A 55,983-nucleotide genomic window follows, 5' to 3' on the forward strand; every position below is an offset into this window, starting at 1 on the left:
CTTCGCTGGTCGAGAGCTTCTCCTTCCTGAGCGGCGACGTGGTCTTCGCCGCGATGAACATTTTCCTGGGCGGCATCATCGCCGGCTTCCTGATTTTCGAGCCGCGTGGATTGATGCACCGCTGGAACATCCTCAAGCGTTCCTACCGGATGTGGCCCTACCCCTACTGATGCCGGATCTTCGCGGCCGTCCGCTGCGCTGGAGGACGGTCGATTCGTGTTGGACAGCGTGATCAAAATCAGGAGACTTGTGTGAATACAAACAATGGATGTCTGTCGGCCCTCGCGCGTCTGGCGCAATACGGCGCCTTGGCCGCGGGTGTGTTCGGTCTGGCGGGCACGGCCCAGGCGCAGACCACGTACAACATCGCCGGCCTGGCCGACTTCACGGGGCCCTATGCCGATGTCATGAAGGACATGACGGGCTGCCGCAAGGGCGTTCTGGACTGGTGGAGCGAAGAGGTGGGCAAGGCCCAGGGCGTGGCGCTTCGCATCAAGGAGTACGACACGCGCTACGATGTCGCGCAGGTGGCCAGCCTGTGGCCCGGCATCAAATCGGAACTCGACCCCGTGGCGATCCTGGGCATCGGCGGCTCGGACGCGGCGGCACTGCAGCAGCGCCTGCCCAACGACAAGGTGCCTCAGATCCTGGCCACCGCCGGCTATGGCTTCGCCTGGAAGAGCGACAGCTGGGTGTTCAACGCACGCGCCACCTACCCGCACGAAGTGGCGGCCTTCTACACCTGGCTGCAGAAAAAATCGGGTTCCACGGCGCCGATCAAGGTCGGCGTGATCTCGTCCGAGGTTTCCCCGGCCTACGTGGACATCCACAAGGGCACCGAGAAGTTCGCGAAGGACAACCCCAAGATCCTGGAGGTCGTGGAGACGGTCTACACCGAAGCCCAGCCGACTGACCTCACCCAGCAGGTGAACCGCTTGGTCCGCAAGGGCGCGACCGTGCTCCAGGTCTTCAACAACACGGCCTCCGTGGTGGCGACCCGCCGTGCACTTCAGAGCCTGGGCAAGACCAACATCCCCATCGTCATGTCGGCCCACAACGGCCTGGTTTCCTCGGGCAAGGCCCTGGGCGGGCTGGAGCAGATGGAGGGCAACTTCGAGGTCTACGGCATGGCCATGTCCACGGACGATCCCACTCCGGCACGCGCCTACTTCGAGCAGTTGCGCACCAAGTACAAGGCGCAGGTCAGCTACACCTCGGCCTGCATCATGGGCATGAGCCAGGGACTGATCGTGGCCCGTGCCGTCGAGCAGGCGATCAAGACCAAAGGTGCCAAGGGCGTCAAGGGCGAAGACGTGCGCGCGGCGCTGCTGACCACGCCGATGCCGAGTGAACGCAGCTTCGGCGTGCTGCCCGACCTCCAGTATGGCAAGGACGCGCCCTTCCCCACCGAAGGCCTGGCCGTGAACATCGGCACGGTCGAAAAGGGCAAGTACAAGCTGCTGGAGCAGAACGTTCCCATGCCCGTGCTGAACAAGTGGTAAATGAACCCTGGCCTGGATCCGGATCGATTCCGATCCAGGCCCACTCCAATGGAGTCCCCTGTGCTTGAACTGAACAACGTCGAGGTCCTGTACAGCGATGTCATTCTCGCGGTCAAAGGCATTTCGGCCAAAGTGCCTGCCGGGCAATGCGTGACCCTCCTGGGGGCGAACGGTGCCGGCAAGAGCACCACGTTGAAGGCCATATCGAACCTGATCAAAACGGAAGACGGCCGTGTGACGGCCGGCACCATCAGTTTCGATGGTATCGACATCGCGGGGGGCAATCCGGCCGACCAAGTCCGTCGAGGCATGGTGCACGTGATGGAGGGCCGCAAGGTGCTGCGGCATATGACGGTGGAGCAGAACCTGGTGGTCGGCGGACACATGGGCTCCGGGCGCGATGCCAGGGCCCTGCTGGACGAGGTATATGGTCGCATCAAGCGGCTTGCCGCCCTGCGTCACCGCACGGCGGGCTACCTGTCCGGGGGCGAGCAGCAGTTGCTGGTGATCGGGCGTGCCCTCATGGCCAAGCCCAAGCTGGTCATGATCGATGAACCCTCGCTGGGCCTGGCCCCGCTCATGGTGGAGGAGGTCTACGGCCTGCTGTCCGAGCTCAAGGCCAGCGGCCTGACGCTGCTGATCGTCGAGCAGAACACGCGCGTCGCGCTGGAGCTGGCCGACTACGGCTATGTGATGGAGGGTGGCCGCGTCGTGCTCGAAGGCCCGTCGACCAGCCTGCGGAGCAACGAGGACGTGCGCGAGTTCTACCTGGGCCTGACGGTGGAAGGTGAACGCAAGAGCTTCAGGGACATGAAGCACTATCGCCGCCGCAAGCGGTGGTTGGGCTGAGGGCATGGCCCGTCGGAACCGACAGACAAAATTCAAGGATGAGCAATGAGCAGCGTGTCGAATGCGTTTTTGAGCGAACAGGAAGTGATGATCCGGGAGTCGGCCCGCCGCGTGGCCAACGAGGTGGTGGCCAGCACCGCTGCCGAGCGCGACCGCAGCAGCGCCTGGCCTCACGATGAAATCCGGGCGGTGGCTGAACTCGGCTTCATGGGAATGCTGGCGCCCCAGGCCTACGGCGGATCTGGGCTGTCGTTCGTGGAGTACTGCCTGGCTATTGAGGAATTCGCCGCAGCCGATGGCGGCTTTGCCACCATGATGCATGTGCACAACTCGGCCGCGCACGTGCTGCGGTCGTTTGGCACCGAGGAGCAGATGAACTCCTTTCTGCCCGAGCTGGCCAGTGCGCAACGTATCGGGGCCTTCCTGCTGTCCGAACCCCAAGCTGGATCGGACACCGCCGCCATCCGCACCACGGCCCGGCGCGAGGGCAACAGCTATGTGCTCAATGGGAGCAAGCAATGGATCTCAAACGGCAGCGAGGCCGGCTTCGCACTGGTGGTCGCCGCCACGGGCGATCCGGGCTCCCGCGACCGCTTCAGCCTCTTCATCGCGGATCCGAAGGAACCGGGGTACCAGTGCCTTCGAATCGAGAACAAGCTGGGTCAGCACACGGCTCACACCGCCCAGATCCAGTTGGACAACCTGCGTGTGCCAGCGAAGAACATGGTTGGCGAGGAAGGGCGTGGCTATGGCAAGGCGCTCTCCTTGCTGTCGGATGGCCGCATCGCGATCGCAGCGCTGTCCATCGGCATTGCCCGTGCTGCTTTGGAGGCCGCGATCCACTACGCGAAGGAGCGGGAGGCCTATGGCAAACCGATCGCCGAACTGCAGGCCGTGAGCTTTGACCTGGCGGAGATGGCCACGCAGGTGGACGTGGCCCGCCAGTTCATGCTGTACGCCGCGCGCCTGACGGATGCGAAACTGCCGTCCATCAAAGAGGCTGCGATGGCCAAGCTATTTGCCAGCGAAATGGCAGAGAAGGTCTGTTCGGCTGCGCTGCAGGTCCATGGCGGCTACGGCTACGTGAATGACTTCCCCGTCGAGCGCTATTACCGCGACGTGCGGGTGACGAAGATCTACGAAGGCACCAGCCACATCCAGAGGCTGATTATTGCGCGCCAGATCTTGGCAGGATGACTCGGGCTTGCGACTTGAAGCTGCGATTAGCCTGTCCGATATCATCGAAGCCCAGCCTGCATCCGGGTTAACGCGCAGAGGACACTGCAAGAATGAGCACGCAGATTGACGCCAAGCCTAAGTCGAGACCCCGCGGCAACGCCGCCAGACGTCCAGGCAAGGGCGTTAAGTGGAACAACGCGGTGGGTGGCGCGGATGAGCAGTACCAGCTCAAGAAGCAGGCGGTCATTGCCGAGGCTTCTCGCACCTTTGGCCGCCATGGGTACAAGAACGTGTCCCTGGACGAGATTGCCGCCGCGCTCAATGTCACCAAGCCCGCTCTCTATTACTACTTCAAGAACAAGCAGGAGCTGATCTACGAGTGCCACGAACTGTCGATGAGGCTTGGTGACCAGGTGCTGAAAGACGCCATTGCATCAGAGGGAACCGGGTATGGGCGCGTCACTACCTTCATCAAGAACTACATCTCTCTGCTGACCGACGAGATGGGGGCCCCTGCCATCCTCCACGACTTCTCTGCGATGACGGCGGCGGATCAGCGCAAGATCACCTTGAGGCGCCGCAAGTTCGATTTGGAGTTGCGCCAGGTGTTCGAAGAAGGCATACGGGATGGATCCATCGCACCGTGCGATGCCAAGCTGGCGGTCTTCTGGTTCATGGGAGCCGTCGGCGGGATTTCCCAGTGGTTCCACGCAGAAGGTCGTCTGCGTGGGGATCAGGTCGCCGACATATTCATCGGCCTGCTGGCCCATGGCATTCGACCGGCTGCGCCGGAAAAGGGCGGCGCGAGGGGGAAGTCTTGATCCGATGTTCGGAACCATTGACCGTGATCAGCCAGCCCTGAAGCGCGTAAAGAAGTCGAATGCCACAGTCGATTGACCCAGACCCTGCCGCAAAAGCGGGGCGTACCGAGCCCGAGGTCGAGCGGGCCAAGTGCGCCTTGCGGCCGCAAAGACTTAGGTCTTCGGCGGCCGCAGGTTCTCAGTTGGGAAAGTCCGCACCGCGGATGTCGTCGAAGAACCACTCGTCAACGGTCAGCTTGAGCGTACCGCGCTTCTTCATCAGTTTGGCCGCAAGCTTCGGAGACGCGTAGTTGGTGAAGTCGAACTCGAATCCCGTGCGCACGTCCCCACTGTGGTTCGTCAGTTCCATCGCCTCTGCATCGGTCAGCTCGTGCGCTTCGGCCACAGTCAGCTTGAGCTCTGCGGCCAATGCCTCAGCCAGTGTGCGATGGCGCAACTCCCCGCCCTCAAACTCGCGCCAGGCCTGACGCGCGGCGCGAACGACGTGTGAGCCGTAGCCCGCAAAGTAGTCTTCCACCTCGCGCCAGGTAGAAGCCCCGATAGGGAAGGATTTGTCACGCTGGATGTCGCCAGCGACATCACCAATTGGGTCACTGCGACCTCGCTGGCCTTCGAGCCAGCGATGGAATGGAGCGCGCGCAGCCTCTTTTGCGACCTGTGTTGCACGCAAAGGCGTCTCCAGCACGTTCGGGGCACCGTCAGGGCGGTACTTCCGGCCGCGCTCCTCGGCCGGCAAGGTGTTCCATTGAGCAAGGCTGGAGAGGAAGCGCTCGCCGTCCTTGCCGTCGGTGTGATAGCTGGTGGGCACCAGGTGGTCCAGTGGCCAAAAGACGTCACAACGGGCGCAATAGCACTTCGTAGGGTCGTCTTCCACAACGTCTCCGTGCAGGTAGTAGCGGTACGGACCGGATGGGCGCAACGGCTTCGGCGCGTCCGCGACAGCCTGCGACGAGCTATCGCTGTGCTTCGACAGCAGCGACCAGTTGGTGAAGCCGTTCTGCACCGCAATGCGGTCCAGGGCTTCGCTGTGGCAGATGGAGAGTGCGCGGCCGAGCTTCTTCGCTTCGCGGCGGAAGCGCTCGAGCTGCAAGGGAGAGAAAGATGTAGCCATGACTTGACTCCGCGGTCGCGGCAAGTCCGATGCGCCCACACACCGAGCCAGCGGCGACCATTGGAAGGTCAAGGCAGGACTCGTCTTGAAACTCGCGCTGTCAGTACGACTTCGCCTCGTGGGCGGGCAAGCCGGCGGAACGGCTTGAGCCGAAGCATAGCGACACTTGGGCCGAATTGTCTAGTACCCCTGGAGGCGTCAGCAGCGCACCAGACGCCTACCTGTTGAACGTTCGTAAAGTCGCGTGCCTGTCTCACGTACATCTAGGTGCTCAGGCCGCCATCGACCATCAGGAGACTTCCGGTAGTGAAGGAGCTCATGTCCGACGCCAGATACAACGCCGAACGTGCGATTTCCGGAGGAGTGGCATGGCGTCCCAGCGAAATCTACTCGTCAAACATGGTTGCGGCATCTCGTTGGATGGCCTGCGAAATCTGCCGCTCTATGCCGAGCTGGAAGTCATTGGAAACCGGTCCAGGGTGAAGGGTGTTCACTCGGATGCCCCGGTGGCCTGCCTCCTTCGAGATGGAGCGCATCAGACCAATCTGCGCATGCTTGGCAGTGATGTAGGCGTACACGCCCTCAGCTCCAATGACGCCTGCCACACTGCTCGTGATGATGATGCTGCCGAAGTCGGCCATGTGCGGAAGAGCGTACTTGCAGACCAGAAACGCGCCGCGAACGTGTACAGCCATCACGCTGTCAAACACGTCTTCCGGGTACTCCGCGAGCGGCGCCACGACGCCAGCATTGCCAGCGTTGCTGAACAATACGTCGATGCGGCCCCAGGCTTGGCGCGCGGCTTCGATGAACGAACGAACGTCCTCGGCGCGTCTTACATCGGTCATGTGCACGTGAACCCTGTCGTCGTTGAGTGACTTCACTGCCCAAGAATCACTTTGCCTTGGAGCAACGTCTCGGACTGAGCCTGCTTTTCGCGGTGGGCAGTTGCCGTGCCACTTCAGGCATTGTCATTCCTTCCAGCACGTGGGTGATGACTTGCCGCTCTCGTCCCGAGAGAGCCGCCATGGTGTGCCTGGAGAGCTTGGCTGTCGCTCTCTCCTGCCTCGCCACTTGCATGTGGCGTCTTACCGCGCTGCAGGTAAGTCGTGCCTTCTGAGTCAACGCAGAGATGTCTTTTCCGTCGAAATCAGGGTGGGAAAGGCTGCGGCAGAGGTTCACGGCTACGCGGCAGCCATCGCGGAACACCGCCAGCAGGGAGAGTCGTTCTCGAATTCCCGTCTCTGCGTAGCAGACGGCGCGGTACTCCTCGTTGGAGACGTGTTCGGCCAACTGGTGGCTGCACCACAACTGCAATGCGCTCGTTGGCTTCTGTCTGCCAAGCCACAGCATGTTGGAATCCTGCAGGTCGAATCCCATGCGCAGGTAGTCGACCGCGGTCATCGATGCGGCTTACATAAGGGAGTGTTCAGCACCGCATGGGTGAACTCAATCAGCGGTGCGGGCGCTTTCGGCGCAAGTGCTGCGCTCGATATCGTTTAGGTTGAAAGCACTTTTCTCCGTTGGATTTCTTGTCTCTCCCTGGTCGTTGATACGCTCTGTAGCGCACGTAGAGATTCTCTAGACCAATGGCCGATTCGATGTCCTACGGAATCAGGACGGGCCAACCCGAAAAACCTCACCGCGTCAGTAGCGAGTCGACGGTCCAGTAACTGGTCGCCGTGGCCCATGCCGCATTCGCACTCACCGTCTTGTCGCTCTCAATCTGCGGTGGGGCTGGGGGTGCTTCCACGTCAAACCAGCCGTAGAGTGGTCGGCACTGGTGCTTCAGCCTTGGGAGCGTTGTCAGCGGAGAGGCCAAGATCATGGCGACTTTGGTGGAGATTGCAAACGCACTGGTCTATGCGGGACGGACCAAGCTGAGCAGCGTCACTCTAGAAACGCGGGCGCGATGCATCGGCGTTTCGATGTTTGTAGAAGCAGACTCCTCGAAACTCGTCGTGCCTGTCTGGGACGGTCTTTTGAGGCCGAAGGGGTTGCCCGAGGACGTCCACGCCAAGCCGTTGGCCCTCGTTGTGCGCGCCATCTACTCCGACGAATTGCGCGCGTAGTTGGTGGCGTTGGGAATTGAGTGCAAGTCAAGTGTCCTGAAGAATGGACCAAGTTCTTGAGGGAGGATTCTCAGATGAGGCAGAGGCGTCATCCGCAAGGCCAACATTCCGCTCGAAAACTGAGGGTGTGGTCCCCCGAAGGCGGCAGAAGATCGGTCTACTGATCTATGTTGCTTAGACGAAGAAACGCACCAGGATGCGCAGTTCTCGACTCTATTTGCTGCAACGCAGCGGTAGGCCACGCGGACTGCGGCGGCAGTTTTCGACATTGGGCGGAGTACGATGTCCTTCGACCTTGGCGAAGACCGCATGCGCCCTAGCGGGCAGTTTGCGACATTATTTGATCAGAATAGGTGATGTGAGCGGCAGCGGCCGCATCCACCGTGCGAAATAGCGGTGTGCCGCCAGAGTCCCCGCGCATCGCTGTCCGGGCGGTTGACGCATTTTGTTGCATGTTGCATTGACGGTGTGCATACTGGCGCCGCTGCGTGCAATGGAGGGACCGGGCGCAATGCCCGGTCGATGCAGCGACGAACAAGAACCATGAACTGCATCGGAGATCGCGATGGACGGCAGTTTCCTGTCGCCCGAGAAAGATTCACCCAAGCCGCGCTGGACTTTGCTTGCCCGATTGGGTTGGTCGCTGGTGGTCCTGAGCGTGCTGGCACGCCTTTTTGTTCTGGTGCAAGGTCCCTTGGACCCTGCCGGCGGCATTGCTGGCGCATTGGGTCTGTACGCCATCGTCGGAGGTATCACCGCACTGGTGGTGCGTGACGCATCCCAGCGCGGACAGAGCACCGGTGCATTCCTCGCCGGCCTGCTGTTGGCGGGCCTGAGCGCGGCTCAAGTGGTCAATCTGGCCCCACTGTTGTTCAAGCCCGGGCGACCGCCAGACAGCTTCCTCGGCCAGTCCGAACGTATCTTTCAGGACGGAGAGAAGCGTGCCGCCCAGCAGGAAAAGCTGGTGCAAAAGAGCTATGAACGAATGCGGGACATGCCGCGCGAACTTCTTTTGTCCGTGGATGGCCGCACGCAGGCCAACGCGCTTGCGGACGACTATGACGAAGCACTGCGCCAGCGCCGCGACCAGTTTCTGCGGGTCCACCTGCAATTGCACGACCTCGTGAAGCGCGAACTCAATGGCGAACTGCTCAAGTCCATGGAGCTGGAAGGCAAGGAAAACTTTCGGCGGGCCAATGAACGCTTCGACGGCTTCATGAGACCACAGTTCGAACTGATTCAGGCACATCGATACTTGATTTACTGGTTCGACGAGCAAGCGGTTGCGGTCGAGCCAAACGGAACTATCCGGTTCAAGAACGCGGCACAGAAAAAGGAGCTGGGTGATCTGGTTGCTGCCTATGAACGGGCTGCTTTGGTGGTCAGGGCCTCGAGGCAACCCTATGCGACCGCACCCGTCCAGCAATGAACACCTTTACCCATTGAGCTGACATCAGGAGTCCTGCTTGCAAAACACCGAATCCATCTCTACAGAGGAGATCGCGCCTAAAGACTATTCGTTGCGGTTTGGCCTGGGATGGGGGTTGGTGGCCCTTGCCTTTGTCGTTCGCCTGCTGTTCGCCCGAGATGCGCTTGAATCGTTTGCCTATGCCCTGGGCTCGGTAGTGGGCGCCGTCATGATCTACGGTGGCATCGTCTGGTTGATCGTGCGCAAGCGCAGCGAGCGAGCCAAGGCCAACGGCGTTCTGATATTGGGCTTGCTGGTGTTGGGAGCTGCGGCAAGCAGTGGCGGATCTGCCTACAACGAACAAGCGCTTGCCAAGGCATACATAGGCGATCTGAAGGTGCTGTACGGAAAGGCAATTCAACGATTTGACGACCACGATTCGGTCACACTCGCGTTGCATCAGAAGTTGCTTTCCTTCGACGTCAAGTACCTTCTCACAAGCGCTGGCCGCACCGAGGCGACGCAGGTGATCAATGCCTACGAAGCCCGACTGTCGCAGCGCGAGACCATGTTGGAGCAGCTCAGCGTCGAGGCACGGACCCTCATGGGGACGCTGCCTCAGCGTTTGCAGTCGAAGGCGCAGGTCCAGTTCGATACCGGCTACCGCCGGACACAGGAAACCGTGCAGCCCGTTATTTCGGCACAGCGCGAGCTCCTCGCCTCCTATCGCAAACTTGTCGATTGGTTGTCGCGGCAGAACGGGCTATCGGTGGATGCTCAAGGTCAACTGGTGACCCGAACCCGGCTGCAAAGGATTCAGTTTGATGACATCGTGTTGCCCCTGGAACAGCAGATAGGGGTTCTGGTGACAGCCGCCACCGAGGCCGAGCAATTTGCAAACGCCAACGACGCGCAGATCAAGGCGATATTCGAGAAATTTGCCCCCGATTGAACGAGGGCACCGACAAGCGCCGAAGCCAAAGAAAAAGGGCCCCGAGGGGCCCTTCGTCATTGACGCGCTGCGGATCAGACGCCGGTCGTGGCCAGTTCGCCGCGGGCGGTCAGGCCCTGGTGCAGCGCAACGGCGGCTTCGGCGCGCACTTGTTCGCGGCTCAGGTTGCTGGCCACGGCGGTGTCGGGCAGTTCACCGATTTCGCCGCGGGCGACGGCGCCGTCGCGGTAGGCCTGTGCGGCCTGGGCTTGCACTTCGGCACGGCTCAGCGTCGATTGGAAGTTGAACACTTCGTTGCCTTCGATCGGGCCTTGGGCGAAGGCGGCACCAGCGGACAGAGCGATGGCCAGGGGGAGAACAAAACGGGCGGTTTTCATGGCGGTTCCTTTGAAACAGAGGTTGAGCGGTTGGCTTGACTTGGCTTTCGGATGCCGTTGTGTGTTCGGCATGGGGTGAATTCTGAAAGTTGCAGGCCAAGAGATAAACAACCGCCGCGAAAACTCACTGTTTCTGAATGAGCAATAAATAAACCGCGGCAATGCCCGACGCCCCTGGCACAGGATCAGGTGGATCGTCCACCCAGCACTTGCAGCACGCGCCAGTGGTGCTGGTGGGCGTGCTGCAGCAGGGCGGCGTCGGGGTTGGTGGCCACCGGGTGGCCGACACTCGCCAGCAGGGGCAGGTCGTTGATCGAGTCGCTGTAGAACCAGGCCTGCTTGAGCACACGCTCGTCCAGCCCCTGCGCGCGCAGCCACTGGTGCAGGTGGTGCAGCTTGCCCTCGCGCATGTTGGGCTGGCCGGCGATGCGGCCGCTGAACACACCACCCGTCAGTTCGAGCTCGGTGGCGATCCAGTGGGCAAAGCCCAGCTCCTTGGCCGTGCGTTCGGCAATGACGCGGTTGCTGGCGGTGGTCAGCAGCAGGGTGTGGCCCGCGTCGCGGTGCGACGCCACCAGTGCGCGCGCCGCCAGCGGCAGCCGCGCGCGGATCACCTCGTCCAGAAACCGGTCTTGCCAGGGCGTCCAGTGCGCGGGCGTGTGGCCCGCAAGCAGTTGCGCATAGAAATTGGAGAAGGCCTCGGCGCCGACGCGGCCCGCGCGGTACTCGGCGCCCATGTGCTCGTTGCGTTCGGCCAGACTGGCGTCGACGACACCGTGGCGCAGCATGAAGCGGCACCACAGGTCGTCGCCATCGCCGTCGAGCAGCGTGTGGTCAAGGTCGAACATCGCCAGCGTCGGCAAGGGCGAACTTGGCAGCATCACAGAGCCAGTGCCTCGCCGAAGGCGCCGACGTAGTCGAGGTGGGTGCACAGGCCGATGTCGGCGCGCCAGCGGTGCAGCGAGATCTTGGGCGGCTCCAGCCGGACGCGCAGCGGCGCCTCGGGGCGCAGGTCGAGGTCGATCTGGTGCGCCACCGATGGCGCCACGTGCAGGGGCACGCCCGCAAACAGCATCTGCACCGGGCGGTGCAGGTGGCCGCACAACAGGCCTTGCACCCGGCCGTGCCGGCGCACCAGGTCCGCCAGGCGATCGCCCCCTTCGAGCAGGCTGCAGGCGTCCATGGCCGCCAGGCCGGTGGGCAGGGGTGGGTGGTGCATGAAGAGCAGCACGGGGTCACCGGCCAGCGCGTTCAGCGTTGTCGCCAGCCAGTCGAGTTGCGACGGCAACAAGGCACCGTGCGACCGGCGCGGCACCACGCTGTCCAGCGCCACCAGGCGCAAGCGGCCCAGGGCCTGGTGGTAGCAACACGCACCGTCGGGGGCATCGGCGGCCACCGGCATGCACCGGGGCAGGGCGGCGCGCGCCAGCTTGGGGTCATCGTGGTTGCCCGGCACCGCATACACAGGCATGGGCAATGCGTGCAGGGCCTCGGCCACCTGGGCGTATTCGGCGGCCGTGCCGCGCTCGGTGAGGTCACCGGTGAACAGCACGGCGTCGGGGGCCGGGTCCAGGGCTGCCACGTGGGCCACCGCGCGCTGCAGGGCGGCCCGCGTGTCCATGCGGCCTCCCAGGAAGTCGGGGCCGGTGCCGACGTGGGCGTCGGAGATCTGGGCGATCAGCAGGGATTCGGGCATGGTGTGCAAAGTCTAGGGTGATTTCCACTTGTCGTTTGGTTTTGATGTGGAATTGAACTTGCTTATGTGGTTTTCATGTGCTTGTCACGAACCGGCCGGAGCATGCGCCGTGCCATCCCTGTTCACCTTCCCACCTTTTGAAGGAGCCACGCCATGACCCACCGCCCCCTCCCGCCCGCCTCGGCAGCCAACCCCGGCAGCCATCGCCGCCAGTTTCTTCAGCGCGGCGCGGCCGTGTCCGCCGCCGCCATGCTGGGTGGCATGCCCCTGTTCGCCAGTGGCCAGCAGCAAGTCAAGCTGGCCTTCATGTACCCCGTCGGCGTCTCGGGTGACATCAACCGCCTGGTCTCGACCATGATCGCGGGCTTCAACGCCGCGCACAGCGACATCCAGGTCGAGGCGATCTACGCCGGCAGCTACGACAACACCGAACAGAAGGTGATGACCGCCCTGGGCGTGGGCGACCCGCCCGCCACCTGGCTGCCGATCAACTCCATGCTGGCCACCTTCCTGGGCATGGACGCGCTCGAAGACGTGACCGCGCTGGCCAAGGCCGACGACATCTTCCAGGACTTCCTGCCCGGCTTCCTGGGCACCTGCATGTCCGACAACAAGCTCTACGGCCTGCCCTTCCAGTGCAGCACGCCGGTCGTCTACTACAACAAGGCCGCGTTCGAGAAGGCCGGTCTCAAGGCCGGCCCCACCAACTGGGGCGAGCTGGAAGCCGCGGCCAAGGCACTCACCGTGCGCCAGGGCGACGCCACGTCGCAGTGGGGCCTGACCATCGGCGGCGGCTGGCACGACTGGATCTTCGAGAGCTTCGTGCGCCAGAACGGTCTGGTGTTCTGGACCAAGGGCAAGGTGGCCTTCGACGCGCCCGAGAGCGTGGACGCGCTCGAGTTCTGGCTGCGCATGGTCAAGGCCGGCGTCATGCCCGCAGCCTCCACCTGGCAGAGCTCGGCCAACGACTTCATGGCCGGTCGCACCGCCATGCTCTACCACTCCACCGGCTCGATGACCAACATCCTCAAGTCCTCGTCCTTCCCGGTTGGCGTGGTGCCCATGCCCAAAAACAAGATGCTCGGCTCCACCATGGGCGGCGGCCCGATCCTCATCGCCAAGAAGCAGCCCGACGCCCACAAGCGCGCGGCCTGGACCTTTGCGCGCTGGATGACCAACACCGCCAACCAGGCGCAGTGGTGCATCGACACCGGCTACCTCGCGGCGCGCAAGTCGTCGTGGGAATCGCCGGTGCTGAAGGCGCACGTGGCCAAGCAGCCCGAGGCCCGCACCGCCTTCGTCACGGCCGAGGTGGCGGGTGCCTTCCTGCAGGTGCCGGGTTACCACAAGGTGCGCAGCTACCTGCAAAGCGCCATCGACCGCACGCTGGTGGGCGAGATCAAGCCCGACGCCGCGCTGCGTGAGGCCACGACCAAGGCCAACATCGAGATCGGTCGCCTGTCGCGTCGCCGCAGCTGAGCATGCCCGTGAAGAACCCGCCGATGGTCGATGTCGACAGTGCGCCAGAGCGCGTGCTGAAGCGCCGGCAGCGGCGCGAGTGGCTCACCGCCCTGGTGATGCTCGCGCCCTCGCTGGTGTTTCTGGCCGCGTTCACCTACTGGCCCATCCTGCGTTCGGCCGCCTACGGGTTCTTCGACGTGCAACTCGGCTCCGCCGACATCTACTTCGTCGGCTGGGAGAACTACCAGCGCCTGTGGCACGACGAGCTGTTCTGGCAGTCGCTGCGCAACACGGTGGTCTACATGGTGGTCACGGTGCCCACCTCCATCGGCCTGGCGCTGCTGCTGGCGGTGGCGCTGGACCGCGGCCTGCGCGGCACGGCGCTGTACCGCTCCACCTTCTTCTACCCGGTGATGATTCCGTCGGTGGCGGCGGGCATGGTGTGGGTGTTCCTGTACGCACCGGGCTACGGCCCCATCAACGCGCTGATGGCCTGGCTTGGGCTGCCCAAGCTGGAGTGGTTGTACGACCCGCGCTGGGCGCTGCCGGCCATCATCTTCATGAGCATTTGGAAGTACGCCGGCTACTTCATGTTGATCCTGCTGGCGGCGCTGCAGCTGGTACCACGCGACCTGTACGAGGCCGCGCGCCTGGACGGCGTGTCGGGCTTTCGGCAACTGGTGCACATCACGGTGCCGCTGATCTCGCCCACGCTGTACTTCGTGGTGGTGATCGGTGTGCTGCACTCGTACCAGATCTTCGACTACGTGTTCGTCATGACCCAGGGCGGCCCGGCCGACGCCACCAACGTGCTCACCTTCTACATCTACCAGAACGCCTTCCAGTTCCAGGACATCGGCACCGCCTCGGCAATCGCCAACATCCTGCTGCTGGTGGTGGGCGCATTGATTGCGGTGGTGGCCCTCACGCTGGGCCGGCGCGTGCACTACCTGGGGCGCTGACCATGGCGAGCTTGCGACCCTTTGCCCGTTCGCGCTGGATGCACTGGCTGCTGGTGCCGGCGCTGCTGCTGTGGGTGAGCCCGCTGGCCTGGATGCTGCTCACCTCGTTCAAGACCAAGGCCGAGATCTTCAACCCCGCGGCCGGCCTGTGGCCGCAGGTGCTGCAGTGGAGCAACTACCCCGCGGCGCTGGCGGTGGCGCCGTTCGGCACCTACCTGCTCAACTCGCTGCTGGTCACCGGCGGCATCCTGCTGGCGCAGCTCACCACCATCACGCTGGCGGCCTACGCGTTCGCGCGGCTGCGCTTTCCCGGGCGCGACCTGCTGTTCGGGCTGTTCCTGCTGCAGGTGATGTTCCCGATCTACGCCACCTTCCTCACCAACTTCATCACCGTGCGCGAGCTCGGCCTCATCAACAGCCTGTGGGCGCTGATGGTGCCCTTCATCGCCAGCGGCTACGGCACCTTCATGCTGCGCCAGTCATTCCGCCAGGTGCCCACCGAGCTGGCCGACGCCGCGCGCCTGGACGGCTGCGGGCACTGGGCCACGCTGTGGCATGTCTACCTGCCGCTGGTCAAACCCACGCTGGTGGCCTTCGGCATGATCTCGGTCGTGACCCACTGGAACGACTACATGTGGCCGCTGCTGGTGACCAACAGCGAATCGGTGCGCACCCTGCCCATCGGCCTGGGCCTGCTGGCCAAGGCCGACAGCGGCGCCGACTGGCCGCGCCTGATGGCCGCCACCATGGTCGTCATCGCGCCGCTGCTGCTGTTCTTCATCATCTTCCAGCGCCGCTTCGTCGACAGCTTCATGCACGCCGGTCTGAAATAACACCACCGAAGTCTTCATCCATGGCCGCCATCTCCCTGCAAGGCATCTGCAAACGCTACCGCGACACCACCGTCGTCGACCACCTGGACCTCGAGGTGCAGGCGGGCGAATTCATGGTGCTGGTCGGCCCCTCGGGTTGCGGCAAGTCCACCACCCTGCGCATGATCGCGGGCCTGGAAGACATCAGCGACGGCCGCCTGTTCATCGGCGGGCGCGACGTGACCCACGCCGAGCCGCATGAGCGCGACATCGCCATGGTGTTCCAGTCGTACGCGCTGTACCCGCACATGACCGTCCACATGAACATGGCCTTCGGCCTGCTGCGCACCAGTCGCCTGTCGCGCGACGCGGTGGACCAGCGCGTGCGCGAAGCCGCCGAACGCCTGCAGATCACGCCGCTGCTGCAGCGCCGGCCCAACGAGCTGTCGGGCGGGCAACGCCAGCGCGTGGCCATCGGGCGTGCGCTGGTGCGCCAGCCCAAGGTGTTTCTGTTCGACGAGCCCCTGTCCAACCTCGACGCCAAGCTGCGCACCCACATGCGCGGCGAGCTCGAGCGCCTGCACGCCGAGCTGGGCATCACCATCGTCTACGTCACGCACGACCAGGTCGAGGCCATGACCCTGGGCACACGCATCGCCGTCATGGACGGCGGCCGACTGCAGCAACTGGGCGCACCGATGGACGTGTACCGCCACCCGGCGACGCGTTTCGTGGCCTCCTTCATCGGCTCGCCCGAGATGAACTTCCTGCCGGCACCGGCGGCCGATTCGAGCGGCGCGCACTGGCTGGGCGAGCGCTTCGGTGACGGCGCGGTGCGCGCGGGCGTTAGCCTCGGTCTGCGCCCGGAAGAACTCACGCTGCACGACGCCGCGGCGGCCGACGCGCCGCTGAGCTGGCCCGGCGTGGTGCAGCGCGTGGAGCGCCTGGGCGCCGAGGCCTATGCGCAGATCCGCGTGGGCGACGCGCAGGTGCTGGTGCGCACCGAGGCCGACGCCGCGTGGGCAGCCGATCAGGCAGTGGTGCTGCAGCCCTCGCTGACGCGCCTGCGGGTGTTCGACGCCGGCTCGGGCGCCGCGCTGGCCCTGCGGGAGGCCGCATGAGCAGCCTCACCCAGGTGCTGAGCGCGCGCCAGGAGCGCATCGTCGAAATCCTGCGCGCGACGCCGTCCATCACCACCGTCGAGCTCGCCAACCGCCTGGGTGTGTCGGGCGAGACGGTGCGCCGCGACCTGCAGACCCTGGCCGACGAAGGCATCGTCGAAAAATTCCACGGCGGCGTGAGCCTGCACCGCGCGGTGCAGGAGTCGCCCTTCCAGCTTCGCCTGCGCAGCAACGTGGGTGCCAAGCGCCGGCTGGCGCAGCAGGTGTCGGCCATGCTGCCCGACGGCTGCAGCCTGGTGCTCGACAACAGCAGCACCGCCTGCTTCGTGGCCGAAGCCCTGGCCGAGCGGCGCGGCCTGACCATCGCCACGCCCTCGCTGGAGGTGGCGCGCACGCTGGCGCAAAGCGGTGACCGCCACACGGTGATGCTGCCCGGCGGCACGCTGCGCAGCAGCGACATGACGCTGGCGGGTGCGAACGCGCTGCGCTTCGCCTCGCAGTTGCACCCCGACTTCATGATCGCCTCGGTCGCGGCGCTCAGCGCGCGCGGTGGCTGCCTGGACTTCGACCCCTTCGAGGTCGAGTTCAAGCAGGCCGTGATGCCGCACGCCGGCACGGTGATCGTGGTGGCCGACGCGAGCAAGTTCGAAGCGCCCGGCCTCATCACCGCCCTGGCCTGGGACCAGGTGCAGGTGCTGGTCACCGACCAGGCCCTACCGCCCGAGCTGGCGCGCGCCGCCGACGGGGTGCGCGTGGTGGTGGCCCCACCCGGCGCCTGAACGCGCGCCGCGCTCAGCCCAGCTTGCTGCGCACAAAGCGCGCCGCCACCGTCAGGCCCACGGCGGCGATCAGCAACATGGGCCAGGCATGCGGCCAGGCCTGCGCAGCGGTCATGCCCTTGAGAAAGCTGCCGTGCAGGATGATGAGGAAGTGCTTGAGCGGTATCGCCTCGGCCAGCCACTGCAACACCGTCGGCATGTTCTCGACCGGTGTTGCAAAGCCCGACATCAGCACCATGGGCACGGCCACCGCGAAGGTGCCCAGGATGGCTTGCTGCTGCGTCGAACTGACGGCCGAGATCATCAGGCCCACGCCCACCACCGACAGGATGAACAGCGCCAGGCACGCCAGCAGCAACACGAACGAGCCGGTGAACGGAATGCCGAAACCCAGCACCCCCGCACCCACCATCACGCAGCCCAGCGTGGTGCCGATCAGCAGCGCAGGCACGGTCTTGGCGATCACGATTTCCAGCGGCGTGGTGGGCGACACCAGCAGCTGGTCGAAGGTGCCAAGCTCGCGCTCGCGCGCGATCGACAGCGCGGTGACGATGAGCGAGACGAACATCGCCAGAATGCCGGCCAGCCCCGGCACCACGAACCAGCGGTAGATCAGGTTGGGGTTGAACCAGTGGCGCACCGCCACCACCGCTTCGGGCCCGGCCTGTGCGCTAGCGCCCAGGCGGGCGGCGATGGCCTCCACATAACCCAGCGCCACCTGCCCGGCGTTGGCGCGTCGACCGTCCACGATCACCTGCAGCGGCGCGCTCTCGCCGCGGCCCAGCCGGCGCGAGAAATCGGCCGGCACCTGGATCGCCAGCAGCACCTCGCGGCGCTCGATCAGCGTGCGCAGTTGCGCGGGCTGCGTGATGGTGACCGTGCGGCCGACAAAGCCGGCGGCCGCCACGTCCGCCAGCAACCGTTTCGACCAGGCGCCGCTGTCCTGGTTGAGCACCGCGATGCTGGCGTTGCGCACCTCCAGCGTGGCGGCAAAGCTGAAGATCAACAGCTGCATCAGCGGCGGCGCGATCAACAGCAGCCGCGCCTTGGGGTCGCGCAACACGCTCAGCAGTTCCTTGATGATCTGCGCCAGCAGGCGAGGGCCGGACAAGGCGGGCAACCAGCTCATGGCGCAAGGTCCTTGCGGGTCTTGGCACGCGCCAGGGCCAGCAGCACCGCGCCGATCAAGGCCATGGCCAGCAGGTTCGGCCCCAGCACCGACCATTCATTGCCCGAGAGGAACAGGGTCTGCAGCGCCTCGATGTAGTAGCGCGCCGGCACCAGCCAGGTGAGCGCGCGCAAGGGCGCCGGCATGGCCGCGATCTCGAACAGAAAACCCGACAGCAGAAAGGCCGGCAGGAAACCGGTGAACAGCGCGAACTGGGCTGCGATGAACTGGTTGCGCGCCAGCGCCGAGATCAGCAGGCCCTGGCCCAGGGCCGGCAGCATGAAGACCGCCGACACCAGCAACACGGCCCACCACGAGCCCACCAGCGGCAAGCCGAACACACCCACTGCGAGGGCGCTGGCCATCATGGCCGCCACCAGACCCAGACCCACATAGGGCAACAGCTTGCCCAGCAGGATTTCGCTCACCCGTGCGGGCGTGGACAGCAGCGCCTCCATGGTGCCGCGCTCCCATTCGCGCGCCACCACCAGCGCCGTCAGCAAGGTGCCGATCATGGTCATCACGATGGCGATGGCACCGGGCACGAGGTAGCGCCGGCTCTCGATCTCGGCGTTGAACCAGAAGCGCGGCTGCACGTTCACGCGCTGCGCCGGGGCCATGCCTTGTGCCAGTGCCCAGCCGCTTACCACGCCCTGTGCGTAGCGGGCCACAAAGCCCGCGCTGTTGGGCTGTGCGCCGTCGGTGATCACCTGTACCCAGGGTTGTGTGCCGGTGTGGGCCATGCGCTGTGGCAGGTCGGCCGGGATCACCACGTAGCCCTTGAGGTGGCCGCTCGCCACCGCCTCGGCCAGCTCGCGGCGATCGCGCGCGGGATGCACTTCGAAGTAGCGTGTGGCGGCGAAGGCCGCAGCCAGTGACTGCGCGGCGGGGCCGTCGGCTTCGAGCACCACGCCGATGGGCACGCGGCGGATGTCGAGCGAGACCGCGTAGGCGAACAGGAACAGCAGCAGCACCGGCAGCACGAAGGCGATCAGCAGGGCCGATGGATCGCGCAGGATCTGCAGGCTCTCCTTTCGCACCAGGGCACGCAGGCGCCGCAGCGCGGGCGTGGCGCCACTGGTGTGGGTGCGCTGCGTTGCGTTCATGTTGTGGCTGCCATTGCAGAGTCCGCGCGGTCTTCGCGCTCGATGAAGCGGATGAAGGCCGCCTCCATGCTGGGCTGCTCGCCGGGTTCGGCCACCGCGGCCTTGAGCGCATCGGGTGCGTCGAGCGCGATCAGCCGACCGCGCACCATGAGGGCCACGCGGTCGCAGTACTCGGCCTCGTCCATGAAGTGGGTGGTGACCATCACCGTCACACCGGTCTGCACCAGGCCGTTGATGTGGGTCCAGAACTCGCGCCGGGTGGTCGGGTCCACGCCCGAGGTCGGTTCGTCCAGGAACAACACGCGCGGGCGATGCATGAGCGCGCAGGCCAGCGCCAGGCGTTGCTTGATGCCCAGGGGCAGGGCGTCGGGCGATCGCGAGAGGTAGGGCGCGAGGTGAAACACCTCGATCATTTCGGCAATGCGTTCGGCCTTGGTGGCGCCGGTGAGGCCGTACACGCCGGCCGAAAACGCCAGGTTCTGCGTCACGCTGAGCAGGCCGTAGAGCGAGAACTTCTGCGCCATGTAACCCAGCTGGCGTTTGGCGGCCTCGCCCGCGCTCGCCAGGTCGTGCCCGGCCACCAGCGCACGACCGCTGCTGGGCCGCAGCAGACCGCACAGCATCTTGAAGGTGGTGGACTTGCCCGCGCCGTTGGGCCCGAGCAGGCCAAAGATCTCGCCCGCCTGCACCGCAAAGCCCACATCGTCGGTAGCGACGAAATCGCCGAAGCGGCGCGTGAGGTGCACGCACTCGACCACCGGCGTCGTCGCCTCGTCTTTCGGTGAAGGCGTGGCCTTGTCGGTGAGGCGCGCGGCCAGTGGTGAGGTGCCGCCCGGCCCGCCGCCCAGCAGGTCGACGAAGGCGTCCTCGAAGCGCGGTGGCGCGGCGCTGGCCTGGGCGTGGTGGCGCGCCAGCAGGCGGCGCAGATCGTCATCCGCGGCGTCGGCACGCAGCACCAGGCGCAAGGCCGCACCCTGGATCACGCCGTCGCCCACCGAAGGCAGGTCCAGCGCTTCGCGCAACAGCGCGCGCCGATCCGTGCCCGGTACCGCGACGCGCAGCGTGCGCCCCTGCAGGCCGGCGGTGAGTTCGCCGGGCGCGCCGGCGAACAGCAGCTGGCCTTCGTTGAGCAGCAGCACGCGCTGGCAGCGTTCGGCCTCGTCGAGGTAGGCCGTGGCCCAGACGACGGCCATGCCTTCGTCGGTGAGTGCCTGCACCATGCGCCACAGGTCCTGTCGGCTGACCGGGTCCACGCCCACGCCGGGCTCGTCGAGCAGCAGCACCTGCGGGCGCGCCATGATTGCACACGCCAGACCGAGTTTTTGCTTCATGCCGCCCGAGAGTTGACCGGCGCGGCGCTCGGTGAACGGGGCCAGCCGCGTGAACGACAGCAACTGGGCGAACAAGCTGTCGTGGTGCGCGGCATCAATGCCGCGCAGCTCGGCGTACAGCCGCAGGTTCTCGGCCACCGACAGTTCTTCGTACAGGCCGAAGCGCTGCGGCATGTAGCCCACGCGGTCGGCCAGTGCCTCGCCTTCACTGGCCGGATCCAGTCCCGCGACGCGCAGCTGGCCGGCATCGGCGCGCAGCAGGCCGGCCATCAGGCGCATCAGCGTGGTCTTGCCGGCGCCGTCCGGGCCCACCAGGCCGGTGAGCTCGCCCGCGTGCAGGGTGCCGGTGATGCCCTGCAAGGCCTTGACCGGACCGAACTGCCGGGACACACCGTCGAGGCTGACCGCCGCAGCGCGCGCAGGCGTCATCTCACGACCCCGGTTGCAGCGTCACGGTGACTGGCATGCCCTGCAGCAAGCGCCCGTCCGGCTGGGGCACGACGATGCGCAGGCGGTACACGAGGTCGGTGCGCAGCTCGGGTGTTTCCACCGAGCGGGGCGTGAACTCGGCACGCGGCGACACCGAACCCACCTGGCCCGCCAGAGCGTCGCCCAGGCTGTCGCTGCGCACCTGCACGCGGGTGCCGGGCTTGAACTCGGCCAGCCGCGTTTCGGGTACGTAGGCGCGTACGTAGGCCGGTCCGCCGAGCGAGAGGCTCAGCACCGGCTCGCGCGCGCCCACCAGCGCACCCGGCTCGCGCAGGCGGGCCATCACGGTGCCGTCGGCCGGCGCGAACAGGTGCGCGTCGGCGCGTGCGGTGCGGGCCTGCGACCACTGGGCTTCGGCCGCGGCCAGGCGCGAGCGCGCAGCGTCGATGTCTTCGGCGCGTGCGCCGGCCTGCTGCAATGCCAGCGACTGGCGTGCCGCGGCCAGCGCGGCCTGTGCCTCGTCGCGCGCCGAGGTGGCGGCCACCAGGGCCTGCTCACTGGTGGCGCGTGTGGCGATGAGCTGTTGCTGGCGATCGAACTCGATCGTGGTGCGCCGCGCCACCGCTTCGGCCTGCACCACGGCGGCGCGGGCGCGCGCGATCTCCTGCGGGCGGTTGCCGGCTTGCAGCTTGGCGACCTCGGCACGCGCCTGGTCCACCGCCGCCTTGGCGCCGGCCTCGGCGTCGCTGAGCAGGTCGGGGTCGATCTCGGCCAGCAGGTCGCCCTCGCGCACCGTGCTGCCTTCGTCGACCAGCACCTTGATCACGCGCCCGCCCTGTCGAAACGCCAGATCGACCTCGCGGATGTCGACGTTGCCGTACAGCGGCGCGGGGCCGGTGGTGGGGTGCGTGCGCCACCAGCCGATGCCGACGGCGACCAGTGCCAGGGCCAGCACCAGCGCGATCAGCGGGCGTGGGCGGCGGGGTGTCGAGGTGTTCATGTCGGCTCCTCAGTTCAGCAGCAGGGCACTCAGCTGGCGTTGCAGCGCGGCGCGTGCGCGCTCGCTCTCGGGCTGGGCGATGCGGGGCCAGCCCAGCAGCCGCTGTGCGCTTGCGCGCGATGCCCGCCAGACCACGACCTGCCCCACCAGCGCCACCACCAGCAGCCGGGCCTCGGTCTCGTCGGGCTCGTCGCGCAAGCGCATCACCAGCGCCACCAGCCGTTGCAGCAGCTCGCCCATGAAGCCGGTGTAGAGCCGGTCGAAGGCGGCGGTGGGGTGCGCCTGCTCGCGCAGGATCAGCCGCGCCCAGGGCTCGGTCTGCGGGCTGAGCATGAGGCCCAGCATGCGATCGGCCACCGACAGGATGGGTGGCAACCAGCGCTTGCGGCGCGCGGCCGGGGTGAGCCCACCAGGGCGCGGGTCGTTCAACAGCGCATCGACCTCGCCCACCACCGGCGCAAGCTGGGCTTGCACCTGGGTGGCAATGGCGTCGAACACCGCCAGGTACAGGCCTTCCTTGCCGCCGAAGTGGTAGCCGATGAGCGCCTGGTTGACGCCGGCGCGCTCGGTGATTTCGCGCGTGGAGACGGCGTCGAATCCGTGCAGCGAAAAGCTGTCGGTGGCGGCGCGGATCAGCAGTTCGCGGGTGGCGTCGCCGCGCGCAGGCGCGGCGGTCGGGGTGCGGGCAGTGGGCATGCCCGCATGTTATTTAATCAATTGAATAAGTCAATGCGGCGCAACCAATGCCCGATGGGCGAAGTGCCCAATGCCCGATCGGCGCAGTGCTCAATCGAGCGGCCAGGGCAGGGTGCTGGCGCGCGGGCTCAAGGGCTCGGGGGCATCGTCGGCGGGTGCACCAGGTCGCTCGCTTTGCGCAGCGCCACGCCACCACGGTGAGGTGCGCGGGTCGTGCGCCGGCTCGACCGGCTCGCCCAGGCGCGGCAGCAGCAGGTGCGCGCCTTGCGCGGTGCCCTGTTGCAGCAAGGTCTCGACCGGTTCGTCCCAGGCATGCATGGCCAGCGAGAACGTGCCCCAGTGCACCGGCAACATGGCGCCGCCACCCAGCAGGGCGTGCGCCTTGAGCGCGTTCTCGGGGCCGAGGTGGATGTCGCCCCAGCTCGGGTGAAAGGCGCCCACTTCGAGCATCACCAGATCGAAGGGCCCCAGCCGATCGCGGATCAGTGCGTACTCGGTGGTCAACCCGGTGTCGCCGCTGAAGAAGACCCGGTGCCTGGGCGACTGGATCACAAACGACGACCACAGCGTCGCATTGCGGTCCTTGAGGCCGCGACCGGAAAAATGCTGCGAGGGCGCGGCGTGCACGCTCAGCTCGGCGCCCGGCAAGGTGTGCGACTCCCACCAGTCCAGCTCGGTGATGCGCTCGGCCGGCACGCCCCAGGCCTGCAGGTGCGCGCCCACGCCCAGCGAGGTGACGAAGGGCACGTCGGTCTTGGCCAGGGCACGGATCGTGGGGTAGTCGAGGTGGTCGTAGTGGTCGTGCGAGACGATCACCAGGTCGACCGGCGGCATCGCGCGCAAGGGCACGGGCACCGGCTGGAACCGTTTGGGCCCGACCAGTCGCGATGGCGATGCGCGTGTGCCCCACACCGGGTCGGTCAGGATGCGCTTGCCACCGATCTCGATCAGCACCGTGGAATGGCCCAGCCAGGTGGCGCGCAGGCCGCTGCCGGGTGGCTGGCGCCACTGCGCCAGGGGGTCGAAAGCGGCCAGCGGGCCGGGCGGCACGCGCTGCGCACCGCCGCAGAGAAAGTCACTCAGCGTCGGGCGGGGCGCCGAGGAATCGCGCAGGCCGGTTGGTATCGGGTGCAGGTTGCGAAACCCCTCACCCACCCAGCGGGGCGAGGCGCGCATGCGCTCCAGGCGCAGGCCTTCTGCGCGTTGACCAAAGGACTTCATGCGGGGCTCCAGGGGAGGCAATGGGGGGATGAGCGAGCGGCCCATGCTAGGGCCTGTTCACACCATTTTTCCAAGATGCGTTGCAGATCAAAAAGGTCATGCGCAAGGCGCGAGACGCAGACGGGCCGGTGGCCCGGCGAGGCTTCGCAACGCAGCGCATGGCCTTTTTGGCCGCAACCCGCAGGGAACGGGGTGGAAACAGCGCCACTCGTCGTTGCACTCCTAGGCCAGGCGGCCAGCCTGGCCGTCGTCGCGCGCCTCGATTGGCGCTGTTTCCACCCCGTTCCCACTTGGAAAAATGGTGTGAACAGGCCCTGGCACGGCGGGTGCCGTGACGCTGTCATGGGTCTTCTTTTGTTGCTCATATGGCAACGATCATTTGCTGATCTGGTTGTTTATCTCTTGATCGGCAATGCCCAGAATTCACCCCATGCCGAACACACAAGGACGTGTTCGACAGAAACAAGAACCCTTCTACCTCTGTCTCAAAGGAACCGTCATGAAATCCGCTCTGCTCCCCCTCGTTCTTGCCATCTCCGCTGGTGCCGCCTTCGCCGAAGGCCCGATCGAAGGCAACGAAGTCTTCAACTTCCAGTCGCAACAAACCCGCGCCGAAGTGCAAGCTCAGGTGGCCCCGGCCTACAAGGCCGACATCATTGCCCGCGGCGAAGCCAGCGAAGGCCAGGACCAGGCCACCGTCGTCGCCAGCAACCTGAGCATTGCCCAGGTGCGCGCCGAGGCCGCTGAAGCCTACCGTGTGGGCCTGGTCGCCCAAGGCGAAATCCTGCCCGTGCCGACCGCCGCTCAAGCCGAGCAAGTGCGCCTGGCCGGTGTGCGCGCCGTGCAAGGCAACGCGGTCGCCCAAGGTGCCGCGACCACCATCGCCAACTGATCGCTTCTGTCTCCTGTCTCCAAGGTGTTTGAGCGGTCCCTGCGGGGACCGCTTTTTTTTGCCCGCGCTGATCAGGACACCGTCGCTTCGCGCGGGGTCAGCAGCGGCAGCAACTGCGCCTGGCCCAGCGGCGTCAGCGCCAGGGCGCGCTCGCCGGTGGCGCGCAGCCAGCCCCGCGCAAGCAGGTGTTGCAGCAGGCGCTCGGCCAGCTCACCGGCGAGGTGGTCAACACCCTCGGACCAGTCGTGACAGGCGTAGGCAAAGCGCCGGCGCTGGCCCGACGGTTCGGTGTCGCGCATGCCCAGTTGCTGCAGCCAGGCAGCACCGGCGTCGGTCAGGGCGAGGCCATCGGCCCGGGTGTCGAACGCCCCGCGTTGCAACAGGCTGGCAAACAGCTGCACTCCCAGTTCGCCTGCGAGGTGGCCATAGCAGCAGCGCGCGAACTTCAAGCGCGCGCGTGCCGGGTGCCGCCAGGCCGGCGCGGTGCTCACCCGCTCGGACACATGCGCCAGCGACTCGATCAGGCGCGCCACGGATTCGTCGGTGAGTGCGTAGTAGCGGTGCCTGCCGCGCGGCTCCACCCGCACCAGCCCGCCGTCGAGCAGTTTGCCGAGGTGGGTGCTGGCGGTGGCGGCCGACACGCCGGCCACCGCCGCCAGATCCGATGCGCTGGCTTTTCGCCCACCCAGCAGGTGCAACAGCATCTGCGAGCGTGAGGGGTCGGCCAGCAGACTGGCCACCGTGGCGATGGCGGGTTCGAAAGGGTGGCTCATGCAGGGGTCATCCGTGGGCCTGACGCGCGTCGGGCGGCGCCTCGTCGCGCTCGCGAAGTCCGTAGTCTCGGACAACCTGGGCCACGCGGATGCGGTAGTTGGCAAAAACCGTGTCGCGCCCCTCGGCCTGACCCTGGCGGTGCAGCCCGTGGTTGCGCCAGGCGTGCACCGCGGCCTCGTCGCGCCAGAAACTCAGCGACAGGAAGCGGCCGGGCTGGTTCAGCGATTCGAAGCGCTCCACCGAGATGAAGCCGTCGATGTGGGCCAGGTGCGGCCGCAGGTCCTGCGCGATGGCGAAGTAGCGTTGCGCGCCACCGGTCACCGGCTCGACCTCGAAGATGACGGCGATCATGGCTGCACCTGCCGGGGCTGAGCGAAGGTGCCCGGCACGCTGGCGAGCCAGGTGCGCTCCTCGCGCAGGATGAAGCGCTGCGTGCGCGCGCGCTCGAAGTTGGCCTGGCCTTCGGGGTCGCGGCGAAGCGCGGCGCGGTAGCGTTCGTAAGCGGCCAGGTCGTCGAAGCCGATCAGGCCCCAGGCGATGTCGTTGGTGCCTTCGCTCGGCACGAAGTAGCCGAGCAGGTGACCGCCGCAGCGCGGGATGATGCGGCCCCAATGGGTGGCGTAGTCGCTGAAGGCGCTCAGCTGGAAGGGGTCGATCTGGTAGCGGATGAAGCACACGGTGTGCATGCGAAGCTCCTGTGGGTGGGAGCCCGCACTGTGCGGCGGGGCGGGGCTTTCGTGCTTCGATGGGTGTCGAACCATCATGGTGTCGGCGCGACCAGCGGCGGTTGTCGAATTCTGCGTAGGTAGGCCGTCGTCGGTTCAAGGGGCAGCGATTGGCGCCCCGCTCTCACTCAACCCAGGAGACAGCCATGTCCGCAGCACCGTCCACCACCGGTACCGTTCACCTGCACCGCGTGCTCAAGGCGCCGCCCGAGCGCGTGTTCCGCGCCTTTGTCGAGCCCGCCGCCATGTGCCGCTGGCTGCCGCCCTACGGCTTCACCGCCGAGGTGCACCGCATGGACGCGCGGGTCGGTGGTCTGCACCGCATGTCGTTCACCAATTTCGGCACCGGCCACCGCGAGAGCTTCGGCGGCGAGTACCTCGAGGTCGTGCCCGGTGAGCGCTTGCGCTACACCGACCGCTTCGACGCCCCCGGCCTGCCCGGCACCATGGAGGTCAGCGTCACCTTCAGGGCCGTGGCCTGTGGCACCGAACTGACTGTGGTGCAAAGCGGCATCCCGGCCGTGATCCCCACCGAGATGTGCTACCTGGGCTGGCAGGAGTCGCTGGCGCAGCTCGCGCGCCTGGTGGAGCCCGAGATCCCCAACGGCTGAGCCCGCGCATCACTCACAGGAACATGCCGCCCGAGGCCTCGATGCGCTGGGCGTTGATCCAGCCGTTCTGCGGTTGCAGCAGCGAGGCGATGACGCCGCCGATGTCGTCGGGCAGGCCCACACGGCCCAACGCAGTTTGTGAGGCGATGAGGCCGTTGAGCGCCGCGTTGTCGCGCACCGCGCCACCGCCGAAGTCGGTCTCGATCGCGCCCGGGGCCACGGTGTTGACGGCGATGCCGCGCGCGCCCAACTCCTTGGCCAGGTAGCGCGTGAGCACTTCGATGCCGCCTTTCATGGTGGCGTAGGCGGCGTAGCCGGGCAGGGCAAAGCGCGCCAGGCCGCTGGAGATGTTGAGGATGCGCCCACCGTCGGCCAGCAGCGGCAGCAGCGCCTGCGTCAGGAAGAACGGCCCCTTCAGGTGCACGTTCACCAGCTCGTCGAACTGCGCCTCGCTGGTTTCGGCAAACGCCGCATGCACACCGATGCCGGCGTTGTTGACGAGGTGGTCGAAATCCTCGCGCCCCCAATGGCTGCGCAACTGCTCGCGCACGGCTTGCGCAAAGGCGGGGAAGTCCTGGCTGCGACCGACGTCCAACGGCAGGGCGACGGCCTTGGCGCCCATGGCCTCGATCTCGGCGACCACCGCCTGCGCCTCCTCGGCCCGGCTGCGGTAGGTCAGGATCACGTCGACGCCCGAGCGGGCGAGGTGCAGCGCGGCGTTGCGGCCCAGGCCGCGGCTGCCGCCGGTGATCAGGGCAATGGGGTGTTGGGAGGTGGTCATGGTGATGTCCTTCGGTGGGTGAATGGGATGAAGGGCAGTCTATTGATCGCCATGGATTGGATAAATCACCTGATCTCGGTTACTCTGTTCGTCTGTAGCGAACAATTGGGCCCGTCATGAACACCCTCGACGCCATGAACGCCTTTGCCCGCGTGGCCGAACTCGGCAGCTTCACGCAGGCCGCCGCCAGCCTGGGCCTGCCCAAGGCCAGCGTGTCCACCGCGGTGCAACAGCTCGAAGCCCAGCTGGGCACCCGGCTGCTGCACCGGACCACGCGGCGCGTCTCCCTCACGCAGGACGGGCAAGTGTTCCACGACCGCTGCCGCGACCTGCTCGACGACATGGACGAGCTGCGCACCCTGTTCCAGCCGGCCAGTGGTGGCCTCAACGGACGCTTGCGGGTGGACATGCCCATCGGCGTGGCGCGCGATCACGTACTGCCGAAGCTGCCCGCCTTTCTGACGGCGCACCCGGGTCTGTCGGTCGAGCTCAGCAGCACCGACCGCCGGGTGGATCTGGTACGCGAAGGCTTCGACTGCGTGTTGCGGGTGGGCGCGCTGGGGGACTCCAGCCTGGTGGCGCGGCCGCTGGGCGCTTGTGCGCTGGTCAACTGCGCCAGCGCGGACTACGTCGCCCAGCACGGCCAGCCCCGCACCCCGGACGAACTGGCCACCCACCGCCTGGTGCACTACGTCACCGAGCTGGGCGCGCGCTCGCCGGGTTTCGAATACCAGGCCGACGACGGCCAGAACCGCTTCGTGCCCATGCCAGGCGCACTCACCGTCAACAACTCCGAGGCCTACCGCAGCGCCTGCCTGGCCGGCCTGGGCATCGTGCAGGTGCCGCGTGTGGGCGTGGCCGACCTGTTGCGCGAGGGCCGTCTGGTCGAGGTGCTGCCCGACTGGCGGCCCGCGCCCATGCCGGTGACCCTGCTGTACGCGCACCGGCGCAACCTGCCGCGGCGGGTGCAGGTGTTCATGCAATGGCTGGGCGAAGCGGTGGCGCCGTTGGTGGCCCAGTCAGCGAAGGCCTAGCGCTGCAGGCGCAACTGCCCAGGCAAAGGCAGGCTGAGGCGCAGCACGTCCTCACCCAACCACAAGGCGCTGCGGCGCGCGCGCTCGCAGACCATGGGCAGCGGCATCTGCTGGTAGTCGTCGTTGAAGACCTCGAAGCTGTGGTCGCCGCCGTAGCCCATGGCGTCGAGCGCCTGCACCAGCTCGATGAGCTGTGGGGTGTGCACGCCCTCGCCGGGGAACACGCGGTAGGTGCGCGCGGTGGCCATGCGCTCCTCGAAGGTGCGCGCCTCCTGCCAGAGAAAGTCCGACAGCTGCACCAGAAACACCTTGTCCGGCTCGATGTCGGCCAGCGCATCCAGCGAGGTCTTGGCGGCCAGGATGTGAAAGCTGTCCAGGCACAGGCCCAGATTGGGGCAGTCGGCCCGGCTCACCACATCCCACGACTGCGTGTACTCGTTTACCGTGCGGCCCCAGGACAGTGCCTCGTAGGCAATGCGCACGCCCAGCGGCAGCGCCAGCATGGCGAGCTTGCGCAGGTCGCGCGCCATGTGATCCAGGTCCTGCGAGGCGTGCGCCGACGTCGATGAGCACACCAGCAACAGCGGGCTGCCCAGGGCCGCGCACAGGCGCAGCATGTTCTTGGCGATGTCGAGCTTGTAGTCGTGCAGGTGGCCGCTGAGTCCCTCGAAATCGCGCAGCACCTGAAAGCCGGTGGCGCGCAGCCCGCTGGCGCGCACCTCATCGACGGCGGCCTGCCAGCCCTGCGGATGACCCACCAGGTCGTTGGCCTTGAGCATCACCTGACTGAAACCGGCCGAGCGCATGGCCTGCAGCCGGGCCTGCAGCGGGCCGGCCAGCGTGATGGTGTCCATGCCGAAGCGGCCCAGGGCCGCCGCCATGCTGCGTGGATCGTTCATGCCACGCCGGCGGCGCTCAGCGGGTCTTGCACCAGCTCGAACACCACGCTCCCCAGGTAGGCCTTGGTGATGGCGCCGCGCTGCCCCGCGTGCACGGTGTCGGATTCGACGAACTCGACACCGCGCTCGCGCAGCGTGCGCACCGCCGCCAGAACATCGGCGACACCCAGGCCAATGCGCTGCCAGCTCTCCTGCATGTCGGGCGCGTCCAGCGGTGGCTCCACCAGTTGCAGCAGGAAGGCACTGTCGGGCTGGCGCCCGGGCATGCGCATCAGGTGGCCCGCGGGCATGATGCCGAAGCGTTGTTCGTCGGGAATGGCGCGGGCGTCGAACAGGGTCTCGTAGAACGCCAGCCAGTCGTTGCTGCGACCGGTGCCGATGTACTGCACCAGGCCAAAGAAGCGCAGACCCAGCTCACTCGGTGGGTGCAGGTCGACGCCGGGGATAGGGACGAAGTCGATGTCGTAGATCGAGAACTCGCGGTGGCGGTCGATCAGGTGGATGCGACTGCCCCCCACGCCGTGGATGGCCGGGATGTTCAGCTCCATGGCCTCGGGGTGGGTGGGCACCTCCCAGCCGCCACGCGACAGCACATAGGCGCGCGCCGCGCGCGCATCGCGAACGCGCAGACCCACCGCGGCAATCACCGGGTGCGCGCCGCCGCGGGCTGCGCCCAGGGCATCGATCGGGTGCGCGTTCACCACGATGTTGATGCCGCCCTGGCGGTACAGCATCACCTCGCGCGAACGGTGCCGCGCCACCGGCCGAAAGCCCATGCGCTCCAGCACCTGCGCCAGTGCCTGCGGCTGCAGCGTGGCGTACTCGACGAACTCGATCCCGTCCAGACCCAGCGGGTTGTCGGCGTCGCCACCGCTGGCTTGCAGCGGCTCGCGATCCTGTTCGATGTCGGTGGCGATCATGGCGTGTCCTTCGCAACAGGTGGGGTGGGCGCTGCCAGCTCGGCGTGTTCGCGCAGCTGCTCGGGCGTGGCCAGGGGCAGACCGAAGAAGTCCAGATAGGCGGGGATCTGCTCGAACAGCATGTCGGTGCCCACCTGCACCCGGCAGCCGCGCGCCAGCGCCGCCGCCAGAAAGGCGGTGATCGCCTCGCGCATGACGACCTCGCCGACGAAGGTGCTGGCGTCCAGGCGCGACACGTCGACCGGCATCGGGTCGTCGGGGTTCATGCCCAGCGGCGTGGCGTTGACCACCAGCTGCAAGCCGCTCGGGTCGCGCACGCCGCAGCGCACACGCAGCGCCGGCCAACCGGCCAGCAAACGGTCGCGCAGGGCTTCGCTGGCCGCAGCGTGCACGTCGAACAGGTCGAGCCGGGCCACGCCCGCGGCCGCCAGCGACGCCGCGATGGCCGAGCCCACGCCGCCACTGCCCACCACCAGCGCGCTGGCGCCCCGCAGGTCCAGCCCCTTGCGTTGCACGCCGCGCACAAAGCCCTCGCCGTCGAACATGTCGCCCACCAGCCGCCCCGCCGCGTCGCGCCGCACCGCGTTGCAGGCGCCGGCCACGCGCGCGGTGGTGGACACCTCGTCGAGCAGGCGCGTCACACCCACCTTGTGTGGCATGGTGATCAGCGCGCCGATCACATTCGGCGCGGCCATCAGCGGCGGCAACAGCGCATCGAGCGCGCCCGGCGGGCAATCGATCGGCACCACCAACGCGTTGCACCCACAGGCGGCGAACCAGGGGTTGTAGATCAGCGGCGCCTTGAAGCTGTGCGTGGGGTGGCCCAGGTGGACGATCACCCGGGTGTGGCCGTCGATGCGGGGCGTAGCCATGGCTCAGTGGTGCGCAGGGGGTTCGATGTCGGCCAGTTCACCGGCCAGCGCAGACATCGCCAGGCGAAAGCGCGCAGCCGGTTCGCCATGGTGGCCCGGCAACGTGGCCAGCATGGACGCCGCGGTCGACAGTGCGTCGGCGTCGTAGGCGCTGACGAGGGCCACACAGGCCGGCGCGCCGTCGCCGCCGCGAATGCGTTGCTCGGTGGTGGTGGGAATGGCTGGTGGTGCGTGCCGCAGCAGGTGCACGCCCGCCAGGCCGGGCGCACCGGCGTGCGTGCGCGCCCATGCGCGCCAGAGCGCGATGCCGGTGTCATCGAGCGCGGCCAGGCGCAGCGTGAGCAAGTGCCCAGCGACGAAAGCGCCCACGCTGGCCAGCACCTCGCATTGCGCGCGCTGCATGTGGCGGTGGTGCGGCATCATGGCCGTCGACCAGGGCGTGGGCGCATTCAGCCTCGCCTGGTAGGCGGGCGATCCCAGGTCGGCGGGCTCGGCGATCTCGTAGCAGGTAAACACGCCTTCGCCGCCATCGGCGGCCAGCCAGCGCGAGGCGCGGCGAAAGCCCGGCAGCGCCAGCCGCTCGGGAAAGTGTTCGTGGCTGTGCCAGTGGCCGAACTCGGCCAGGCGCTCGGGCGCCATGTCCCACCACATGGCCAGTGCGGCCTGTCCCAGCATCGCCATGTCGTTACCCCGAATAGCCCGCCAGCCGCGGGATGAACAGCACGAAGTCGGGCCAGAAGGTCACGATCGCCAGCGCCACCAGCATCACGCCCAGGAAGGGCAGCGTCTCGCGCACCAGCGCCATCAGGCTGACCTCGGCGATCTTCGTCATCATGAACAGCAGCAGGCCGTAGGGCGGCGTGACCAGGCCGATCATGATGTTGAGCACTGCCACCACGCCGAAGTGCACCGGGTCGACGCCCAGCGCGGTGGCGGTGGGCAGCAGCACCGGCAGGATGACCAGGATGATGGTCGAGCCCTCAAGAAAGGCACCCAGCACCAGCAGCAACACGTTGGCCAGCAGCAGGAAGCCGGTGGGCGACAGGTCCAGGCCGCGCAGCATCTGGCTCAGCGTGGCGGGGATGTTCTCGGACGTGATGACGTAGTTGAAGACCAGCGCGCCCGCGATCAGCATGCCGATGGAGATGCTGGTGCGCGTGCTGCTCAGCAGCGCGTCGTACACCTCGCGCCAGCGCAGGCTGCGGTACAGCAGGGCCGACACCAGCAGGGCGTAGGCAGCGGCCACGCCGGCCGCTTCGGTAGGCGTGGTGATGCCGCTGTACAGGCAGCCCAGCAGCAACACCGGCATGAGCAGCGCTGGCAGGGCTTCGCGCGTGATGCGCGGCATCTCGCGCAGCGGCACCGCAGGCTCCAGCGGAAAGTTGTGCCGCCTGGCCTGCACGTAGATCAGGGTCATCTGCACCGCACCCAGCAGCAGGCCGGGCAGCACGCCGGCCAGGAACAGATGGCCGATCGAGGCGCCCGAGACCAGCGCGTACAGCACCAGCGGAATCGACGGCGGCAGGATGGGGCCGATGACCGCCGACACGGCGGTGAGCGCACCGGCAAACGCCTTGGTGTAGCGGCCGTCGCGCGTCATCAGCGCCTGCATCAGCTTGCCCGAGCCGGCGGCGTCGGCCAGGGCCGAGCCAGACATGCTGGCGAACACGATGCTTTGCAGCACGTTGACCTGCGCCAGCCCCCCGGGAAAGCGCCCCACCAGTGCATTGCACCAGCGCAGCAGGCGATCGAGCACGCTGCCCGAGCTCATGAAGCTGGCGGCCAGCACAAACAGCGGAATGGCCAGCAGCAGGTAGCCCGAGTAGGTGCTGTTGAGCAACTGCTCGGCCGCGCTGCCCATGTCCATGCCCTTGAGCCACAGGTACAGGATGGAGCCGCCGATCATGGCCTGGCCCACGGGCACGCCCAGCACGCTCAGGGCCACGATGGCGGCCAGCGCCCAGGCGAACGGTGTCGAGAAGCTCACGGTTGTTCGGTGATGTCGGTGGTTCGGGCGGGCATGAACAGGCGCGCGACCTGCCAGGCGTGGCGGGCGATCACCGCCACCGCAAACAGCAGATAGATCGAGAACAGCCAGTCAAACCGGATGTGCAGGTAAGAGGTCTTCTCCACCTTCATGAACGTGACGTAGTCCCAGGTGGCGGGCAAGGCCATGCCGAACAACACCACCATGGCGATGGAACCGATGGCGCCCAGCACGCGTTGCCCGCGCGGGCCGACCGCAGTGACCAGCAGGTCGATGCGGATCTCTTCGTGATCGCGCAGCACGAAGGCCGAGCCCCACAGCACCAGCCAGAGCCAGGCCGCCAGCGAGAGCTCGGCGGTCCAGCCCACGGGCCAGTTCAGCAGATAGCGCAGCGCGATCTGCACCAGAAAGGCGAGGAAGATGACCGCGAGCAAGCCCGCGGCCACCGCCTCCGCCCAGCGACGCAATGCCGCCACCATGTTCAGGTCATCGCGTTGATCTTGTCGAGCATGCCGCTCGGCCAGTCCTTGGCGGCGTCGGAGCCCAGGTAGACCTTCTGCGCGAAGGCGCGGAAGGCCTTGGTGTCGGGCACATAGACGTCCAGGCCCTGGCGGCGGAAGTTCTCGGCCAGGTCCGCTTCGCGCTTCTGGTGCTCGGCCGTGCTCCAGGCAATGGCCTTGTCGGCCGCGGCCTGGAAGGCGCGCTGCTTGTCGGCCGACATGGCCTGCCAGGTCTTGAGGTTGAGCGTGAGCAGGTCAAAACCGACCAGGTGCGAGGTCAGCACGATCTGCGACATCACCTCGTAGAACTTCATGTTCTGTACGTTCGGCAGCGGGTTGTCCTGGCCGTCGACGGTGCCGGTCTGCAGGCCGGTGTAGGTCTCGGCGTAGGCCAGCGGCGTCGGGTTGGCGCCCAGCGAGCGACCCAGCAGTTGCCAGGCGTCGCCGGGTGGCATGCGCAGCTTCACGCCGGCCAGGTCGGCCGGGGTGTTGATCTTCTTCTTGATGCGCAGGCCGACGTGGCGGGTGCCGAAGAAGGTCGGGCCCAGGATCTTCACCTTGAGCTGGTCCTCCACCATCTTCTTCATCTGAGCGCCGGCGTCGCTGGCGAAGAAGGCGTTGAGGTGGTTGGCGTCGCGGAACAGGTAGGCCGAGGTCAGCAGCGACCACGCCGGCACCTGCTTGGAGATGTCCTGCGGCGAGATGTTGCCCATCTCCAGGTTGTCGCGCTGCAGGGCGACCAGCTCGGTGCCCTGGCGGAACAGCGTGGAGTTGAGGAACAGGTCGATTTTGTGGTCCGGCGCCACGTCGGCGGCGAGCTTTTTCATCATCTCGGCGCGGATGTCGGTGTCGGCAAACACGGCGGCAAAGCGCAGCGTGGTCTGGGCCCGCGCCAGGCCGGGCATCAGCGCAGCGGCGGCCAGGCCGGCACCGGCGCACAGGGCGCCGCGTCGATTGAGTTCAGCGGTCATGGTGTTGTCTCCGTGGTGGTTGTGGTGAGGAAAGCGGGGGCAGGTGGGTCAGACGGTGGCGGCTTCGCGCAGGCGTGCGGCCACCGCGTGCAGCGCCAGTTCGTAGCCCTGTGGGCCGAGGCCGCAGATCACGCCGGTGGAAGCGTGCGCGGTCAGCGACTGCTGGTAGGGCGCTTCCCGGCGGTGGATGTTGGTGATGTGCACCTCGATCACCGGCAGGTCCACCGTCTTGAGCGCGTCCAGCAGCGGAATGGAGCGAAACGACAGCCCGGCCGGGTTGATCACCACGGCGGCGCCGGCCGCTCGGGCTTCCTGCACCCAGTCGACCAGCACGCCTTCGTGGTTGGACTGGCGGAACACGCAGCGCAGGCCGAGCTCGGCGGCCAGGGTCTGGCAGCGTTGCTCGACCTGGGCCAGCGTGGTGTGCCCGTAGAGGTGGGGTTCGCGTGTGCCCAGCAGGTTGAGGTTGGGCCCGTTGAGGATGTGGACGGTGGCGGTCATGGGGGTGTGCGTGTCGCGGCGGCGGCTTGGCCGGTGGGGGCGCGTGGCCTACAGTCGTCTCCTGTTTCGTGTCGTCCGGGCGCGGAACCCGGTGTGTGTGGGCGGATTCTTGGTCTGCCTCAGGAAACACTTTCCGGACTGGAAACGTATTCCGTTATTTGAAATTCACCCATGAACCTGGCGCTCGACCGCGGGCTTTCCTTGCTGGAACTGCTGGCCCGCCACCCGGACGGTCTGCCCCTGGCGCTGATGGCCGAAGAGCTGGACATCCCGCTCAGCGCCTGCCACCGCCTGCTGACCGATCTGCAGCTGCGTGGCTACGTGCGGCAAAAGCGCAAGCAGGGCGACTACCAACTCACCACCAAGGTGGTCTCGCTCGGCCTGGGCTACCTCAGCCACGCGGGCATCGTCGACATCGCCGAGCCCCTGCTGGAGCGGCTGGCGCAGAAGTCCGGCGAGCTGGTGCGCCTGTCCATCGTCGACGACGAGCGTTTGACCTGGGTGGCCAAGGCGCAGGGCACCCGCCAGGGCCTGCGCTACGACCCCGACATGGGCATGGACGCGCGGCTGTCGTGCACTGCGTCGGGCCACGCCTGGCTGCTCACACTCAGCGACGAGCGCGCGCTGGCCCTGGTGGCGCACCAGGGTTTCGGCACACCCAAGGAATACGGCCCCAAGGCACCTACCACCATCAAGGCCCTGCTGGGGTACCTGCACGCGGCGCGCGTGCGGGGCTACGCCGTGATCGACGAGGTGTTTGCCCCCGGCATGAGCGCGATCGCCGTGCCGGTGATGCGTCGCCAGGAGGCCATCGGCGTCATCAGCATTGCGGGTCCACGCCAGCGCCTCACGGCCGAACGCATGCAGACCTTGGCCCCGGCCATGCTGGACGCCGCCGCCGAGCTGGGACCCATGAGCAACGCCTCCGCCCTGTTCGGCAGGCCGCCGCTGGGCAAGGGCTGACGCGGCGACACAACGTCCAATGCCCCGATGGTGGGTGGGGTGACGTCATCGGCGTAGCATGCCGAATATGACAGTTTGGTTACAGAACGCCCTGGGCCTGTCGCCCGCCAACCTGAGCCTGTACCTTGAGGTGGCGCTGCACATGGGCAGCGCCTTGCTGGCCGGTGGCGTCATCGGACTGGAGCGCAGCTTTCATGGGCGGCCGGCCGGCTTTCGCACCCACACCCTGGTTTGCCTGGCGTCGAGCGTGCTGATGCTGGTGACGCTGTACCAGAGCTACTGGTTCGCCCGCGGCTCCACGGGTGTGGTGACCATGGACCCGACGCGCATGGCGCAGGGCATCATGACCGGCATCGGCTTTCTGGGCGCCGGCGTCATCTTCAAGGAAGGCCTCACGGTGCGCGGGCTGACGACGGCCGCCTCCATCTGGATCACCGCCGCCATCGGCGTGCTCATGGGCATCGGCTTTTATTCGGCCGGCGTGATGGCCACGCTGGCGGCGCTGGGCGTGCTGGCGCTGTTCCGGCGCATCGAGCTGCGCATGCCGACCCACCTGTTCGCCCAGCACATCGTGCGCTTCAAGCGCGACGAGGTGCTGAGCGAAGAGCATCTGCGCGAGCTGCTGCGCGAGCACGGCTTCAGCATCGCCAACCTGAGCTACCGGCTTGAAGACGGCGACACCTTCGAGTACCGCATGATGCTGCGCACCACCGCGGCCGCCAATCTGGCCAAACTGGCCCGCTCGCTCAGCGCCTTGCCCGCGGTGCGCGAGTTCCGCCTGTCGCCCACGGGCGATTGAGGCGCCCGCGTCTCAGAAGCCTTCAAGCACCAGCTTGCCGCGCGCGCGGCCGCTTTCGATCTGCGCGTGGGCGCGCCGCAGGTTCTCGGCCGAGATGCGGCCGAAGTGCTCGGCCAGGGTCGACTTCAGGGTGCCGTCGTCCATCAGCGCGGCCACCCGCTGCAGCAGCTCGTGCTGGCGCACCATGTCGTCGGTCTCGAACAGCGCCCGGGTGAACATCAGCTCCCAGTGCAGCGAGACCGACTTGCGTTTGAGCGGCACCGCGTCCAGCTGCGCGGGGTCGTCGATCAGCGCAATGCTGCCCTGTGGCGCGATGGCCTGCACCAGCTGCGCATAGTGTTGATCGGTGTGCGTCAGGCTGGCCACGTGGTCGACCATGGGCACGCCGATGGCCTGCAGCCCGTCGGTGAGTGGCTGGCTGTGGTCGATCACGTCGTGTGCGCCCAGTTCGAGCAGCCATTGCCGGGTCTCGGGGCGTGACGCGGTGGCAATGACACGCAGGCGCGTCAGTTGCCTGGCCAGCTGCGTCAGCATGGAGCCCACGCCGCCGGCGGCGCCGACGATGAGCAGCGTGCGACCCTCGCCGCCCTGTTCGGGAATGCGCAACCGGTCAAAGAGCAGCTCCCAGGCGGTGATCGAGGTCAGCGGCAGCGCGGCCGACTCGGCGTCGCTGAGGGTGCGTGGCTTGAGCGCGGCAATGCGCTCGTCGACCAGGCCGTACTCGGCGTAGGCGCCCGGGCGGGCAATGGAGCCGGCGTAATAGACCCGATCGCCCGGCTTGAACAGGCTGACCTCTGGCCCCACGGCCTCGACGGTGCCGACCGCGTCCCAGCCGGGCACGCGCGGGCCGTCGGTGGCCACAAAGCGGCGCACCTTGGTGTCCACCGGGTTGACGGCGATGGCCTGCACGCGCACCAGCAGGTCGCGTGGGCCGGGGGTGGGCGTGGGCAGCACGATCTCGTGCAGGGACCGGGGGTCGTCGATGGGCAGGCCGTGCTGGGTGTAGACGATGGCGCGCAAGGTGGTTCCGATCGGAAGTTGAAGTGAATGGACCGGACTTTGCCGCCTTGCGGTTTCCAAATAAAGGTGTTGAAAATCGGTTCTCTTTCAAACAGGAATTGAAAATGCCCACCCTGGCCGATCTGCAGTTTCTGGTGCGCGCGGGGCGCGCCGCCAGCCTGTCCGAGGCGGCACGTGCCACCGGCATGTCGCCCGCCGCCGGCAGTGCCCTGGTCAAGCGGCTGGAGGCCGAGCTGGGGCTTCGGCTGTTTGTGCGCTCGACGCGCAGCCTGCGCCTCACGCCCGAGGGGCAGGCCTTTGTTCAGCAGTGCGAGCAGGGGCTGGAGATCATCGGGCGCGCCCATGAGAGCCTGCTGGCCGGGCGCGACGTGATCCGGGGCGTGCTGCGCCTGGCGCTGCCCTCCGACCTGGGGCGCAACCTGGTGTTGCCGTGGTTGCAGGCGTTTCGCGGGCAACACCCGCAGGTGGAGCTTCGATTGCAGCTGTCCGACCGGGTGGCCGGCGTCTACCGCGAACAGGTCGACGTGGCCCTGCGCTATGGCGAGCCTGGCGATTCGAGCCTGATCGCCCTGCCGGTGGCGCCCCACAACCGGCGTGTGTTGTGCGCGTCGCCCGCGTACCTGCGCCAGCACGGCACGCCCCGGCACCCGAACGATCTGGCGGACCACCACTGCCTGTGCTTTCAGCTCAGTGACCGGGTGCACGACCGCTGGCGTTTCACGCGCGGGCGAACCGAATTGGTGGTGACGGTGAAAGGCGGGTGGCAATGCGACGACGGCGATGCCGTGCGCCGACTGGCCGTGATGGGCGAGGGCATTGCGTACAAGTCGCGCATCGACGTGGCGCCCGATCTGGCCAGCGGTGCGCTGGTGCCCCTGTGCGAAGACTGGCAGGGCGAACTGGCGCCGCTGTACCTGGCCTGCCCCGACCGCAGCCAGCTGCGTCCGGCGGTGCGGCTGTTGCGCGATCTGCTGGTGCAGCGGGTGGCTGGGTTGACGGGCAGCGCTCAGTCCTGAGGCACAGGCAGGTTGCCCAGGTTCAGCCAGAAGATCGAACCTTCACCGGGTTCGCAGGTGGCCCGCACGCTACCACCGTGGCGCTGCACGATACGACTCACGATGGCCAGGCCCATCCCCAGGCCGGGAAGCGTGGGGTCGGTGTGTACCCGCTGAAAAGGCAGGAACATCTGCTGCGCCAGGGCCGGGTCGAAGCCCATGCCGTTGTCGCGTATGCGGTACGCGCCGGTGGCGGTGTCGTGGTCCACATGGATGGTGGGGTGCGCTGCGCCGCGAGAGAACTTGACCGCGTTGTCCAGCAAGTGCTGCATGGCCTGGCGCAACAAGGTCGGATCGCCATAAGCATCGGGCAGATCGTGGACGTGGCAGGTCACACCGGCATCGGGCAAGCCCAGCATGACCGCGGTTTCGTGCACCAGCGCCGCCATGTCGATGGTGCAGGGGTGCAGGTTGCAGCGCACCACCTGCGTCCACTCCAGCAGACCGGTGAGCATGTGGCCCATGCGAGCGGAGGCGCCCACGATGCGGTCGACGGCCTGCTGGCCGGCGGGGCTGAGCTGGTGGCGTTCGTGGTCGCGCACCAGCGCCGCAAAGCCGTTGATCGAGCGCAGTGGGGTGCGCAGGTCGTGGGCCATGGAGTAGGCCATGGCTTCGAGGTCGCGCAGTGTCTGCTCCAGGTCGGCCGTGCGCTCGGTCACACGCCGTTCAAGCGAGGCATTGAGGGCTTCGATCTCGGCCTGCGCCTCGCGCTGTTCGGTGGCGTCGGAGGTGAAGCCGTACCAGAGCACGCTGCCCGAGGGCTCGTGTACCGGAATCGCATCGACCTGGTGCCAGCGCTGCTGGCCGTCTGGCAGGCAGACCCGAAAGGAAAAGCGCCAGACCTGTCCCTCGTGCGCCGCGGCTTCGCGCAGGCTGGCCTGCAGCACTGGCAGGTCTTGCGGATGAACACGCGCAAACAGCGCCCGCGCGTCGTCGGTGCGTTCGTCGGGCCGCAGCTGCAGCATCTGGCGCGCGACCTCGCTGATGAAGACAAAGGTGGATCGGTTGTCCGGCGTCACACGCGCCAGGTACATGATGCCGGGCACGCGCGAGGCGATGCGCTGCAACAGGCTGTTCTGCTCCGCCAGCCGGGCGAGTGTCTGGGCTTCGGCCTCGGCGTCGACGATGTTGACCAGCAGCCATTCTTCACCCATGAGCGGGAGCACCGTGGAGTGAAATCGGGCGTGGCGCTGGCCGGGTTTGCCTTTTCGCAGCACGTGGATGCGCCCGGGCTCGGCCAGGCGGGCCAGAAAACTCTGGCGGTCCGCGTTGTCGTCCCAGACGCCGAGCTCGACGGTGGTGCGGCCCAGGGCGTCTTCGCGCGCAATGCCCAGCATGTCGCACCAGCCGTCGCTGACCGCCAGCAGCCGACCGTCGGCGCGTCGCGTCACCGCCAGCGCACCCGGCATGGCGTTGAAGAAGGCGAGCCAGTGGGCGGCGTCGATGGTGGGGCGTGCGGTGGAATCCATGTCGGGTTTGCGGACAGGGTATGCACAGTGCGTGCCCGAGCGTAGGGGCGGGGCCGGTTTGTGTCACCCACGCTTTGCCCGGTTGACACGGCGTCATGGGGTTGTCGCACGCCCACCATAGGCTTGGCGGCGCATGGTCATCGCGGAGTCGCCCTTGCGTCACATCGATCTCGTCTATTTCAATGCCGGTGGCGGCCACCGGGCGTCGGCGCAGGCGCTGCAAAGCGTGCTGACAGAGCTCGATCTGCCCTGGTCGGTGCGGCTGGTCAACCTGTTCGAGGTGCTCGATCCCTGCGATCGCTTTCGCCGCCTGACCGGCCTGGCCCCCGAGGATTGGTACAACCGCCGACTGGCCCGGGGCTGGACGATGGGCATGGCGCAGGAGCTCAAGTTGCTGCAGGGCGCCATCCGCATGGCCCACCCGGCCCTGGTCGGTCGCCTGGACGCCCACTGGCGGCGCACGCGCCCCGACATGGTGGTTTCGCTGATCCCCAACTTCAACCGGGCCTTGTTCGACGGCCTGGCCCTGGCCCGCCCGGGTGCGCCGATGGTGACCATCCTCACCGACCTGGCCGACCATCCACCCCACTTCTGGATCGAGCGCGGCCAGGCCCAGCACTTCGTGTGCGGCAGCGAACGCGCGGTCATGCAGGCGCTGGCCAGCGGCCACGCGCCCCAGCGCGTGCACGCCACCAGCGGCATGATCCTGCGCCCGTCGTTCTACCTGCCACCCGTTGGCGACCGCGCCAGCGAGCGCCGCCGCCACGGCCTCGACCCGTCCCGCCCCACGGGGCTGGTGCTGTTCGGTGGGCACGGCTCCAAGGCCATGCTGACCATTGCCCGCCACCTGCCCGATGTGCAGCTCATCCTGCTGTGCGGCCACAACCAGGCGCTGGCGCGGCGGCTGCAGGCGCTGCCGGCCGGCGCCCCGCGGCACGTGGTCGGCTTCACGCCCGAGGTGCAGCGCTACATGGACATGGCCGACTTCTTCATCGGCAAGCCCGGCCCGGGCAGCATCAGCGAGGCGGTGCGGCGGGGCCTGCCGGTGATCGTGGTGGACAACGCCTGGACCATGCCGCAGGAGCGCTACAACCCCCAGTGGGTAAACGAACACGGCGTGGGCGTGGTGCACCACAGCCACCGGACGGTGGACCGCGCGGTGCAGACGCTGCTGGCGGATCTGGACGGCTACCGTGCGCGCGCCCGCGCCATGCACAACCGGGCCCTGTTCGAGATACCGCAGATCCTGGCCCGGGTACTGGCCGCGCACACGCCGGTGTGCGAGCCCGCTGGCGCGGGCGCACCCGGCTGAGGCGGCCACCCGCCCGCCAACCGCGACCTTGCGCGCGCCCGGGTTGCCGGGGTAGCGCCCGCTGCACGTACATTGCGCCCTGAGCCACCCACGTCCCGGCTCAAGGAGCCCGAATGTCCCTGCGCGTGATGATGGTCGACGACAACGAGAGCGACCTGCTGTTCACCCGTGTCACGCTGCAGCGCTGCGGCGTGCCCTGCGAAGTGATCGAGTTCGAGCGCGCGCAGGACGCATTGGCGCACCTGGCCGCCGACCCGCGGCATGGCGTGCGCGTGGTCCTGCTGGACATCAACATGCCGGTGATGGACGGCTTTGCCTTCCTGGACGCTTTTGAAGCGCTGGCACCCGACTTGCGTGCGCAGACGGCGGTGATCATGCTGTCTTCGTCGTCCGACCCGGGTGACCGCGCGCGTGCCCAGACCTACGCCAGTGTGGCCGGCTACCTGACCAAACCACTGGACCGCGCCGAGGCGGCAAAGCTGCTCGAGCGCTTCGAGACGCAGTGAACGGACGGTCCCCGATCCGTCGCGCGCCCATGACCACTGGTCGAATTGGGCGGTTGAAGACCTTCTTCTCCGCGTTTGGCTGCCGATGTGGTCCGTTAGTGTTCGCCTGGGGTGGCGTGCTCGGTCGCGGGCCCCTGGAAAGTACCGGCCCGGGGCCGCGGTTGGTCAACCGACGCCCGCACCGGCACGTTGTCGTTGGCATGCTGGCCATCTGGCCGAAGGAAATCTGATTGGGCAAGGGTTGGGACTTGTCTCCCCGTCGTTGGGCCGCCGTGGTGTGGGGTCTGGGCCTGGTGCTCAGCGCTGCCGCCGCCGGCTGGGCGCACCTGGATCGCCAGGCGCGGGTGCAGGCACGCCTGCAAACCGACGCCAGCGAGGTCGTGGCCCACGTCGAAGAACGCCTTCGGCTCTATGAGTACGGTTTGCGTGGCGCCCGGGGTGCCATGGTGGTGGCCGGCAATGAAACCATGCGTCGGGCCGACTTTGAGACCTATTTCGGCTCGCGCGACCATGCGCGCGAATTCCCGGGCGCGCGGGGCTTCGGCGTCATCCGGCGGGTGCCGCCACAGGACCAGGCCGCGTTCGAGGCGGCCAGCCGTGCCGATGGCAAGCCCGACTTCCAGGTGCGCCAGCTGGCGCCCCACGACGGCGAGCGCTATGTCATTCAGTACATCTACCCGCTGGCCGACAACCCCGGCGCCACCGGGCTGGACATCGCGTCCGAGTCCCGTCGGGCGCAGGCCGCGCAGGCGGCAGCGCGCGACAACGCCGCGCGCCTGACGGCGCCCATCACGCTGGTGCAGGCCAGCGGCCAGACACGCCGGGGCCTGTTGCTGTTGTTGCCGGTCTACCGCGGCGAGCCCGCTGCCGATGCGGACGCCCGCTGGCGCCAGACTGTTGGCTGGACCTACACGCCACTGGTGGTGGACGAAGTGCTGGGCTCGCTCGGCCCACGGGCCAGGGAAATCGACATCGCCCTGTTCGACAGCGCCGATGCGCAGCCGTTTTTTGAGCGGCGCGGCGATGAGAACCAGTTGCTGGACTTCGAGCACCGGGTGACCCTGGCCATCCATGGCCGCGAATGGACCCTGCGCACGCGCCCCACCGAGGCCATGCTTGACGCCGTTGGCGGCCTGTCGCCCTGGCTGGTGTTTGCCTATGGGGCCTTGCTGGCCACTGCCGTGGCCCTGGCCCTGGTGCAGTGGCGGGGGCAGAACGCATCTTCCAGCGGATCGAGAGACACCCGCCTGAGCGGATTGCCGGGCCCGACCCAGCGCCTGTCCGTGGCGCCACTGGCCTTTTTGCGCAGCGTGGCGTTTCGCCGTAGCCTGATCCTGGGTCTGGGGCTGCTGGTGCCCTGGTTGTTGGTGGGCTACCAGTTCGAGCTCGATCACGAAATGCAGCGCCACCAGCGTGCGCTGGACGACACGGCGCGCAGCTTCTCCGAGGCCGCGCAGGCGCAACTGGCGTTTCGCCGCAAATCCCTGCACTTTCTGGCCAGTACGCCCCCGGTCGGCGGCATGCTGCGCGCACTCGGCAATGGCGGCGTCGACCCGCAGGACACGTCGACCTATGCGCAATGGGAGACGCGCATGGTGGCCTTGTTCGAGGGCTATCTCGACGCCACACCCGACGTGGTGGAAGCCAGCTTCGTCGGTCTGGAAGACGACGGCCACGAACTGGTGCGCGTGCGACGCGACGACTCAGGCCTGCACGTGGCCACGCCGCAGCAACTGCTGCAGCGCGGTGCACTGGGCGATCTGCGCGATGCAGCGCGACTGGGCCCGGGCTCGGTCTACGTGGGTGACATGACCCTGCTGCGCGAGGACGGCCGCCTGGTGCAACCGTATCGGCCCATCGGCCGCTACGCCACGCCCGTCTTCGATGCCAACGGCAAGGCCGTGGCGGCCGTGCTCGTATACGTCGATCGCAACCGCGCGGTGCGCCAGTTCCCGATCAAGGCGCCGAGCGGGGCGTCCGTGGTGGTGACCAGCGCCGCGGGCGACTACCTGATCCACCCGGACCACGCGCGCGAGTTCGGCCTCGAGCGCGGTCAGCCCAGGCGCTGGCAGGACGATCACGAGCGCCTGGACCCATTGGGCACCGGCGCTTCGCCACGCTGGCGAAACGACAGCGGCGTGCAGCTCGTGGGGCTGTCCGAAGTCCGCGCCAACCCCGACACACCCGTGGGCACCCTGCGCTTTCAGGTGGTGCTGCCCGAAGCGCAGGTGCGCTCGGCGGCCTTCGCCGCCATGCGCGCGCGATTGCCGGCGGCCGTGGCCGCGTTTCTGGGCGGCTTGCTGGTCATCTATCTGTATTGGGTGGGGTTGCGTCGCCGAGAGGACGTGCAGCGCCAGCGCCTTCGCCTGGCCGCCATCGTGGAGCAGACCAGCGACGCCATCATTGGTCTGGACGCCCGCGGCGTCATCACCTCGTGGAACCGCGGTGCGCAAGTGCTGTTTGGCTACGACGCGATCGAGGCCGTCGGGCAGACGCTGGAAGCCCTGGTGGTGCCCGATGACGACGACGGCGCGCAGGTGCAGGTGGACGCCGGCGACGGCGCGGGAGACACCCCGCACATGGAGCGCTGGCTGGTGACCAAATCCGGGCGCCGGGTCGAGGTGGCGATCACGCTCTCTCCCATCCTGACACCCGATGGCGACCCCGCCGGTGCCGCCGCCATCGTGCGCGACATCACCGACGAGCGCGCCGCGCAGCGCGAGGTGATCGAGCTCAACACCAGCCTGGAGAACCAGGTGCGCGAGCGCACCGCCAGCCTGGTCGACGAACGCCAGCGCCTCGAAAGCATCCTGCGCGGGACCAACGCCGGCACCTGGGAATGGAACGTGCAGACCGGCGAACGACGCTACAACGCACGCTGGGCGGCCATGCTGGGCCGCACCCTGGCCGAGGTGGAGGCGCTGGTGCCCAATGCATGGGTGGCCCTGGTCCACCCCGAAGACGAAGAGCGCTCGGTGCGCGAGCTGCAGCGTCACTTCAGCGGCGAACTCGATCAGTACGAGTGCGAGCTGCGCATGCGCCACGCGGACGGCCATTGGGTGTGGGTGCTCGACCGTGGCCGCGTCAACCGATGGACGGACGACGGTCAGCCGCAGTGGATGTACGGCACGCACCGCGACATCACCGCCGCCAAGGAATCGCAACAACGCCTGGCCGCCAGCGAGGCGCTGCTCAACCGCACCGGGCGGGTGGCGGGCGTGGGTGGCTGGCAGTTCGACATCAAGGCCTGGACGGTGGCCTGGACGCCGCAGATGTTTGCGCTGCACGAGCTGAACCCGGACACGCCGATCGACCCCGCCATGCCGCTGGATTTCTATGTGGGCGACGCGCGCAAAGAGGTGATGGCGGCCTTGCGTCGCGCGCGCAAGGACGGTGAGGCCTTCGACTTCGAGGTGCCGTTCGAGACCGCCAAAGGCCGACTTCGCCGCGTGCGCCTGGTGGGCGAGCCCATCTACGACGAGACCATGACCATCACCCAGATCGTGGGTGCGCTGCAGGACGTGACCGAGCAGCACATGATGGAAGCCGAGCTGCTGCGCATCAACGAGTTGCAGCACAGCATCCTCGAGAACATGCCCTGCGCCATCAGCGCCTTTGACGCGGACCTCAAGCTGGTGGCCTGGAACAGCCACTTCATCCGCCTGCTGGGGTTGGACGAACTGTTCGCGCGCGGTGTGCCGACCTTCGAAGACATCCTGCGCTTCAACGCCATGCGCGGCGAGTATGGCGACCATGGCGATGTCGAAACCGTGCTGCAGCAGATGATCGAGCGGGCGCGCCACCCGGTGCCGCACCGCTTCGAGCGCGTGCGACCCGATGGCATGCCGCTGGAGGTGCGTGGCACACCCATGCCGGGCGGTGGCTTCGTCACCACTTACATGGACATGACCGAGCGCAAGCGCGCCGAGCAGAGTGTGGCGCGCAGCGAAGCCCTGCTGCGCGGCGCCATCGACACTGTGGACGAGGCCTTCGTGATCTTCGACCCCGAAGACCGGCTGCTGCTGTGCAACGAAAAATACAAGGCGCTCTACGCCGGCGTGATCGATCTGCTGGTGCCGGGCACACCGTTCGAAACCATCATTCGCGCCAGTGCCGAACGCGGCCAGAACGTCGATGCGATCGACAACGTCGACCCCTGGGTGAACCAGCGCATGGCGTTGCACCGTTCGGGCAACAGCGCCATCGTGCAGCGCCTGTCCAGCGGGCGCATCGTGCGCGTGATCGAGAACCGCATGGCCGATGGCCACACGGTTGGCTTCCGCATCGACATCACCGACCTGGTGCAGGCCACCGAGGCGGCCGAAGCCGCGTCGCAGGCCAAGGGCGAGTTCCTGGCCAACATGAGCCACGAGATCCGCACGCCGCTGCACGCCATCATCGGCCTGTCGCACCTGCTGGCGGATACGCCTCTGACCGGGCGCCAGCAGCAGTTGCTGGCCAAGTCGCAGATGGCCAGCCAGTCGCTGCTGGGCATCGTCAACGACGTGCTCGACATGGCCAAGATCGAGGCCGGCGCACTCACACTGGAGCGCGCGCCGTTCAGCCCGGCCGAACTGCTGGGCGAGCTTGATGCGGTGTTTCGCCAGCAGGCCGAAGAAAAGGGCCTGCAGCTCACGGTGCGTGCCGACGGCGCCCTGCCGGCGCAGGTACGGGGTGATGCCCTGCGCTTGCGCCAGATCCTCACCAACCTGCTGGGCAACGCGATCAAGTTCACAGGCCAGGGCGCCGTGGACGTGCGCTTGCGTGCGGTGGAGGTGTCGCCCCAACTGGTGCGCCTGCGTGGCGAGGTCAGCGACAGCGGCGAAGGCATTCCCCCCGAGGTGCAGGCGCGCCTGTTCCAGCCGTTCTCGCAGGCCGACGCGTCCACCTCGCGCCGCCACGGCGGCTCCGGGCTGGGTCTGTCCATCGTGCGCCGCCTGGTCGACATGATGCAGGGCGACATCGGGGTCGACAGCACGGTGGGCGAAGGCAGCAACTTCTGGTTCGAGGTATCGCTGGAGCCGGCAGATGGCCTGGCCGCGACCGCCAACGAAGCGCTCGAGGTGCTGGTGGTCGACGACGTGCCGCAGGAGCGTCAGGTGCTGGTGGACATGGCCCGTGCGTTTGGCTGGCGCACCGAGTGCGTCGAGTCCGGCGAGGCCATGCTGGCCTGGGTGGAGCGCCGCGCGGCCTCGGGCCAGCGACTGCCCGACGCGATGCTGGTGGACTGGCAACTGCAGGACGCCAATGGCCAGGGCATGGACGGCTTGCAGGCGCTCGCCGCACTGGCCGATCGGCTCGGCGTGGCGCACCTGCCCGCCGCGCTCATGGTGTCGGCCAGCGAGCGCGAACGCGTGGCCCGCGAAGACCGCTTGCGCCTGGCCGACGACATCCTCACCAAGCCGGTCAACGCCTCGGTGCTGTTCAACGCGGTGAACCAGGGCGTGGTGGCGCGCCACGGACACAGTGGGCGCGTGCTGCAGGCACAGCGCCTGCCCAGCGCAGCGTCGGGGCCGAGGTTGAACGGGGTGCGTGTGCTGGTGGTGGACGACAGCGACATCAACCAGGAAATCGCCATGCACATGCTGCAGCGCGAGGGTGCCCGGGTGTACCTCGCGGGCAACGGGCGCGAGGCACTGGCGGTGCTGCGCGACGACCCGCACGGCGTGGACCTGGTGTTCATGGACGTGCAGATGCCCGAGCTCGATGGTCTGCAGGCCACGCGTGCACTGCGCGAAGACCCTGCGCTCAAACACCTGCCGGTGATCGCGCTGACCGCGGGCGCCCTGGCCGAGGAGCGCCGCCGCGCCATCGAGGCCGGCATGGACCAGTTCCTCACCAAGCCGCTGGACCCGGAGCAGATGCTGCGCACGGCCGTCGAGCTGCTGCATCAGCACGGCATCGAGCCGCTGGCGGGCGGCGCGCAGTCCGCACCCACCCCGCAGGTCGAATGGCCGCAGATCGATGGCATCGATGCCCAGCAAAGTGAACGCCGACTGGGCAGTGACATCGCCTTGCTGCGCCGCAGCCTGCGGCGCGTGTTCGACGAGTTCACCGATCTGGGCGACCTGGCATTGCCCGATCCGCTGGACACGCCGCAGCGCCTGTCGCTCGCGGCGCGCGTGCACAAGCTGCGTGGCGCTGCCGGGTTGATCGCCGCCGACGGCCTGCACGCCGCCTGCGGGGCCACCGAAAACGGCTTGCGCGACGATTCGCCGCGTGCGGTGGTGGAGGCGCACTGGCTGACCATGCAAGGCGCCTTGCGTCGCCTCTGGCTGGCCGCCGCGGGCTGGCTGGCCCGCACCGAGGAAGCACCCGCCGCCCAGCCGGCACCCGATCAGCCCCCGGCGGACGACAGCTGCCTGCGCGAATTGCACGCCCTGTTGGACCAGCACGACCTGGAGGCGCTCAGCCGCTTCGAGACCCAGCGTGCCGCCCTGCAACAGCGCATCGGCGCCGAGCGCATGGCGCGCCTGGCGCAACGCGTGGATGAGCTTGACTTCGTTGGTGCGGCGGCGTTGTTGCAGACCGAACTCGATGGCGGGGCGCCATGACGGACGCCGACAACACCCCCAACATCCTGATCGTCGACGACGACCCCGGCATGGTGCAGGCCCTGGCCAAGGCCCTGCGCCCGCTGGGCCGCCTGCGCTTTGCCACCCAGGGCAGCGACGCTCTGCGCCTGATGGCCGAAAGCTGCCCGGACCTAGTGTTGCTCGACGCGCAGATGCCGGGGCTGTCGGGCTTTGACGTGCTCGACGCCATCAAGGCCGACCCCGCCACCGCCGACCTGCCGGTGATCATGGTCACCAGCCACGCCGAAGCCGACTTCGAGCAGGCCGGGCTGGAGAAGGGCGCCGCCGACTTCATCGCCAAGCCCATCCACCCGGCCATCGTGCAGGCCCGCGCGCGCACGCAGTTGCGCCTGAAGCTGGCCAACGATCAGCTCAAGCAGATGTCGGCCACCGACCGGCAGAACCTGGACCTGGCGCTGGGCGAGCTGCGTGAAAGCCACGAGCGGCTGCAGCGCACCGCCGATGAACTCCGCCTGGCCAACGACAGCCTGGTGCAGTTCGTGCGCATCGCCTCGCACGACCTGCGCGAGCCGCTCAACACCATCACGCAGTTCGTGGGCTTGCTGGACGAAGACCACGCCCGGCTGTTGCCGCCCGAGGCGAGGCAGTACCTGTTTCTGGTGTTGCGCGCCGGCGCGCGCATGCGCACCTTGCTCGACGACGTGGTGCGCTACGCGCGCATCCAGGCCGGCGAGACCGAAGACCCGGTGCCAGTGCCCCTCGACAGGGTGCTGGCGGAACTGCGCGACGCGCTGGCCGCGCGCATCGCGGCCACCGACGCCGACATCGTGGTGGAGCCGCTGCCCACGGTGATCGGCAACGAGAGCCTGCTGACGCTGATGTTCCAGAACCTGCTCACCAACGCGATGAAGTTCATCCCGCCTGGGCGCTCTCCGCGTGTCACGGTTCGGTCACAGGTGGCCGAGGGGCGGGTCGACATCCGCGTCTGCGACAACGGCATCGGCATCCCCCCTGAACTGCGCGACCGACTGTTCCAGCCCTTCCAACGGTTGCACCGCAAGAGCGAGTACGAAGGCACGGGCCTGGGACTGGCCCTGGCGCGCCAGATCGCCGAGTCGCACGGCGGAGACATTGCGGTGGAGGACGGCCCGGACGCGCAAGGGGCGTGCTTCGTGGTGAGCCTGCCACTGGGTGGCGTGAAAGACGCCTGAACCGGGTCACTTGCCCCGGTTGGACGCGACAGCCCACCCTGCCGTCGTCCAGAATCGCACCGATGACCGCGAACAAGCGCAAGAGGCAAGGAGACTGGCGCAGCGCCTGGCTGGTGGGCGCGCTCGCATGCCTGTTGGCGCTGGGCGGTTGCGACCGCACGCCAACGGCGCCGATGGCGGTGGGACTCAACGCCTGGGTCGGTTTCGACCCCCTGGTGCTGGCGCGCGACCGGCAACTGCTGGACGGTGACCTCGTCAAAGTGGTGGAGCTGCCCTCGGGCACCGAAGTCCAGCGCGCGCTGGAGAACGGCCTGCTCGACGCCGCCGCCATGACGCTGGATGAAACCATGCGCATGGTCGATGCGGGCCTGCCACTGCGCATCGTGGCCCTGCTGGACACCTCGCACGGTGCCGACATGATCGTGGCGCATCCCGCCATCAAGCGCCCCGAGGACTTGCGCGACCAGTTCGTGGCCGTGGAAGGCAGCTCGGTGGGCGCCCTGCTGCTGTACCGCATGTTGCAGACCACCCAGATGCCGCGCGGCGCCATCAAGGTCGTCAATCTCGACGTCAACACCCACCTGGCTGCCCTGCGCGACGGCAGTGTGGCGGCGGCCGTCACCTACGCGCCCTTGTCGGTGGCCATGATCGAAGCCGGCTATCGGCCAGTGTTCACCAGCCGCGACATCGCTGGCGAGATCGTCGATGTGCTGGTGGTTCGCCAGGACGTACTCAACACCCGCCCTGGCGCGGTCGACGCCCTGTTGCGTGGGTGGGGGGCCGGCGTAGACGCCCTGCGCACCGACCCGACCAGTGCAGGCGACGCGTTGTCGCGGGGTACCGGCATGCGTGCGCCCGCCTACCTGTCGGTGCTGGAGGGGTTGCAATTGCTTTCCCTGGCCGAAGGCATGCTGCGTCTGCAGACCCAGGACAAAGCCGTGTACGAGCGCTCGCAACGCGTGGGCAAGGCGCTCGAAGACATCGGCCTGGTGCGCCAGGCCCGGCCCTTGGCCGAACTGGTCGACCTGGCGCCCTTGCAGCGGGTGCTGGCCGACACGGTCCCGGGGGGCGTGTCGAAATGATCTGGCGCACCCGCCTCTGGGCGCCGCCGGGCCGTTGGCTGGCGCCCATGTTGCTGGCCCTGTTTGCCTTGCTGGCCACCGGCGTGAGCTACGTGGACGGACTGAGTCACGTGCAGGGCGAAGTCGAAGCGGCCGAACTGCGCCGGCTGCGCGAGCGACTGGCAGTGGAGCAAAGTCGGCTGTTGCTCTACAGCGAACCGAATGGGGTGCACATGGTGCGCGGCGTCGTCGGCGGCATGGGCCTGTACCAGGGCATGCAGGCGGCGTTCCTGTTGGCCGATGGCGATCGCATCGCGGCCTCGCTGGTGCGCGCCGACATCGATCGGCGCTTCCAAGAGGTGCTGGCCGAGCGCCCTGCGCTGGCGCCACTGGGCAGCATGCCCTCGGTGGCCTCGGCATCGCAGGCGATCCAGTTGTGGGTGGTGCCCGGTGGTCAGCAGATCACCGGCCGGGTGCCGTTTGCCAATGGGCGCGAGCTGCAGGTGCTGGTCGATCTGTCGCAGCCACTGGCCGAGCGCCGGCAGGTGCTGGTGCGCGAGGTGTTGCGCGAATCGCTGCTGCTGTTGCTGCTGGTGGTGCTGCTGGCGGTGGTGATGCACGTGATCTGGTTTCGCCGCGCGCGGCATCTGTCGGCGACACTGGCGGCACTGGGTGAAGGCCGGCTGGATCAGCGCAGTGGCCTGCGCGGGCGCGACGAGCTGGCGCACATCGGCGCCGAGGCCGATCGCATGGCGGAGCGGCTGCAGAAGCAGCAGCAACAACTGCAGCACCTGTATGCACTGGTCGACCGCTCGCCGGCGGTGGTGATCGAATGGGCCAACCGCCCTGGCTGGCCCATGACCTACCTCAGCCAGAACGTGTCGCAGTGGGGCTACACGGCCGAGCAACTGCTGGCGGGCGTGGTCGACTGGGACGACTTGGTGCACCCGGACGACCTGGTCCGCATGAACACCGAGATCGCCGCCCACTGGGCCGCGGGTCGCAACGAGTACCGTCAGGAATACCGCTTGCGCTGCGCGGATGGGCACTACGTGTGGATCGAAGACCGCACCTCGATCGCCCGCCGCAGCGATGGCGAGATCGACAGCATCAGCGGCATCCTGCTCGACGTGACGGCGCAGAAGCAGGCCGAGCTGTCGCTGCGCGAACAAAGCGAGGTGCAGCGTTTGTTCTACGAGCTGCCCTTCATCGGCATGGCGATCTCGTCGCCGCAGAGCAAACAGTGGCTGCAAGTGAACGACCGCCTGTGCGAGATCCTGGGCTACTCGCGCGAGCAACTGCTCAGCCGGCCCTGGACGGACATGACGCCTCAACCGGACCGCGACCAGAACCTGGACCTGCTGGCCGAAATGCTGGCCGGTCGCACCGACCACTACGCCATGGCCAAGCGCTTCGTGCGCGGGGACGGCCGCATCGTGCACACCGAGATCGACGTGCGCGCCGTGCGTCTGGCCGACGGCACCCTGCACCGCCTGTTTGCCACGGTGCAGGACGTGACCGAACGCCGGCGCGCCAGTGAGGCACTCAGCGAGCAGAAGGCCTTGCTCGAACAGGCCGAGGGCCTGGCCGGACTGGGCAGCTGGCGCTTCGACTCGAGCGATTCAGAGGTGTGGTGGTCGGCGCAGATGTTCCACAACATCGGACGCGACGCGGCCCTGGGGCCGCCACCCACGCTGGACGACTACATCGCCTGCCTGCACCCGGACGATCAGGCTGCCGTGCGGGCCTTCATGGTGTCGGCCGCTGCGGACGAGCAGGTGCTCCATGCCGAATTCCGCCGTCACCCCGAACTGGGTGCCGAGCGCTGGTTCCGCGCCAGCATGCAACGACGGCGCAACCCGGACGGCGGCTGGCGCTCGTCGGGAACACTGCTCGACATCACGCCGCTCAAGCAGGCGCAGTTCGAGCTTCAACGCACCAACGAAGAACTGGAGCGGCGCGTGAACGAGCGCACCGAGCAGCTCAGCGAGGCCAACCGCGAACTGGAGGCCTTCACCTACAGCGTGTCGCACGACCTGAAGGCACCGCTGCGCGGCATCGATGGCTACAGCCAGTTGCTGGAGGAGGAATACACGGGCGTGCTCGACGAGGAGGCCCAAGGCTTCATCCGCCGCATCCGCCGCGGCGTCCAGCAGATGGGCACCCTGATCAACGACTTGCTGACCTACTCGCGCATGGAGCGGCGCACCATGGAGCGCCAGCCGGTGGACCTGGCGGCCACGGTTCGACTGGTGCTGGAGGAATACGCCGCCGACATCGAGCGCACGCAGGCCCGACTGGACGTCGACGTGCCCGAGCTGTTCGTGGCGCTCGACAAGGAAGGCTTGACGGTGGTGTTGCGCAACCTGGTGGGCAATGCGCTCAAGTTCACCCGCCCGGGCGAGACGCCGCTGGTGCAGATTGGGCTGCGCCAAGACGACAAACACCACACTTTGTGGGTGCGCGATCACGGTGTGGGCTTCGATATGAAGTACCACGAGCGGATTTTCGGTATCTTCCAGCGTCTGCAACGCGCCGAAGACTTTCCAGGTACCGGCGTCGGGCTGGCGCTGGTGGCCAAGGCCATGCAGCGCATGGGTGGTCGGGTGTGGGCCGAGAGCCAGCCGGGCCAGGGCGCCACGTTCTTTCTGGAGTTCCCCGCATGAGCACGAGTCCCGCCGCCTTGCCGCCGATTCTGCTGGTCGAGGACAACCCCATGGACCTGGACCTCACGCTGCGCGCCTTCAGCAAACGCCGGCTCAGCAACCCGATCGAGGTGGCGCGCGACGGCGAAGAGGCGCTGGCCTGGTTGCCCCGGTGGGAAGCCGGCGAGACCATGCCGGCCGTGGTCCTGCTCGACATCAACCTGCCGCGAGTCTCCGGTCTGGAAGTGCTCAAGGCCTTCAAGGACCACGAACTGGCGCGCCGCATTCCGGTGGTGGTGCTCACATCGTCACGCGACGACCGCGACCTCAAGGCGGCCTACGATATCGGCGTCAACTCGTACATTGAAAAACCGGTGAGCTTCAACAAGTTCATCGAAGTCGCCGAACACATCGAGGTCTATTGGTGTGTGCTCAACGAGCGACCTCACTGACTGGAACCCTTCGCATGCACAAAATCCTGATTCCCCTGGACGGAACGCCGCAGGCCATGAGCGCCGTTCACCATGTCCTGACGCTGGTGGGTGCCGGCCTCAAGGCGCGCTGCGTGCTCATCAACGTGCAGGAGAGCGCCAGCCTCTACGAGGTGGTGACCGCGCACGACCCGGCGGTGCTGCAGCGCGTCGCCCAGGAGGCGGGCCGCGACCAGATCAAGCCGGCGCAACAGCTGCTCTCGGCCGCGGGCGTGCCGCACGAACACGAGGTGGTGCTCATGGGCGACGTGGCGCAGGCCTTGCGCGACGCCGCGGAGCGCCACGACGTGCAGTCCATTGTGATGGGGGCGGGCGCGTCTGGCCTCGCCAAACGCGTGCTGGGCTCGGTCACGCTCGACCTGGTGCAGTGGGCGCCGGTGCCGGTGACGGTCGTTCGCGAAGCGGACTGAGGGCAGTCCCTTTCAGGCGCGATTAAGCCCCGTGCCTCAGACTGACGGCCCATGCGACTGCTGATTCTTGAAGACGACCCCCTGCTCGGCGATGCCCTGAGCACCGGCCTGCGCCAGGCCGGTCACGTGATCGACTGGTTCCGCGATGGCGACGAGGCCGATCAGGCCATTCGATCAGCCACCTACGACGCCATCGTGCTCGACCTCGGCCTGCCCCACACCGACGGCCTCGTGTGGCTGCGGCGCTGGCGCGAGCGCGAGGTTCACCTGCCGGTGCTCATCCTGACGGCGCGCGACGGCGTTGACCAGCGCATCGCCGGTCTGGACAGCGGCGCGGACGACTACCTCATCAAACCCATCACGGTCGAGGAACTCGCGGCGCGGCTGCGCGCCATGCTGCGGCGTTCCACCGGCCGGGCCCAGACGGAGTGGGTGCATGGCGCACTGCGCTTTGACCCGGCCACCCGGCAAGTGCATTGGCGCGATCAACCCGTGGAGCTCACGCCGCGCGAAACGGTGCTGCTGGAGACCTTGCTCAAGCACCCGCAGCGCGTGCTGTCGCGCGCGCAACTGCAGGAGCAGCTCTACGACTGGAGCGGCGGCGAGCCCGAGAGCAACACGCTGGAGGTGCACGTGCACCACCTGCGGCGCAAGATCCATTCGGGGGTGGTGCGCACGGTGCGCGGCGTGGGCTATGCGCTGGGCGCGGCCGACACCGGGGGCGAGGCGTGAGCATCCAGCGGCGGCTGCTGCTGTACCTGCTGATCTGCGCCCCCCTGGTCTGGGCCATCGCCTTCGCCATTTCGGCCGCCGGCGCGCGACACGAGGTCAACGAACTGTTCGACACCCAACTGGTGAGCATGGCGCGGCAGGCGCACCTGATGGCCTCGGCCCAGGCCTGGCAGCGCGGGGATGCGGGCGAGGCGCCACCGTCGCCGATGCTCAATGGCGAAGGCGATGCCGACCTGCAAGACCTGGCGGTTGC

The 55,983-nt window shown here is 67.5% G+C and carries 54 protein-coding genes and 1 pseudogene (2 of these 55 only partly in view); 29 read left to right on the forward strand and 26 right to left on the reverse strand.

The features are described from left to right. The 5 genes from KF871_RS06780 to KF871_RS06800 form a co-directional block, all read left to right on the forward strand. Positions 1–170, forward strand: the 3' portion of a protein-coding gene (locus tag KF871_RS06780) for a branched-chain amino acid ABC transporter permease (protein WP_083293316.1). The gene continues 883 nt to the left of window position 1, outside the view; only the last 170 of its 1,053 coding nucleotides appear in the window; its start codon lies off the left edge, out of view; its stop codon occupies positions 168–170. Between the two features lie 81 nt (positions 171–251). Continuing rightward, a complete protein-coding gene (locus KF871_RS06785; RefSeq protein WP_083293312.1) occupies positions 252–1,502 on the forward strand; it encodes an ABC transporter substrate-binding protein in 1,251 nt (416 codons plus the stop codon). 60 nt (positions 1,503–1,562) lie between these two features. Further along, entirely contained in the window at positions 1,563–2,351 is a 789-nt protein-coding gene (locus tag KF871_RS06790; protein WP_070400780.1) for an ABC transporter ATP-binding protein, read from the forward strand. A 45-nt stretch (positions 2,352–2,396) separates the two neighbouring features. Beyond that, entirely contained in the window at positions 2,397–3,548 is a 1,152-nt protein-coding gene (locus tag KF871_RS06795) for an acyl-CoA dehydrogenase family protein (protein ID WP_070400781.1), read from the forward strand. 92 nt (positions 3,549–3,640) lie between these two features. Continuing rightward, entirely contained in the window at positions 3,641–4,351 is a 711-nt protein-coding gene (locus tag KF871_RS06800; protein ID WP_083293313.1) for a TetR/AcrR family transcriptional regulator, read from the forward strand. 178 nt (positions 4,352–4,529) lie between these two features. Here KF871_RS06800 and KF871_RS06805 read toward each other — a convergent pair whose 3' ends face one another. From KF871_RS06805 to KF871_RS06815, 3 genes and pseudogenes are all read right to left on the reverse strand, one after another. Next, entirely contained in the window at positions 4,530–5,462 is a 933-nt protein-coding gene (locus KF871_RS06805; RefSeq protein ID WP_070400783.1) for a YozE family protein, read from the reverse strand. Between the two features lie 263 nt (positions 5,463–5,725). Next, a pseudogene (locus KF871_RS06810) lies at positions 5,726–6,346 on the reverse strand (SDR family NAD(P)-dependent oxidoreductase). A 10-nt stretch (positions 6,347–6,356) separates the two neighbouring features. Continuing rightward, positions 6,357–6,866, reverse strand: coding sequence for a hypothetical protein (locus KF871_RS06815; protein WP_139147118.1), 510 nt, complete (start codon positions 6,864–6,866; stop codon positions 6,357–6,359). A gap of 422 nt (positions 6,867–7,288) precedes the next feature. Here KF871_RS06815 and KF871_RS06820 point away from each other — a divergent pair, with 422 nt between their 5' ends. The 3 genes from KF871_RS06820 to KF871_RS06830 all read left to right on the forward strand — a co-directional run bounded on the left by KF871_RS06820 (position 7,289) and on the right by KF871_RS06830 (position 9,894). Continuing rightward, positions 7,289–7,534, forward strand: a complete 246-nt coding sequence (locus KF871_RS06820) for a hypothetical protein (protein WP_070400785.1) — start codon at positions 7,289–7,291, stop codon at positions 7,532–7,534. 565 nt (positions 7,535–8,099) lie between these two features. Further along, positions 8,100–8,963 carry a hypothetical protein gene (locus KF871_RS06825; protein WP_291139941.1) on the forward strand — a complete coding sequence of 288 codons (864 nt, stop codon included), beginning with the start codon at positions 8,100–8,102 and terminating at the stop codon, positions 8,961–8,963. A gap of 37 nt (positions 8,964–9,000) precedes the next feature. Next, the gene (locus KF871_RS06830) at positions 9,001–9,894 is read left to right on the forward strand and encodes a hypothetical protein (protein WP_291139943.1); all 894 of its coding nucleotides are present in this window, start codon (positions 9,001–9,003) and stop codon (positions 9,892–9,894) included. A gap of 74 nt (positions 9,895–9,968) precedes the next feature. On the opposite strand, the gene KF871_RS06835 is transcribed toward KF871_RS06830, so the two are convergent. From KF871_RS06835 to KF871_RS06845, 3 genes are all read right to left on the reverse strand, one after another. Further along, on the reverse strand, positions 9,969–10,271 hold the full coding sequence (locus KF871_RS06835) for a DUF4148 domain-containing protein (RefSeq protein ID WP_291139945.1): 303 nt from the start codon (positions 10,269–10,271) through the stop codon (positions 9,969–9,971). 185 nt (positions 10,272–10,456) lie between these two features. Beyond that, entirely contained in the window at positions 10,457–11,152 is a 696-nt protein-coding gene (locus tag KF871_RS06840) for an HAD family phosphatase (RefSeq protein WP_291139947.1), read from the reverse strand. Then, entirely contained in the window at positions 11,152–11,967 is an 816-nt protein-coding gene (locus KF871_RS06845) for a phosphodiesterase (protein ID WP_291139949.1), read from the reverse strand. The genes KF871_RS06840 and KF871_RS06845 overlap by 1 nt, the downstream gene beginning before the upstream one ends. 153 nt (positions 11,968–12,120) lie before the next feature. On the opposite strand from KF871_RS06845, the gene KF871_RS06850 reads away from it, so the two are divergent. The 5 genes from KF871_RS06850 to KF871_RS06870 are packed head-to-tail and all read left to right on the forward strand — an operon-like array spanning position 12,121 to position 17,102. Beyond that, on the forward strand, positions 12,121–13,446 hold the full coding sequence (locus tag KF871_RS06850) for an ABC transporter substrate-binding protein (protein ID WP_291139951.1): 1,326 nt from the start codon (positions 12,121–12,123) through the stop codon (positions 13,444–13,446). 2 nt (positions 13,447–13,448) lie between these two features. Further along, positions 13,449–14,390: a carbohydrate ABC transporter permease gene (locus KF871_RS06855; RefSeq protein ID WP_291139953.1), complete on the forward strand. Its 942-nt coding sequence runs from the start codon at positions 13,449–13,451 to the stop codon at positions 14,388–14,390. Positions 14,391–14,392: 2 nt separating this feature from the next. Next, entirely contained in the window at positions 14,393–15,223 is an 831-nt protein-coding gene (locus KF871_RS06860; RefSeq protein WP_291139955.1) for a carbohydrate ABC transporter permease, read from the forward strand. Between the two features lie 20 nt (positions 15,224–15,243). Beyond that, positions 15,244–16,323, forward strand: a complete 1,080-nt coding sequence (locus KF871_RS06865; protein WP_291139957.1) for an ABC transporter ATP-binding protein — start codon at positions 15,244–15,246, stop codon at positions 16,321–16,323. Next, entirely contained in the window at positions 16,320–17,102 is a 783-nt protein-coding gene (locus KF871_RS06870; RefSeq protein WP_291139959.1) for a DeoR/GlpR family DNA-binding transcription regulator, read from the forward strand. The genes KF871_RS06865 and KF871_RS06870 overlap by 4 nt, the downstream gene beginning before the upstream one ends. Positions 17,103–17,115: 13 nt before the next feature. Here KF871_RS06870 and KF871_RS06875 read toward each other — a convergent pair whose 3' ends face one another. The 6 genes from KF871_RS06875 to KF871_RS06900 all read right to left on the reverse strand — a co-directional run bounded on the left by KF871_RS06875 (position 17,116) and on the right by KF871_RS06900 (position 24,053). Then, positions 17,116–18,231, reverse strand: coding sequence for an ABC transporter permease (locus tag KF871_RS06875; protein WP_291139961.1), 1,116 nt, complete (start codon positions 18,229–18,231; stop codon positions 17,116–17,118). Next, positions 18,228–19,376, reverse strand: coding sequence for an ABC transporter permease (locus KF871_RS06880; RefSeq protein WP_291139962.1), 1,149 nt, complete (start codon positions 19,374–19,376; stop codon positions 18,228–18,230). Before KF871_RS06880 ends, KF871_RS06875 begins: the two co-directional genes overlap by 4 nt. Then, complete coding sequence (locus tag KF871_RS06885) at positions 19,373–21,136, reverse strand: ATP-binding cassette domain-containing protein (protein ID WP_291139964.1); 1,764 nt, start codon at positions 21,134–21,136, stop codon at positions 19,373–19,375. The genes KF871_RS06880 and KF871_RS06885 overlap by 4 nt, the downstream gene beginning before the upstream one ends. A gap of 1 nt (position 21,137) precedes the next feature. Further along, on the reverse strand, positions 21,138–22,136 hold the full coding sequence (locus KF871_RS06890; protein WP_291139966.1) for an HlyD family efflux transporter periplasmic adaptor subunit: 999 nt from the start codon (positions 22,134–22,136) through the stop codon (positions 21,138–21,140). 9 nt (positions 22,137–22,145) lie between these two features. Beyond that, positions 22,146–22,832, reverse strand: coding sequence for a CerR family C-terminal domain-containing protein (locus tag KF871_RS06895; protein ID WP_291139968.1), 687 nt, complete (start codon positions 22,830–22,832; stop codon positions 22,146–22,148). Positions 22,833–22,922: 90 nt separating this feature from the next. Next, positions 22,923–24,053, reverse strand: a complete 1,131-nt coding sequence (locus KF871_RS06900) for an MBL fold metallo-hydrolase (protein ID WP_291139970.1) — start codon at positions 24,051–24,053, stop codon at positions 22,923–22,925. A gap of 499 nt (positions 24,054–24,552) precedes the next feature. Between KF871_RS06900 and KF871_RS06905 the strand changes: the two genes are divergently transcribed. Further along, on the forward strand, positions 24,553–24,945 hold the full coding sequence (locus tag KF871_RS06905) for a DUF4148 domain-containing protein (RefSeq protein WP_291139972.1): 393 nt from the start codon (positions 24,553–24,555) through the stop codon (positions 24,943–24,945). Positions 24,946–25,016: 71 nt separating this feature from the next. Here the strand turns inward: KF871_RS06905 and KF871_RS06910 are convergent, their stop codons facing one another. The 3 genes from KF871_RS06910 to KF871_RS06920 are packed head-to-tail and all read right to left on the reverse strand — an operon-like array spanning position 25,017 to position 26,405. Next, a complete protein-coding gene (locus tag KF871_RS06910) occupies positions 25,017–25,718 on the reverse strand; it encodes a helix-turn-helix transcriptional regulator (protein WP_291139974.1) in 702 nt (233 codons plus the stop codon). Positions 25,719–25,725: 7 nt separating this feature from the next. Beyond that, a complete protein-coding gene (locus tag KF871_RS06915; RefSeq protein WP_291139976.1) occupies positions 25,726–26,070 on the reverse strand; it encodes an antibiotic biosynthesis monooxygenase in 345 nt (114 codons plus the stop codon). Continuing rightward, positions 26,067–26,405 (reverse strand): NIPSNAP family protein, encoded by a 339-nt coding sequence (locus KF871_RS06920; RefSeq protein ID WP_291139978.1) that lies wholly within the window; start codon positions 26,403–26,405, stop codon positions 26,067–26,069. The genes KF871_RS06915 and KF871_RS06920 overlap by 4 nt, the downstream gene beginning before the upstream one ends. A 185-nt stretch (positions 26,406–26,590) precedes the next feature. Here KF871_RS06920 and KF871_RS06925 point away from each other — a divergent pair, with 185 nt between their 5' ends. Then, on the forward strand, positions 26,591–27,055 hold the full coding sequence (locus KF871_RS06925) for an SRPBCC family protein (protein ID WP_291139980.1): 465 nt from the start codon (positions 26,591–26,593) through the stop codon (positions 27,053–27,055). Positions 27,056–27,068: 13 nt separating this feature from the next. Here KF871_RS06925 and KF871_RS06930 read toward each other — a convergent pair whose 3' ends face one another. After that, positions 27,069–27,836, reverse strand: a complete 768-nt coding sequence (locus KF871_RS06930) for an SDR family oxidoreductase (RefSeq protein WP_291139982.1) — start codon at positions 27,834–27,836, stop codon at positions 27,069–27,071. A gap of 116 nt (positions 27,837–27,952) precedes the next feature. Between KF871_RS06930 and KF871_RS06935 the strand changes: the two genes are divergently transcribed. Then, positions 27,953–28,870, forward strand: coding sequence for a LysR family transcriptional regulator (locus tag KF871_RS06935; RefSeq protein WP_291139984.1), 918 nt, complete (start codon positions 27,953–27,955; stop codon positions 28,868–28,870). Here KF871_RS06935 and KF871_RS06940 read toward each other — a convergent pair. Genes KF871_RS06940 through KF871_RS06975 form a run of 8 tightly spaced genes read right to left on the reverse strand, consistent with a single transcriptional unit; the run spans position 28,867 to position 35,520 of the window. Further along, positions 28,867–29,769 (reverse strand): sugar phosphate isomerase/epimerase, encoded by a 903-nt coding sequence (locus KF871_RS06940; RefSeq protein ID WP_291139986.1) that lies wholly within the window; start codon positions 29,767–29,769, stop codon positions 28,867–28,869. The genes KF871_RS06935 and KF871_RS06940 overlap by 4 nt on opposite strands. Next, positions 29,766–30,689, reverse strand: a complete 924-nt coding sequence (locus tag KF871_RS06945) for a 4-hydroxyphenylpyruvate dioxygenase (RefSeq protein WP_291139989.1) — start codon at positions 30,687–30,689, stop codon at positions 29,766–29,768. The genes KF871_RS06940 and KF871_RS06945 overlap by 4 nt, the downstream gene beginning before the upstream one ends. Further along, positions 30,686–31,561 carry a shikimate dehydrogenase gene (locus tag KF871_RS06950; protein ID WP_291139991.1) on the reverse strand — a complete coding sequence of 292 codons (876 nt, stop codon included), beginning with the start codon at positions 31,559–31,561 and terminating at the stop codon, positions 30,686–30,688. Before KF871_RS06950 ends, KF871_RS06945 begins: the two co-directional genes overlap by 4 nt. Before the next feature lie 3 nt (positions 31,562–31,564). Beyond that, the gene (locus KF871_RS06955; protein WP_291139993.1) at positions 31,565–32,242 is read right to left on the reverse strand and encodes a hypothetical protein; all 678 of its coding nucleotides are present in this window, start codon (positions 32,240–32,242) and stop codon (positions 31,565–31,567) included. A gap of 4 nt (positions 32,243–32,246) precedes the next feature. Continuing rightward, on the reverse strand, positions 32,247–33,548 hold the full coding sequence (locus tag KF871_RS06960; protein WP_291139995.1) for a TRAP transporter large permease: 1,302 nt from the start codon (positions 33,546–33,548) through the stop codon (positions 32,247–32,249). Beyond that, positions 33,545–34,027 carry a TRAP transporter small permease gene (locus KF871_RS06965; protein WP_291139997.1) on the reverse strand — a complete coding sequence of 161 codons (483 nt, stop codon included), beginning with the start codon at positions 34,025–34,027 and terminating at the stop codon, positions 33,545–33,547. Before KF871_RS06965 ends, KF871_RS06960 begins: the two co-directional genes overlap by 4 nt. 2 nt (positions 34,028–34,029) lie before the next feature. Then, positions 34,030–35,019, reverse strand: a complete 990-nt coding sequence (gene dctP, locus KF871_RS06970; RefSeq protein WP_291139999.1) for a TRAP transporter substrate-binding protein DctP — start codon at positions 35,017–35,019, stop codon at positions 34,030–34,032. Between the two features lie 48 nt (positions 35,020–35,067). After that, positions 35,068–35,520 carry a type II 3-dehydroquinate dehydratase gene (locus KF871_RS06975; RefSeq protein ID WP_291140001.1) on the reverse strand — a complete coding sequence of 151 codons (453 nt, stop codon included), beginning with the start codon at positions 35,518–35,520 and terminating at the stop codon, positions 35,068–35,070. A 171-nt stretch (positions 35,521–35,691) separates the two neighbouring features. On the opposite strand from KF871_RS06975, the gene KF871_RS06980 reads away from it, so the two are divergent. Both KF871_RS06980 and KF871_RS06985 read left to right on the forward strand, forming a co-directional pair. Beyond that, positions 35,692–36,483, forward strand: a complete 792-nt coding sequence (locus KF871_RS06980; protein WP_291140003.1) for an IclR family transcriptional regulator — start codon at positions 35,692–35,694, stop codon at positions 36,481–36,483. Between the two features lie 67 nt (positions 36,484–36,550). Beyond that, positions 36,551–37,282, forward strand: coding sequence for an MgtC/SapB family protein (locus KF871_RS06985; protein ID WP_291140005.1), 732 nt, complete (start codon positions 36,551–36,553; stop codon positions 37,280–37,282). 12 nt (positions 37,283–37,294) lie between these two features. On the opposite strand, the gene KF871_RS06990 is transcribed toward KF871_RS06985, so the two are convergent. Next, complete coding sequence (locus tag KF871_RS06990; RefSeq protein WP_291140007.1) at positions 37,295–38,302, reverse strand: zinc-binding alcohol dehydrogenase family protein; 1,008 nt, start codon at positions 38,300–38,302, stop codon at positions 37,295–37,297. Between the two features lie 104 nt (positions 38,303–38,406). Here KF871_RS06990 and KF871_RS06995 point away from each other — a divergent pair, with 104 nt between their 5' ends. Beyond that, positions 38,407–39,318 (forward strand): LysR family transcriptional regulator, encoded by a 912-nt coding sequence (locus tag KF871_RS06995; RefSeq protein ID WP_291140009.1) that lies wholly within the window; start codon positions 38,407–38,409, stop codon positions 39,316–39,318. On the opposite strand, the gene KF871_RS07000 is transcribed toward KF871_RS06995, so the two are convergent. Continuing rightward, complete coding sequence (locus KF871_RS07000) at positions 39,309–40,826, reverse strand: ATP-binding protein (protein WP_291140011.1); 1,518 nt, start codon at positions 40,824–40,826, stop codon at positions 39,309–39,311. The two genes, KF871_RS06995 and KF871_RS07000, sit on opposite strands and share 10 nt — an antisense overlap. 154 nt (positions 40,827–40,980) lie before the next feature. On the opposite strand from KF871_RS07000, the gene KF871_RS07005 reads away from it, so the two are divergent. The 10 genes from KF871_RS07005 to KF871_RS07050 all read left to right on the forward strand — a co-directional run. Beyond that, the gene (locus KF871_RS07005) at positions 40,981–42,138 is read left to right on the forward strand and encodes a glycosyltransferase (protein ID WP_291140013.1); all 1,158 of its coding nucleotides are present in this window, start codon (positions 40,981–40,983) and stop codon (positions 42,136–42,138) included. Between the two features lie 113 nt (positions 42,139–42,251). Next, on the forward strand, positions 42,252–42,644 hold the full coding sequence (locus KF871_RS07010) for a response regulator (protein ID WP_291140015.1): 393 nt from the start codon (positions 42,252–42,254) through the stop codon (positions 42,642–42,644). Between the two features lie 248 nt (positions 42,645–42,892). Continuing rightward, complete coding sequence (locus KF871_RS07015) at positions 42,893–49,198, forward strand: PAS-domain containing protein (RefSeq protein ID WP_291140017.1); 6,306 nt, start codon at positions 42,893–42,895, stop codon at positions 49,196–49,198. Next, positions 49,195–50,391, forward strand: a complete 1,197-nt coding sequence (locus KF871_RS07020; protein ID WP_291140019.1) for an ATP-binding protein — start codon at positions 49,195–49,197, stop codon at positions 50,389–50,391. Before KF871_RS07015 ends, KF871_RS07020 begins: the two co-directional genes overlap by 4 nt. Before the next feature lie 62 nt (positions 50,392–50,453). Continuing rightward, entirely contained in the window at positions 50,454–51,473 is a 1,020-nt protein-coding gene (locus tag KF871_RS07025) for an ABC transporter substrate-binding protein (RefSeq protein ID WP_291140021.1), read from the forward strand. Beyond that, positions 51,470–54,118 (forward strand): PAS domain-containing protein, encoded by a 2,649-nt coding sequence (locus KF871_RS07030; protein ID WP_291140023.1) that lies wholly within the window; start codon positions 51,470–51,472, stop codon positions 54,116–54,118. The genes KF871_RS07025 and KF871_RS07030 overlap by 4 nt, the downstream gene beginning before the upstream one ends. Continuing rightward, the gene (locus KF871_RS07035) at positions 54,115–54,549 is read left to right on the forward strand and encodes a response regulator (protein ID WP_291140025.1); all 435 of its coding nucleotides are present in this window, start codon (positions 54,115–54,117) and stop codon (positions 54,547–54,549) included. Before KF871_RS07030 ends, KF871_RS07035 begins: the two co-directional genes overlap by 4 nt. A 14-nt stretch (positions 54,550–54,563) precedes the next feature. After that, positions 54,564–54,998 (forward strand): universal stress protein, encoded by a 435-nt coding sequence (locus KF871_RS07040; protein WP_291140027.1) that lies wholly within the window; start codon positions 54,564–54,566, stop codon positions 54,996–54,998. A gap of 51 nt (positions 54,999–55,049) precedes the next feature. Continuing rightward, positions 55,050–55,730, forward strand: a complete 681-nt coding sequence (locus KF871_RS07045) for a response regulator (RefSeq protein ID WP_291140029.1) — start codon at positions 55,050–55,052, stop codon at positions 55,728–55,730. Beyond that, positions 55,727–55,983 carry the 5' end (the start) of a histidine kinase dimerization/phospho-acceptor domain-containing protein gene (locus tag KF871_RS07050; RefSeq protein ID WP_291140031.1) on the forward strand. 1,093 nt of this gene lie beyond the right edge of the window, so only the first 257 of its 1,350 coding nucleotides appear in the window; it begins with the start codon at positions 55,727–55,729; its stop codon lies off the right edge, out of view. Before KF871_RS07045 ends, KF871_RS07050 begins: the two co-directional genes overlap by 4 nt.

This window comes from Hydrogenophaga sp. (assembly GCF_019635465.1).
Taxonomy (GTDB): domain Bacteria; phylum Pseudomonadota; class Gammaproteobacteria; order Burkholderiales; family Burkholderiaceae_C; genus Hydrogenophaga.

Bases quoted from the DNA above. Each gene is read 5' to 3' on its own strand.
- KF871_RS06995 (WP_291140009.1), top strand. From the start codon at position 38,407: ATGCCCACCCTGGCCGATCTGCAGTTTCTGGTGCGCGCGGGGCGCGCC.
- KF871_RS06965 (WP_291139997.1), bottom strand. From the start codon at position 34,027: ATGGTGGCGGCATTGCGTCGCTGGGCGGAGGCGGTGGCCGCGGGCTTG.
- KF871_RS06825 (WP_291139941.1), top strand. From the start codon at position 8,100: ATGGACGGCAGTTTCCTGTCGCCCGAGAAAGATTCACCCAAGCCGCGC.
- KF871_RS06865 (WP_291139957.1), top strand. From the start codon at position 15,244: ATGGCCGCCATCTCCCTGCAAGGCATCTGCAAACGCTACCGCGACACC.
- KF871_RS06985 (WP_291140005.1), top strand. From the start codon at position 36,551: ATGACAGTTTGGTTACAGAACGCCCTGGGCCTGTCGCCCGCCAACCTG.
- KF871_RS07035 (WP_291140025.1), top strand. From the start codon at position 54,115: ATGAGCACGAGTCCCGCCGCCTTGCCGCCGATTCTGCTGGTCGAGGAC.
- KF871_RS06975 (WP_291140001.1), bottom strand. From the start codon at position 35,520: ATGACCGCCACCGTCCACATCCTCAACGGGCCCAACCTCAACCTGCTG.
- KF871_RS06920 (WP_291139978.1), bottom strand. From the start codon at position 26,405: ATGCACACCGTGTGCTTCATCCGCTACCAGATCGACCCCTTCCAGCTG.
- KF871_RS06930 (WP_291139982.1), bottom strand. From the start codon at position 27,836: ATGACCACCTCCCAACACCCCATTGCCCTGATCACCGGCGGCAGCCGC.
- KF871_RS06885 (WP_291139964.1), bottom strand. From the start codon at position 21,136: ATGACGCCTGCGCGCGCTGCGGCGGTCAGCCTCGACGGTGTGTCCCGG.
- KF871_RS06955 (WP_291139993.1), bottom strand. From the start codon at position 32,242: ATGGCGATGCTGGGACAGGCCGCACTGGCCATGTGGTGGGACATGGCG.
- KF871_RS06835 (WP_291139945.1), bottom strand. From the start codon at position 10,271: ATGAAAACCGCCCGTTTTGTTCTCCCCCTGGCCATCGCTCTGTCCGCT.
- KF871_RS06945 (WP_291139989.1), bottom strand. From the start codon at position 30,689: ATGATCGCCACCGACATCGAACAGGATCGCGAGCCGCTGCAAGCCAGC.
- KF871_RS06915 (WP_291139976.1), bottom strand. From the start codon at position 26,070: ATGATCGCCGTCATCTTCGAGGTCGAGCCGGTGACCGGTGGCGCGCAA.
- KF871_RS06980 (WP_291140003.1), top strand. From the start codon at position 35,692: ATGAACCTGGCGCTCGACCGCGGGCTTTCCTTGCTGGAACTGCTGGCC.
- KF871_RS06940 (WP_291139986.1), bottom strand. From the start codon at position 29,769: ATGAACGATCCACGCAGCATGGCGGCGGCCCTGGGCCGCTTCGGCATG.
- KF871_RS07040 (WP_291140027.1), top strand. From the start codon at position 54,564: ATGCACAAAATCCTGATTCCCCTGGACGGAACGCCGCAGGCCATGAGC.
- KF871_RS07030 (WP_291140023.1), top strand. From the start codon at position 51,470: ATGATCTGGCGCACCCGCCTCTGGGCGCCGCCGGGCCGTTGGCTGGCG.
- KF871_RS06820 (WP_070400785.1), top strand. From the start codon at position 7,289: ATGGCGACTTTGGTGGAGATTGCAAACGCACTGGTCTATGCGGGACGG.
- KF871_RS07020 (WP_291140019.1), top strand. From the start codon at position 49,195: ATGACGGACGCCGACAACACCCCCAACATCCTGATCGTCGACGACGAC.
- KF871_RS06910 (WP_291139974.1), bottom strand. From the start codon at position 25,718: ATGAGCCACCCTTTCGAACCCGCCATCGCCACGGTGGCCAGTCTGCTG.
- KF871_RS07045 (WP_291140029.1), top strand. From the start codon at position 55,050: ATGCGACTGCTGATTCTTGAAGACGACCCCCTGCTCGGCGATGCCCTG.
- dctP (WP_291139999.1), bottom strand. From the start codon at position 35,019: ATGACCGCTGAACTCAATCGACGCGGCGCCCTGTGCGCCGGTGCCGGC.
- KF871_RS07025 (WP_291140021.1), top strand. From the start codon at position 50,454: ATGACCGCGAACAAGCGCAAGAGGCAAGGAGACTGGCGCAGCGCCTGG.
- KF871_RS06850 (WP_291139951.1), top strand. From the start codon at position 12,121: ATGACCCACCGCCCCCTCCCGCCCGCCTCGGCAGCCAACCCCGGCAGC.
- KF871_RS06890 (WP_291139966.1), bottom strand. From the start codon at position 22,136: ATGAACACCTCGACACCCCGCCGCCCACGCCCGCTGATCGCGCTGGTG.
- KF871_RS06805 (WP_070400783.1), bottom strand. From the start codon at position 5,462: ATGGCTACATCTTTCTCTCCCTTGCAGCTCGAGCGCTTCCGCCGCGAA.
- KF871_RS06815 (WP_139147118.1), bottom strand. From the start codon at position 6,866: ATGACCGCGGTCGACTACCTGCGCATGGGATTCGACCTGCAGGATTCC.
- KF871_RS06845 (WP_291139949.1), bottom strand. From the start codon at position 11,967: ATGCCCGAATCCCTGCTGATCGCCCAGATCTCCGACGCCCACGTCGGC.
- KF871_RS06870 (WP_291139959.1), top strand. From the start codon at position 16,320: ATGAGCAGCCTCACCCAGGTGCTGAGCGCGCGCCAGGAGCGCATCGTC.
- KF871_RS06950 (WP_291139991.1), bottom strand. From the start codon at position 31,561: ATGGCTACGCCCCGCATCGACGGCCACACCCGGGTGATCGTCCACCTG.
- KF871_RS06840 (WP_291139947.1), bottom strand. From the start codon at position 11,152: ATGCTGCCAAGTTCGCCCTTGCCGACGCTGGCGATGTTCGACCTTGAC.
- KF871_RS06795 (WP_070400781.1), top strand. From the start codon at position 2,397: ATGAGCAGCGTGTCGAATGCGTTTTTGAGCGAACAGGAAGTGATGATC.
- KF871_RS06925 (WP_291139980.1), top strand. From the start codon at position 26,591: ATGTCCGCAGCACCGTCCACCACCGGTACCGTTCACCTGCACCGCGTG.
- KF871_RS06880 (WP_291139962.1), bottom strand. From the start codon at position 19,376: ATGAACGCAACGCAGCGCACCCACACCAGTGGCGCCACGCCCGCGCTG.
- KF871_RS07000 (WP_291140011.1), bottom strand. From the start codon at position 40,826: ATGGATTCCACCGCACGCCCCACCATCGACGCCGCCCACTGGCTCGCC.
- KF871_RS06895 (WP_291139968.1), bottom strand. From the start codon at position 22,832: ATGCCCACTGCCCGCACCCCGACCGCCGCGCCTGCGCGCGGCGACGCC.
- KF871_RS07010 (WP_291140015.1), top strand. From the start codon at position 42,252: ATGTCCCTGCGCGTGATGATGGTCGACGACAACGAGAGCGACCTGCTG.
- KF871_RS06935 (WP_291139984.1), top strand. From the start codon at position 27,953: ATGAACACCCTCGACGCCATGAACGCCTTTGCCCGCGTGGCCGAACTC.
- KF871_RS06905 (WP_291139972.1), top strand. From the start codon at position 24,553: ATGAAATCCGCTCTGCTCCCCCTCGTTCTTGCCATCTCCGCTGGTGCC.
- KF871_RS06900 (WP_291139970.1), bottom strand. From the start codon at position 24,053: ATGAAGTCCTTTGGTCAACGCGCAGAAGGCCTGCGCCTGGAGCGCATG.
- KF871_RS06860 (WP_291139955.1), top strand. From the start codon at position 14,393: ATGGCGAGCTTGCGACCCTTTGCCCGTTCGCGCTGGATGCACTGGCTG.
- KF871_RS06800 (WP_083293313.1), top strand. From the start codon at position 3,641: ATGAGCACGCAGATTGACGCCAAGCCTAAGTCGAGACCCCGCGGCAAC.
- KF871_RS06875 (WP_291139961.1), bottom strand. From the start codon at position 18,231: ATGAGCTGGTTGCCCGCCTTGTCCGGCCCTCGCCTGCTGGCGCAGATC.
- KF871_RS06855 (WP_291139953.1), top strand. From the start codon at position 13,449: ATGCCCGTGAAGAACCCGCCGATGGTCGATGTCGACAGTGCGCCAGAG.